At 71.4% G+C, this 57,671-nt stretch carries 44 protein-coding genes and 1 pseudogene (1 of these 45 running past the window's edge); 32 read left to right on the top strand and 13 right to left on the bottom strand.

Going from position 1 to position 57,671, the window contains the following annotated elements; all coding sequences use genetic code 11:
- The 19 genes in view from ACZ4D5_RS14810 to ACZ4D5_RS14720 are tightly spaced (at most 18 nt apart) and all read left to right on the top strand, a layout consistent with a single transcriptional unit that may run on beyond the window.
- Window positions 1–1,178 carry the 3' portion of a glycosyltransferase family 4 protein gene (locus ACZ4D5_RS14810; RefSeq protein ID WP_467772739.1) on the top strand. Its footprint begins 103 nt before the window's first position, so 1,178 of the gene's 1,281 nt are visible here — the last part of the coding sequence; its start codon lies beyond the left edge, outside the window; the stop codon is at window positions 1,176–1,178.
- Window positions 1,175–2,572 carry a Wzz/FepE/Etk N-terminal domain-containing protein gene (locus ACZ4D5_RS14805; RefSeq protein WP_467772738.1) on the top strand — a complete coding sequence of 466 codons (1,398 nt, stop codon included), beginning with the start codon at window positions 1,175–1,177 and terminating at the stop codon, window positions 2,570–2,572. Before ACZ4D5_RS14810 ends, ACZ4D5_RS14805 begins: the two co-directional genes overlap by 4 nt.
- A complete protein-coding gene (locus tag ACZ4D5_RS14800) occupies window positions 2,569–4,179 on the top strand; it encodes a Wzz/FepE/Etk N-terminal domain-containing protein (RefSeq protein WP_467772737.1) in 1,611 nt (536 codons plus the stop codon). Before ACZ4D5_RS14805 ends, ACZ4D5_RS14800 begins: the two co-directional genes overlap by 4 nt.
- A 3-nt stretch (window positions 4,180–4,182) precedes the next feature.
- Window positions 4,183–6,105, top strand: coding sequence for an asparagine synthase (glutamine-hydrolyzing) (gene asnB, locus ACZ4D5_RS14795; protein ID WP_467772736.1), 1,923 nt, complete (start codon window positions 4,183–4,185; stop codon window positions 6,103–6,105).
- 18 nt (window positions 6,106–6,123) lie between these two features.
- Window positions 6,124–8,298: a bi-domain-containing oxidoreductase gene (locus tag ACZ4D5_RS14790; protein ID WP_467772735.1), complete on the top strand. Its 2,175-nt coding sequence runs from the start codon at window positions 6,124–6,126 to the stop codon at window positions 8,296–8,298.
- On the top strand, window positions 8,295–10,262 hold the full coding sequence (locus tag ACZ4D5_RS14785; RefSeq protein ID WP_467772734.1) for an alginate lyase family protein: 1,968 nt from the start codon (window positions 8,295–8,297) through the stop codon (window positions 10,260–10,262). The genes ACZ4D5_RS14790 and ACZ4D5_RS14785 overlap by 4 nt, the downstream gene beginning before the upstream one ends.
- A gap of 9 nt (window positions 10,263–10,271) precedes the next feature.
- Entirely contained in the window at window positions 10,272–11,792 is a 1,521-nt protein-coding gene (locus ACZ4D5_RS14780) for a right-handed parallel beta-helix repeat-containing protein (protein ID WP_467772733.1), read from the top strand.
- Window position 11,793: 1 nt separating this feature from the next.
- A complete protein-coding gene (locus ACZ4D5_RS14775; RefSeq protein WP_467772732.1) occupies window positions 11,794–13,038 on the top strand; it encodes an O-antigen ligase domain-containing protein in 1,245 nt (414 codons plus the stop codon).
- Window positions 13,039–13,040: 2 nt separating this feature from the next.
- A complete protein-coding gene (locus ACZ4D5_RS14770) occupies window positions 13,041–14,327 on the top strand; it encodes a glycosyltransferase (protein WP_467772731.1) in 1,287 nt (428 codons plus the stop codon).
- Window positions 14,324–15,577, top strand: a complete 1,254-nt coding sequence (locus ACZ4D5_RS14765) for a class I SAM-dependent methyltransferase (RefSeq protein ID WP_467772730.1) — start codon at window positions 14,324–14,326, stop codon at window positions 15,575–15,577. The genes ACZ4D5_RS14770 and ACZ4D5_RS14765 overlap by 4 nt, the downstream gene beginning before the upstream one ends.
- The gene (locus ACZ4D5_RS14760) at window positions 15,574–16,368 is read left to right on the top strand and encodes a glycosyltransferase family protein (protein WP_467772729.1); all 795 of its coding nucleotides are present in this window, start codon (window positions 15,574–15,576) and stop codon (window positions 16,366–16,368) included. The genes ACZ4D5_RS14765 and ACZ4D5_RS14760 overlap by 4 nt, the downstream gene beginning before the upstream one ends.
- Window positions 16,365–17,027: a PIG-L deacetylase family protein gene (locus ACZ4D5_RS14755; protein ID WP_467772728.1), complete on the top strand. Its 663-nt coding sequence runs from the start codon at window positions 16,365–16,367 to the stop codon at window positions 17,025–17,027. Before ACZ4D5_RS14760 ends, ACZ4D5_RS14755 begins: the two co-directional genes overlap by 4 nt.
- A gap of 3 nt (window positions 17,028–17,030) precedes the next feature.
- Complete coding sequence (locus tag ACZ4D5_RS14750; protein WP_467772727.1) at window positions 17,031–18,056, top strand: NAD-dependent epimerase/dehydratase family protein; 1,026 nt, start codon at window positions 17,031–17,033, stop codon at window positions 18,054–18,056.
- Window positions 18,053–19,327 carry a DUF4910 domain-containing protein gene (locus tag ACZ4D5_RS14745; RefSeq protein ID WP_467772726.1) on the top strand — a complete coding sequence of 425 codons (1,275 nt, stop codon included), beginning with the start codon at window positions 18,053–18,055 and terminating at the stop codon, window positions 19,325–19,327. The genes ACZ4D5_RS14750 and ACZ4D5_RS14745 overlap by 4 nt, the downstream gene beginning before the upstream one ends.
- Entirely contained in the window at window positions 19,324–20,607 is a 1,284-nt protein-coding gene (locus ACZ4D5_RS14740; protein WP_467772725.1) for a hypothetical protein, read from the top strand. The genes ACZ4D5_RS14745 and ACZ4D5_RS14740 overlap by 4 nt, the downstream gene beginning before the upstream one ends.
- Window positions 20,604–21,560 (top strand): glycosyltransferase family 2 protein, encoded by a 957-nt coding sequence (locus tag ACZ4D5_RS14735; protein ID WP_467772724.1) that lies wholly within the window; start codon window positions 20,604–20,606, stop codon window positions 21,558–21,560. The genes ACZ4D5_RS14740 and ACZ4D5_RS14735 overlap by 4 nt, the downstream gene beginning before the upstream one ends.
- The gene (locus ACZ4D5_RS14730; RefSeq protein WP_467772723.1) at window positions 21,557–22,801 is read left to right on the top strand and encodes a polysaccharide pyruvyl transferase family protein; all 1,245 of its coding nucleotides are present in this window, start codon (window positions 21,557–21,559) and stop codon (window positions 22,799–22,801) included. The genes ACZ4D5_RS14735 and ACZ4D5_RS14730 overlap by 4 nt, the downstream gene beginning before the upstream one ends.
- Entirely contained in the window at window positions 22,798–23,349 is a 552-nt protein-coding gene (rfbC, locus tag ACZ4D5_RS14725) for a dTDP-4-dehydrorhamnose 3,5-epimerase (protein ID WP_467772722.1), read from the top strand. The genes ACZ4D5_RS14730 and rfbC overlap by 4 nt, the downstream gene beginning before the upstream one ends.
- A gap of 7 nt (window positions 23,350–23,356) precedes the next feature.
- The gene (locus ACZ4D5_RS14720; RefSeq protein WP_467772721.1) at window positions 23,357–24,682 is read left to right on the top strand and encodes a glutamate-1-semialdehyde 2,1-aminomutase; all 1,326 of its coding nucleotides are present in this window, start codon (window positions 23,357–23,359) and stop codon (window positions 24,680–24,682) included.
- A 33-nt stretch (window positions 24,683–24,715) separates the two neighbouring features.
- On the opposite strand, the gene ACZ4D5_RS14715 is transcribed toward ACZ4D5_RS14720, so the two are convergent.
- The 5 genes from ACZ4D5_RS14715 to ACZ4D5_RS14695 form a co-directional block, all read right to left on the bottom strand.
- A complete protein-coding gene (locus tag ACZ4D5_RS14715; RefSeq protein ID WP_467772720.1) occupies window positions 24,716–25,411 on the bottom strand; it encodes a phosphatase PAP2 family protein in 696 nt (231 codons plus the stop codon).
- A 110-nt stretch (window positions 25,412–25,521) separates the two neighbouring features.
- Window positions 25,522–30,921: an SDR family NAD(P)-dependent oxidoreductase gene (locus tag ACZ4D5_RS14710; RefSeq protein WP_467772719.1), complete on the bottom strand. Its 5,400-nt coding sequence runs from the start codon at window positions 30,919–30,921 to the stop codon at window positions 25,522–25,524.
- A 177-nt stretch (window positions 30,922–31,098) separates the two neighbouring features.
- Window positions 31,099–33,090: a carbamoyltransferase C-terminal domain-containing protein gene (locus ACZ4D5_RS14705; protein ID WP_467772718.1), complete on the bottom strand. Its 1,992-nt coding sequence runs from the start codon at window positions 33,088–33,090 to the stop codon at window positions 31,099–31,101.
- A 57-nt stretch (window positions 33,091–33,147) separates the two neighbouring features.
- Window positions 33,148–33,399: an acyl carrier protein gene (locus tag ACZ4D5_RS14700; protein WP_467772717.1), complete on the bottom strand. Its 252-nt coding sequence runs from the start codon at window positions 33,397–33,399 to the stop codon at window positions 33,148–33,150.
- A gap of 64 nt (window positions 33,400–33,463) precedes the next feature.
- Window positions 33,464–34,429 carry a TauD/TfdA dioxygenase family protein gene (locus tag ACZ4D5_RS14695; RefSeq protein ID WP_467772716.1) on the bottom strand — a complete coding sequence of 322 codons (966 nt, stop codon included), beginning with the start codon at window positions 34,427–34,429 and terminating at the stop codon, window positions 33,464–33,466.
- 298 nt (window positions 34,430–34,727) lie between these two features.
- Here ACZ4D5_RS14695 and ACZ4D5_RS14690 point away from each other — a divergent pair, with 298 nt between their 5' ends.
- The 4 genes from ACZ4D5_RS14690 (at window position 34,728) to ACZ4D5_RS14675 (ending at window position 38,580) form a co-directional block, all read left to right on the top strand.
- The gene (locus tag ACZ4D5_RS14690; RefSeq protein ID WP_467772715.1) at window positions 34,728–35,993 is read left to right on the top strand and encodes a condensation domain-containing protein; all 1,266 of its coding nucleotides are present in this window, start codon (window positions 34,728–34,730) and stop codon (window positions 35,991–35,993) included.
- Window positions 35,994–36,212: 219 nt separating this feature from the next.
- A complete protein-coding gene (locus tag ACZ4D5_RS14685; RefSeq protein WP_467772714.1) occupies window positions 36,213–37,643 on the top strand; it encodes a condensation domain-containing protein in 1,431 nt (476 codons plus the stop codon).
- A gap of 35 nt (window positions 37,644–37,678) precedes the next feature.
- Entirely contained in the window at window positions 37,679–37,822 is a 144-nt protein-coding gene (locus ACZ4D5_RS14680; protein WP_467772713.1) for a hypothetical protein, read from the top strand.
- Entirely contained in the window at window positions 37,819–38,580 is a 762-nt protein-coding gene (locus tag ACZ4D5_RS14675) for a thioesterase II family protein (protein ID WP_467772712.1), read from the top strand. Before ACZ4D5_RS14680 ends, ACZ4D5_RS14675 begins: the two co-directional genes overlap by 4 nt.
- Window positions 38,581–38,714: 134 nt before the next feature.
- Here ACZ4D5_RS14675 and ACZ4D5_RS14670 read toward each other — a convergent pair whose 3' ends face one another.
- Complete coding sequence (locus ACZ4D5_RS14670; RefSeq protein WP_467772711.1) at window positions 38,715–40,475, bottom strand: ABC transporter ATP-binding protein; 1,761 nt, start codon at window positions 40,473–40,475, stop codon at window positions 38,715–38,717.
- A complete protein-coding gene (locus tag ACZ4D5_RS14665) occupies window positions 40,472–42,088 on the bottom strand; it encodes an ABC transporter ATP-binding protein (RefSeq protein WP_467772710.1) in 1,617 nt (538 codons plus the stop codon). Before ACZ4D5_RS14665 ends, ACZ4D5_RS14670 begins: the two co-directional genes overlap by 4 nt.
- 433 nt (window positions 42,089–42,521) lie before the next feature.
- Here ACZ4D5_RS14665 and ACZ4D5_RS14660 point away from each other — a divergent pair, with 433 nt between their 5' ends.
- Window positions 42,522–43,268, top strand: a complete 747-nt coding sequence (locus ACZ4D5_RS14660; RefSeq protein ID WP_467772709.1) for a phosphotransferase family protein — start codon at window positions 42,522–42,524, stop codon at window positions 43,266–43,268.
- Window positions 43,269–43,446: 178 nt separating this feature from the next.
- Here the strand turns inward: ACZ4D5_RS14660 and ACZ4D5_RS14655 are convergent, their stop codons facing one another.
- Complete coding sequence (locus tag ACZ4D5_RS14655; protein WP_467772708.1) at window positions 43,447–44,295, bottom strand: AraC family transcriptional regulator; 849 nt, start codon at window positions 44,293–44,295, stop codon at window positions 43,447–43,449.
- Between the two features lie 120 nt (window positions 44,296–44,415).
- Here ACZ4D5_RS14655 and ACZ4D5_RS14650 point away from each other — a divergent pair, with 120 nt between their 5' ends.
- Window positions 44,416–45,855: an amidase gene (locus ACZ4D5_RS14650; protein ID WP_467772707.1), complete on the top strand. Its 1,440-nt coding sequence runs from the start codon at window positions 44,416–44,418 to the stop codon at window positions 45,853–45,855.
- A 91-nt stretch (window positions 45,856–45,946) separates the two neighbouring features.
- Complete coding sequence (locus ACZ4D5_RS14645) at window positions 45,947–46,336, top strand: cupin (protein ID WP_467772706.1); 390 nt, start codon at window positions 45,947–45,949, stop codon at window positions 46,334–46,336.
- Window positions 46,337–46,564: 228 nt separating this feature from the next.
- Here ACZ4D5_RS14645 and ACZ4D5_RS14640 read toward each other — a convergent pair whose 3' ends face one another.
- Entirely contained in the window at window positions 46,565–46,903 is a 339-nt protein-coding gene (locus ACZ4D5_RS14640; RefSeq protein WP_467772705.1) for a hypothetical protein, read from the bottom strand.
- A gap of 310 nt (window positions 46,904–47,213) precedes the next feature.
- Between ACZ4D5_RS14640 and ACZ4D5_RS14635 the strand changes: the two genes are divergently transcribed.
- Complete coding sequence (locus ACZ4D5_RS14635) at window positions 47,214–47,558, top strand: hypothetical protein (protein WP_467772704.1); 345 nt, start codon at window positions 47,214–47,216, stop codon at window positions 47,556–47,558.
- Between the two features lie 242 nt (window positions 47,559–47,800).
- Window positions 47,801–48,754 carry an esterase/lipase family protein gene (locus tag ACZ4D5_RS14630; RefSeq protein ID WP_467772703.1) on the top strand — a complete coding sequence of 318 codons (954 nt, stop codon included), beginning with the start codon at window positions 47,801–47,803 and terminating at the stop codon, window positions 48,752–48,754.
- A gap of 258 nt (window positions 48,755–49,012) precedes the next feature.
- Here the strand turns inward: ACZ4D5_RS14630 and ACZ4D5_RS14625 are convergent, their stop codons facing one another.
- The 3 genes and pseudogenes from ACZ4D5_RS14625 to ACZ4D5_RS14615 form a co-directional block, all read right to left on the bottom strand.
- On the bottom strand, window positions 49,013–49,993 hold the full coding sequence (locus tag ACZ4D5_RS14625; RefSeq protein WP_467772702.1) for a Gfo/Idh/MocA family protein: 981 nt from the start codon (window positions 49,991–49,993) through the stop codon (window positions 49,013–49,015).
- A complete protein-coding gene (locus ACZ4D5_RS14620) occupies window positions 49,990–50,535 on the bottom strand; it encodes a VOC family protein (RefSeq protein ID WP_467773042.1) in 546 nt (181 codons plus the stop codon). The genes ACZ4D5_RS14625 and ACZ4D5_RS14620 overlap by 4 nt, the downstream gene beginning before the upstream one ends.
- A 118-nt stretch (window positions 50,536–50,653) precedes the next feature.
- Window positions 50,654–50,722 (bottom strand): annotated as a pseudogene (locus ACZ4D5_RS14615) (hypothetical protein); the annotation flags it as partial.
- 198 nt (window positions 50,723–50,920) lie between these two features.
- On the opposite strand from ACZ4D5_RS14615, the gene ACZ4D5_RS14610 reads away from it, so the two are divergent.
- Both ACZ4D5_RS14610 and ACZ4D5_RS14605 read left to right on the top strand, forming a co-directional pair.
- On the top strand, window positions 50,921–51,967 hold the full coding sequence (locus ACZ4D5_RS14610; protein WP_467772701.1) for a helix-turn-helix transcriptional regulator: 1,047 nt from the start codon (window positions 50,921–50,923) through the stop codon (window positions 51,965–51,967).
- Window positions 51,964–52,140 (top strand): hypothetical protein, encoded by a 177-nt coding sequence (locus tag ACZ4D5_RS14605; protein WP_467772700.1) that lies wholly within the window; start codon window positions 51,964–51,966, stop codon window positions 52,138–52,140. The genes ACZ4D5_RS14610 and ACZ4D5_RS14605 overlap by 4 nt, the downstream gene beginning before the upstream one ends.
- Here the strand turns inward: ACZ4D5_RS14605 and ACZ4D5_RS14600 are convergent.
- Complete coding sequence (locus ACZ4D5_RS14600; protein ID WP_467772699.1) at window positions 52,137–55,508, bottom strand: ALF repeat-containing protein; 3,372 nt, start codon at window positions 55,506–55,508, stop codon at window positions 52,137–52,139. The genes ACZ4D5_RS14605 and ACZ4D5_RS14600 overlap by 4 nt on opposite strands.
- Before the next feature lie 488 nt (window positions 55,509–55,996).
- Between ACZ4D5_RS14600 and ACZ4D5_RS14595 the strand changes: the two genes are divergently transcribed.
- Together ACZ4D5_RS14595 and ACZ4D5_RS14590 are read left to right on the top strand one after the other, a co-directional pair.
- Window positions 55,997–56,527 carry a hypothetical protein gene (locus ACZ4D5_RS14595; RefSeq protein WP_467772698.1) on the top strand — a complete coding sequence of 177 codons (531 nt, stop codon included), beginning with the start codon at window positions 55,997–55,999 and terminating at the stop codon, window positions 56,525–56,527.
- A 100-nt stretch (window positions 56,528–56,627) separates the two neighbouring features.
- Window positions 56,628–57,671, top strand: a 1,044-nt coding sequence (locus ACZ4D5_RS14590) for a trypsin-like serine protease (protein ID WP_467772697.1), incomplete at its 3' end; no start/stop codon positions are given.

Raw genomic sequence — 57,671 nt, 5'->3', positions numbered from 1 at the left:
TGTGGCAGGAGTGCACGACGCTGCGCGACGCGGGCTGGGAGGTCCACGTCATCTGCCCCCGGGGAGAGAAGAGGGACACGGAGCCGGAGGCGGTGATCGACGGGGTGCGGATCCACCGCTACCCGTTGCGCGCGGCCACCGGAGGGCCCGCCGGGTATCTGCGGGAGTACGGCTCCGCGCTGTGGCACACGGCCCGCCTCGCCCGTAAGGTCGGCCCGGTCCACGTGGTCCACGCCTGCAACCCGCCCGACCTGCTGTTCCTGCCCGCACGGTGGCTGACGCGGCGCGGCGCGCGGTTCGTCTTCGACCAGCACGACCTGGTGCCCGAGCTGTACCTCTCCCGGTTCGACCGGGGCAAGGACCTGCTCTACCGCGCCGTGTGCGCCCTGGAACGGCGGACCTACCGGGCCGCGGACATCGTGCTCGCCACGAACGAGAGCTACCGGGACGTCGCGGTGCGCCGCGGCGGCAAGCGGCCCGAGGACGTCTTCGTGGTGCGCAGCGCGCCCGACATCGACCGGTTCCACCCGGTGCCGCCCGAGCCGGAGCTCAAGCGCGGCAAGCCCCATCTGCTGTGCTACCTCGGCGTGATGGGACCGCAGGACGGTGTCGACTACGCCCTGCGGGCCCTCGCGAAGCTGCGCGACGAGGTCGGACGCACCGACTGGCACGCCGTGTTCGTCGGCGCGGGCGACGCCTTCGACGACATGGTGGAGCTGTCCCGGCAGCTCGGTCTCACCGAGCAGGTGCAGTTCACCGGGCGCATTCCGGACGCCGACCTGGTGCGCTACCTGTCCACCGCGGACGTGTGCCTCTCGCCCGACCCGTGCAACCCGCTCAACGACGTGTCGACCATGAACAAGGCCCTGGAGTACATGGTCATGGGCCGGCCGATCGTCTCGTTCGACCTGAAGGAGGCGAGAGTCTCCGCAGGTGACGCCGCCGTCTACGCGGCCGCCGACGACGAGGCCGAATTCGCCGGTCTCATCGCGCGGTTGCTGGACGATCCTGAGGAGCGGGCCCGCATGGGGAAGGTGGGTCAGGAGCGGATCAGCGGGCAGCTCTCCTGGCGGAACTCGCAGGCGTCGCTGCTCGCCGCCTACGCCGCAGCCTGCCGTGACCGTGCTCGGGTGCCGGCGGGCGACCCGGCCCGGGCACAGAGGAGGCAGCGGCGTTGAGTGATGACGCAATACGCCTGGTGACGATCGGGCGGATCTTCCGTCGGCGCTGGCGGCTTCTCGCCATCGTCGCCGTGGTGGGGGCACTGGTGGGCTACGGAACCTCGCTGCTGTTCCCGCCGAGCTACACGACGTCGACCTCGGTGCTCCTCGCGGGGCAGTGGGAGGAGCGCGAGCTGCTCACCCAGGCCGAGATCGCGGCCAGTTCGGCGGTGGTCGACCGCGCGGCCGACACGCTCGACTGGAGCGGTGTCGGCGGCAGCGAGCTGCAGGACAGAGTGAGCGCCGAGGCCGCCGACGGAAACATCATCAAGATCTCGGGTACGGCCGAGACCCCGGAGCGCGCGCAGCGGCTCTCCGACCAGGTGGCCGAGCAGTTCGTCACGTTCGCCGCGCGGATCGCGGGCGAGGACCCCGGCGCCGACGCGGCGGAGGGACCCGAGGAACTGCGGGAGAAGGTGGCGCAGACCAACCGCCGCATCAGCGACCTGGCCAAGGCGGCCGATCCCGGCAGAACCGTGGAGAGCGTGCAGGCCCGCACCGAGCTCGAGAAGCTGCGCACCGCCCTGCAGAGCGCCATGAAGAAGCTGGACGAGGCCGACCCGGCGAGCGGCAAGGCCAACATGGTCGTGATGGGCCCTGCGGCCAAGCCCACCGGCGAGGCGCCGCCGACGCGGACGCAACTGGTCGTCGCCGGGGCGCTGTTGTTCCTCCTGTGCGCGGTCATCGGCCATCTCGCCACGGCACGGGCGAGCCGCCGGCTGCGTACCGAGCAGGAGATCGCCGCGGCGCTCGGCTCGACGCTCCTCGGCACCGTCGACGTGCCGGGAGAACGGCCCGGCTACCGGCCCAGAGGCCTCGGCCCGCGGGCCTGGATCCGCCGGCTGCTCGGCGTCGACACCCGGTGGGACGTGCCGACCCCGCGGATGCCGGGCGACGAGGCCAGCACCCGGATCCGCTACCGGCGGGTGTGCGCCCGCCTCCGGGCGAAGCTGCCCGCCCCCCGGCGCCTCCTCGTGGTCGTACCGGAGGGCGACGAGATCGCCCGCAGGGCCGCCGCGCAGCTCGTCGCCGAGGCCGAGAGCGACCCTTCCCCGAGCTCTGCGAGCAGGGGCTACCCCATGATGCGCGTGGTGGGGGTCTCGGTGACCCGGCCACTGGTGCCTGATCGCAGCACCGAGTCCGGCGCCCTGATCGTGCTCAGCGCGGGCAACTGGACGGCGGGGGAGCTCGCGGGCATCGCCGAGGCGTGTGCGGACGGCAGACACGAGGTGGTCGGCATCGTCCTGGCCGGAGCGGTCCGGGCCCGTCCGACGCCGGACGCCGGTCGTCCGGCGCCGCACGCCACGCCGGTTCTCGCGGTGGGCGACGACGCGAGGGGAGGTTCGCTGTGACGACGTACAAGACGACGGACGAGACATCGGAGCCGTCGGGCGCCACCCCGCTCTTCGACCTGCACGCACTGGTGGTGGCGGTGCGCAGACGCCGTCGCCTGTGGTGCGCCCTCGCCCTCCTCGGCTTCCTGGTCGGCGCCGCGGTGGCGGTCGTGATGCCGCCCCCGCCGAGCGCGGCGACCAAGATCCTCGTGGCGCATGAGGACGACCAGCCGAACGACACCGGAACGCTGATCCGCACCGACGTCGAACTGCTCGGGACCACACGGATCGCCGAGGAGGCCCTGCGGTCCCTCAAGTCCACGGAGAAGCCCGAGGACTTCATGCAGGACTACCGGGGCACCGGCCTGACCAACAACCTCCTGCGCATCGACGTGACGGCCGACAGCGAACAGGACGCGGTGGCCCGCGCCGAGGCGCTGGCGAACGCGTTCGTCGCCGACCACGTCAAGCGGATGCGGGAGGCCGCGAAGGCCGAGGCCAAGGCCCTGCTCGACCAGCGCGACCGCATGCGCAAGGAACTCGCCGGGGTCAACAGGACGATCGGCAACCGCTCGCCGCAGACCAGCGACCCGAAGGACTCGGCGAGCATCGAGTCGCTCTTCGCCCGCCGGGCCGAACTCAACTCGCGGATCGCCGACTTCGACCAGCGCGCCGAGGAAGCGCGCGTCGGCACGCCCAAGCTCGTCGCCGGCACCCAGATCGTGGACGCCCCGCGGGCGGTGCGGCACTCCCTGCCCAAGGCCGCGGGCACCAACGCCGTGATCGGCCTCGCCCTCGGCCTGGTCCTCGGGCTCGCGGTGGCCGCGGTCGGCGCGGTGGTGGCCGACCGGCCCGTGCTGCGCCGGGAGATCGCGGCGAACCTCGGTGCCTCGGTCATCGCGGAGCTGCGCCGCCTGCCCCGCCGGCCGATCTGGCCGTGGCAGCCGCGGCGGACCAGGGCGGCACGCGAACGGCTCACCACGACCCTGGTCCGCGTGGTGCGCGGCTCGTCGGAACCGGTGTCGCTGCTCGAACTGGGCTGCGCGCACAGCACGAGCGTGATCGCCCTGAACGTCGCGAGGGCACTGGCGACGGAGGAACCGGTCGTCGTCATCGACGGCCTGCCGCGACCGCAGGTCGCCGACCGCCGCAATCCAGGAGACCCGGACGTGGTCAGCGGCGAGCGCGCCGCGGCCCTGCCGCGTCAGATGCGCAGGCTCGGCGTCGGCTCGGTCGCGCCCGGCACGGCGTGGACCGACCTCCAGTACCTCGGCGGTCGGACCGTGCTCGTCGTGCGTGCCGGACACGGCAGCGCCTCATGGCTGCACACCGTGGCGCGGCAACTCGCGGACCAGCGCATCCCGGTGATCGGTGTGGTGCTGATCGACCCCGATCCGCGGGACCGGACCGACGGCACGCTGTGGGACGGGCTGCGGATCGCACTGCGGGGGCACAGCGAGCGTCTCGCCCGGCAGAACGAGGGGGGTACCTCCCACGCCGTCGAGGCAGTGGGGGAGGGCCGGCTGAGGACGGAGCGGCCGTCATGGGGCAGTGGGGCCTCCCCTGCTCGAACGGAGTTGAGAGCCCGGGGACGTGTCCCGGACACCGACCAGGAGGCGCGGTAAGACGTGTGTGGCATAGCAGGTACCTACCGGTGGCCGGACGGGAAGGTCGTGACCGACCGGCTCACCGACACCCTGGCCCATCGCGGCCCGGACGGGGCGGGCCGGTACGGCCATCCCGCCGGTGACGGCGAAGTGCACCTGGGGCACCGCCGGTTGGCCATCATCGACCTGTCCGAGACCGGCGCCCAGCCGATGGTCTCGGACGGCCTCTCCCTCACGTACAACGGAGAGCTGTACAACGCGCCCGAGCTGCGGGCCGAGTTGGCGGCCGCCGGGGTGCGCTTCCGGGGTACGTCCGACACCGAGGTCCTCCTGGAGGCCTGGCGGCGCTGGGGCACCGACTGCCTGCCCCGGCTGCGCGGCATGTTCGCGTTCGGCATCTTCGACGAGCGCACCGGTGAACTGGTGCTCGCGCGCGATCAGTTGGGCATCAAGCCGCTGTTCCTGCTCCGGCGCGGCGAGGGCCTGGTGTTCGCCTCCGAGCTCAAGGCGCTCGCCGCCGCGACCGGCGGCCCGCTGGAGGTGGACCACGCGGCACTGGTGGCCTCGCTCCTCTACTACTGGGTGCCCGACTCGCGCTGCGCGTTCCGCGAGGCGGAGAAGCTGCCGCCGGGGAGCTGGCTGCGGTGCCGGCCGGACGGGCGGGTGGAGCGCGGGCAGTACTGGAACCTCCGGGACGTCGCCCACGAGGCGCGCGGCGCCGGGCAGCCGGATCTGGCCGCCGTCGTCGAGGAGTCGACCCGGCGGCACCTGCTGTCCGACGTACCCGTGGCGACCTTCCTCTCCGGTGGCCTCGACTCCAGCTACCTGACCGCCCTCGCGGCCCGCCACCAGCCCGGGATCTCCGCGTACACGATCGGATTCCGCGCCGAGGACGCCAAGTTCGAGGCGATGCCGGACGACCTGCGCTACGCCCGGCAGGTGGCCGAGCGGTTCGGCGTCGACCTGCACGAGATCGAGATCGCCCCGAACGTGCTCGACCTGCTGCCGCAGATGACGTACAGCCTGGACGAGCCGATCGGCGACCCGGCGGCGATCAACACGTTTCTGATCTGCCAGGCCGCCCGGGAGGCCGGGGTCAAGGTGATGCTCTCGGGGATGGGCGCCGACGAACTGTTCGCCGGGTACCGCAAGCACCTGGCCAACCTGATCGCGCTGCGCTACCAGCGCGTTCCGCGGCTCCTGCGGCGCGGGGTGTCCGGGGTGGTGGACCGGCTGCCGGTCGCCACGGCCCGCCGGGGGTACCGGTCGGTGCGGTTCGCGAAGCGGTTCCTCTCCTTCGCGGAGCTGCCGGAGGAGACCGCGTTCCGGCGCAGCTACACCATGTACGACCAGGAGGAGCTGCTGGCTCTGGTCTCCCCGGACCTGGCAGGGACGGTCGACGACGTGCTGACCGAACACGCGGACGTCTACGAGGACAACGACCTCGACGACTTCGTGAACCGCATGTGCCTGGGGGACTCCCGGATGTTCCTGCCGGGTCTGAACCTCACGTACACGGACCGCTCCAGCATGGCCGCGTCGACCGAGGTGCGGGTGCCGTACGTGGACGTCGACGTGGTGAAGGCGGCGTTCGCCGTGCCCGGCGACCGCAAGATCGTCGGACGGCAGGGCAAGGCCGTCCTCAAGGAGGCGGCCACATCGATCCTCCCCAAGGAGATCGTGTACCGGCCCAAGGGCCTGTTCAGCGCCCCGCTGCGGGCCTGGATGAGCCGGGACCTGGCGCCGCTGGTGCGCGAGGTGGTCAACGACGGGGTGCTCGTGAGCTCGGGGCTCCTGCGGCGCGACGCGCTGGCGCGCATGGTCGCCGAGGACGCCGCCGGGCAGCGGGACTTCTCCAAGCATCTGTGGCATGTGCTGACGCTTGAGTACTGGTATCGCGACGCGACCTCTGGGTCCGGTCAGAGCACTCGGTCAACGGCTTAGGAATTCAGAGGAGTTCGGGTGAAGCAGGTTGTACAGAACTACAAGAGCGGCGAGCTGGCGGTGCTCGACGTTCCGGTGCCGGGGTGCAAGGCGGGCGGTGTCCTCGTCAGGACCGCCTACTCGCTGATATCCACCGGGACCGAGCTCATGAAGGTGTCCGAGGCCGGCATGTCGATGCTGGGCAAGGCCCGCTCACGCCCCGACCAGGTGGCCAAGGTCATGCAGAGCGTGGCCACCAACGGGGTGCCCGCCACCTACCGCAAGGTGATGGGCAAGCTGGACTCCTACACGCCGCTCGGCTACTCGCTGTGCGGGGTGGTCGAGCAGGTCGGCAGCGGGATCGACGACGTGAAGGTCGGCGACCTCGTGGCCTGCGCCGGCAACGAGCACGCGCTGCACGCCGAGTTGAACTGGGTGCCGAAGAACCTCTACACGCCGGTGCCGGACGGCCTCGCGCCGCGGCACGCGGCCTTCGGCACCGTCGGGTCGATCGCGATGCAGGGCGTGCGCCGCGGCGAGCCGCAACTCGGCGACGTCGCGCTGGTCATCGGCCTCGGCCTGATCGGGCAGCTGGTGGTGCAGCTGCTCGCCGCCTCCGGGGTCCGCGTCGTGGGGGTCGACCCCGATCCGGCGCGCTGCGAACTCGCCGCGCGGTTGGGCGCGGTGGCCTGCGGCGATCCCGCGTCCGCGGCCGTGGTGAGCTCCGTGGCCGAGCTCACCGGCGGGCACGGCGTGGACCAGGTGTACCTGGCCGCGGGCGGCGGCAGCAATCAACCCGTCGAGCTGGCCGCCCAGTTGAGCCGGGACCGCGGCCGGGTCGTCGACATCGGCAAGTGCCGTCTGGACCTGCCGTGGAACGCGTACTACGAGAAGGAACTCGACGTCCGGTTCTCGCGGTCGTACGGCCCCGGGCGTTACGACCCGGAGTACGAACTGGAGGGGCGCGACTACCCGGTCGGCTACGTGCGCTGGACCGAGCGGCGCAACCTGGCGTGCTTCCTCGACCTCGCCGCCCGCGGCCGCGTCGACGTGGAGCCCCTGGTCTCCCACGTCGCCGACTTCGACGACGCCGTCGAGACGTACCAGCGCCTGAAGGACGGCGAGTTGAAGGCCGTCGCCGTGCTGTTCCGGTACCCCGAGCACGCCGCCGCGGCGGCGGCCCCGGAAGTGGCCGTGCCCGCGGTGAACGTGCGGACGTCCGCCCCGGCCCGCTCCGTCACGTCACCGGTGCGCCTCGCGTTCATCGGCGCCGGCAACTACGCGACGTCGATGCTGCTGCCGCACCTGACGCAGCGCGACGGCGTCGAGTTGTCGACCGTCGTCACCACGACGGCGCTGTCCGCGACCAACGCGCAGCGGAAGTTCGGCTTCGCCGCCGCCACCACCGATCTCGACGCCGTGCTCGGCGACAAGTCCATCGACGCGGTGTTCGTGGTCACCCGGCACAGCTCGCACGCCGAACTCACCAGGAAGGCGCTCCTCGCCGGCAAGACGGTGTTCGTGGAGAAGCCCTTGGCCCTCACCGAGGACGAGCTGGCCGGTGTGCTCGCGGCGGTGGAGGAGTCCGGCAACGACCGGCTGCAGGTGGGCTTCAACCGCCGGTTCGCGCCGCTCCTCCAGGAGGCCAGGAACCGGTTCGGCGCCCGGACCGGCCCGGCGAGCCTGCGCTACCTGGTCAACGCGGGCCGGCTGCAGCACGGCAGCTGGTACCTCCAACAGGGCAGCGAGGGCACGCGGTTCGCCGGCGAGGGCGGACACTTCATCGACACGGCGAGCTGGCTGCTCGGCGCCGACCCGGTCTCGGTGTACGCGGTTGCCACGCCCGGCAACGAGGACCTGCAGGTCGTGCTCCGCTACCCGGACGGCTCCACCGCCACCATCAGCTACGTCACCACCGGATCGGCCGGCTTCCCCAAGGAGACGCTCGACCTGGTCGCGGACGGCAAGGTGCTGCGGCTCGACGACTTCGTCCGCGCCTCGGTGTACGGGCAGAAGCGGTGGGTCAGCTCCCGGCTGCCCAAGGCGAGGGACAAGGGCCAGAACGCCGAACTGGCCGCGTTCGTCAAGGCCGTGCGGACCGGCGGGCCGATGCCGGTGCCGCTCGCGTCGCTGGTCGCCACCACGTCGGCCACCCTGGCCGTGCAGACGGGCCTGGCCTGCGGTGCCCCGGTGACCTTGGCGAGGACGCGATGACCATGAGCGCGGGCTGGTACCTGCGACGCCTCTCCCGGATGGGACCGCGGGAGATAGGCGGCCGGGTGGGCGACGCGGTGCGCAGGCGGCGGTGGCGCTCGGCGCGGCCCGACTGCCCGAGGGTGACCGGCGCCCGCTTCACCGCGCTGCTGCCCGCGGGGACGATCGGCGCGGTGCCACCGGACGCCGCGAAGCGTCTGGTCGCCGAGGCGGACCGGCTGATGGCCGGGCACGCCGAGTACTTCGGGGTGGTCCGCGACGACCTGGCCGACCCGGACTGGTGGTACGACCCGAAGAGCGGGCGCCGGGCTCCGTGGGGCTACGCCTTCGACGTGCCGTACCGGAACGAGGACGCGGTCGGGGACATCAAGCAGATCTGGGAGCCGTCCCGGCACCAGTACCTCACCGTGCTCGCCGCCGCCTACGCGGTCACCGGGAACGAGCGGTACGCCGAGCGGGTGGCCGCGCACCTGCGGTCGTGGTGGACGGCCAACCCGCCGCTGCGCGGCGTGCACTGGATCAGCGGCATCGAGCTGGGCATCCGTCTCCTCTCCTGGGTGTGGATCCGCAGGCTGCTCGACGGCTGGCCGGGCGCGGCCGGTCTCTTCGAGGACAACCCGGTGGCGCTGAACCAGATCTGGCACCACCAGCGCTGGCTGGCCGCCTTCCCCAGCCGGGGGTCCTCGGCGAACAACCACGTCATCGCCGAGGCCGCCGGGCAACTCGCCGCGGCCTGCGCGTTCGGGTGGTTCCCCTCGTCGGCGCGCTGGCGGTCCTGCGCCCTGCGCTCGCTGGAGCGGCACCTTCGGAGCAATACCTTCGCGTCCGGCATCAACCGCGAACTGGCCAGCGAATACCACGGACTTGTGCTGGAGCTCGGCCTGGCCGCGGTGGCCGAGGCGGACACCGCGGGAGTGCCGGTGCCCGCGTCGATCCGCCTCGTGCTGCTGCGGATGACCGACGCGCTCGCGGCCGTCGTGGACGACCGGTTGCGGCCGCCGCGCCAGGGCGACGCGGACGACGGGCACGGCCTGGTCGTGGACGGCGCGGGCACCGACCGCTGGGCCTCGCTCCTCGCCACCGGGGACGCCGTGTTCGGCCGGCTCGACTGGTGGCCCGCGGTGCCCGGCACGGACGTCCGCACCCCGCTCCTTGCCGCGCTCATCAGCCCGTACGCGAAGACCGCAACCGCACGGGCCGTGGCCCGCCCGGCAAGCCGACCGGGCCACTTCGCCGACGCGGGGCTCACCGTCCTGCGCGGCCCCGAGGGGATCTGGTGCCGCTGCGACGGCGGTCCGCACGGCTTCCTGTCCATCGCCGCGCACGCCCACGCGGACGCGCTGTCCGTGGAGGTGCGGCACGACGGGGTCGACGTGCTCGCCGACCCGGGGACGTTCTGCTACCACGGGCAGCCCGAGTGGCGGCAGTACTTCCGGTCGACCCTCGGCCACAACACCCTGCAGCTGGACGGCGGTGACCAGTCCGAGTCCGGCGGACCGTTCCTGTGGACCCGGCACGCCCGCAGCCGCGTCCTGGTCGCGGACACCTGCGACGTCACCGACGGGGGGACGGCCCGCTGGTCCGCCGAGCACGACGGATACCAGCGCTCCGTGCACCGCCGCCGGGTGGAGCTGACCGCCGCGAACCAGGAGCTGCGCGTGGTCGACGAGGTGCGCGGCCCGCGTCGGTCCGTACGCCTGGCCTTCCACCTCGGCCCGGCCGTCGCCGCGGACCTGGTGGGGAACTGGGCGGTGCTCACCTGGACCCGGGACGGCGAGGACCGCTCCGCGGTGCTCGACCTGCCCGGGCAGCTGTCCTGGCAGGCACATCGCGGCGAGACCGATCCGCCTCTTGGCTGGTACTCCGCGGGCTTCGGGCGCAAGGAACCCGCCACCACGCTCGTCGGCACCGGTGTCGCCGACGGCGCGGAGGGGTTCACCACCGTACTCAGGTTCTGCGGCTAGGGAGGGCGCGTGGGGAACAAGTGGCGGCACTGGGCGTTGCCCGCGGCACCGCTGGCGCTGGCGATGCTGGCGGCGAGCGGCTGTGACGGCGCGCCACAGGCGCGGCCGGAGCCGACCGCCGCGCCGTCCACGGCCGTGGCCCGGGTGTGCGCCAAGCCGGCGGCCGGCCCCGAGAAGGCGCCCAAGGGCGCGGTGACGGTCGACCCGGCGGTGGTCGGCGACCTGGCCGCGAAGACCAGGAGCAACCCTGCGAACACCACGTTCTGGCTCCGCCCCGGCAAGCACAGGCTCGATCCGGACCGCTACTCCCAGGTGGTCCCGAAGAAGGGGAACCGCTACCTCGGCGCGCCGGGCGCGGTCCTCGACGGTGGGAAGAAGAACCAGTACGCGTTCGGCGGCGGAGCCCCCGACGTCACGATCCGCCACCTGACCGTGCAGCGTTTCGTCGCGCCGCACGACGAGGGCGTGGTCAACCACGACTCGGCCGACGGGTGGACGATCGAGCACACGACGATCCAGCACAACTCGGCCGCCGGGCTGATGGCCGGTGCCCGCCAGCGGGTCCGCGCCAACTGCCTGCGCGCCAACGGCCAGTACGGCATGAACGCGTACAAGGCCAAGGGCCGCATCAAGGACCTGGTGGTCGAGGGCAACGAGATCGTGGGCAACAACACCGGTGACTGGGAGCGGAAGAGGAAGGGCTGCGGCTGCACCGGAGGCATCAAGTTCTGGGCCGTCGACGGCGCCGACGTGCGCGGCAACTGGGTGCACGACAACCGCGGAACGGGGTTGTGGGCGGACACCAACAACAACGACTTCCGCATCGAGGACAACCTGATCGAGGCCAACGACGGTGCCGCGCTGATCTACGAGACCAGCTACAACGCGGTCATCCGGAAGAACACGATCCGGAAGAACAACTGGGTCGAGGGCCGCAGGGAGGCCGAGAGCGGCGACAACTTCCCGTTCGCGACGATCTACCTGTCCGAGTCCGGCGGCGAACCGCGGATCCGCGCCCGCACGGACAAGATCGACGTCGACCGCAACGTCCTGGAGAACAACTGGTCCGGGATCACCCTGTGGGAGAACGCCGACCGGTTCTGCAACAGCCCGGCCAACACCTCGACCGGTGACTGCACGCTGCTGGTGAAGAAGGCCGACCGCTGCGCGCGGCCGAAGATCGCCACTGCCCCGCTCTACGCCGACTGCCGGTGGAAGACCCAGCGGGTGGACATCCACGACAACCGCTTCGTCCTGGACAAGTCCGTCGTCGAGTGCACGGCCAGGTGCGACCGCATGGCGGTCCTCGCCAACTACGGCACCTACCCGAAGTGGTCGCCCTACCAGGGCGAGCGGGTGGCGGACGCGATCACCCGCAAGCAGGACAACCGCTGGCACGACAACGCCTACGTCGGCCCCTGGAAGTTCGTGGCCCACAACCCCAGCAAGGTGCTCGACTTCGGGGAGTGGCAGGGCACGCCCTACCGGCAGGACAAGGGCAGCACCTTCCGCGCGCGGGACGGTGGTTGAGATGAGCCCGCACGCCACGGACCACACCTCGAAGATCGTCGGCACGGCCTGGGGGCTGCTCGTCCTCAACACGCTCGGCTCCGCGGGGGCGAAGACCATCGTCCCGCTGCCCCGCTCCCTCATCCAGATGGTCACCATGGGCGCGCTGGTCGCCGCGTTCGCGCTGGCGCTCGCGGTCAACCTCCAGCTGCGCATCCGGCCGAGCGCCTTCGTGTTCCTGCTCACCCTGCTCGTCGTGCCGAGCGTGCTCGCCAGCGCGGACCTGGAGTCCGGGTTCGGCGCGCTGTTCCGCTGCGGTCGCCTCGCTCTCTTCGTCGCCACGCTGTGGCTGCTCACCCGCTGGTGGGACGGGGGCCTGACGTTCGTCCGGCACCACATCCGGATGTACTTCGTGGTCCTCGGCTCGGTGGCCGCGGGCCTGGCCATCTCGCCCGGCGCCGCCAGGCCCGAGCTCTACGGCGGGCGTCTCGTCGGCGCGTTGTGGCCGCTCACCCCGCCGCAGATCGGCCAGTACGCCGCGGTGATCATCGGGCTCACCGTGCTGCTCGTCCTCGGCCGCAGGACCGACCGGGCCGGTGCGGCGGTCGTCATCGTGCCGTCGCTCGTCCTGCTCGCGCTGACCCACACCCGTACGGCCACGCTCGGCCTGCTCCTGGGCCTTGCGGTGGCGATCGGCTCGCTCGTCCTGACCAGCGCGGCCGCCCGCCGGTTCTTCGCCTGGGCATTGCTGTGCGCCGCGGTGGCCGCGGTGGGCTTCGCCTCCGCGCTGCAGGCGTGGTTCCTGCGCGGACAGAGCGAGGAGGGCCTGTCCAGCCTCACCGGCCGGGCCAAGGTCTGGGACGCCCTCCTCGCGGCCCCCCGGACCACCTCGGAGCGGCTGTTCGGCATGGGCCTCGGAGACAAGTCGTTCGGCGGTCTTCCGATCGACAACAGCTGGCTGGCCGTCTACCACGAGCAGGGCCTGACCGGCACCGCCATCGTGGCGGCGATCATCGTCGTGCTCGGCGGCGTCGCGCTGCTGCGGCCGCCGTCGCTGCAGCGGGCCTGCGCGATCTTCCTGATCAGCTACTGCGCGATCGCCTCGTACACCGAGGCGGGCCTCGGCGACGCGTCGCCGTATCTGCTGCATCTGGCCGTGGCCGCCTCGCTCCTCGCGGCACCCGCCGCGGCCACCACCCCGGTCCCGACGCCCGAAGCCCCTCGACGACGTGTCCCTCGATGGGCCCGGAGATCGGAGATGACCTGAGCATGCACGGCGTTCACGTACTGGTGGTGCACAACCGCTACGCATCGGCGCAGCCGAGCGGGGAGAACAAGGTCGTCGACCAGGAGGTGGAGCTGCTGCGCGCGGCCGGCCACCGGGTCGAGGTGTTCGAGCGGCGCAGCGACTCCATCGCCGGCCGGTCCCTGCCGGGAAAGGCCGCGGTGCCGCTGCTCGTGCCGTGGAACCCGGCGGTCCGCACGGAACTCGCCGCCCGGCTCCGCGCCTCGCGCCCCGACGTGGTCCACGTCCACAACGTCTTCCCGCTCCTTTCGCCCGCGGTCCTCGCCGCCTGCGCCGACGCCGGGGTGCCCGCCGTCGCCACGCTGCACAACTACACCCAGGTCTGCCCGCCCGGCACGCTGCAGCGGGACGGCCGGCCGTGCACCGAGTGCGTCGGCAGGGCGCCGCTGCCCGCCGTCCGGCACGGCTGCTACCGCAACTCCCGTCTCGCGACGGTGCCGTTGGCGGTCAGCCTGCAGGTCAACCGGCGGCGGTGGTGGTCCGGCGTGGAGCGGTTCTTCTGCATCTCCGCCGCGCAGCGCGACGTCCTGGTGCGGTCCGGCATGCCGGCCGAACGCCTCGCGGTGAAACACAACTTCGTGCCGGAGCCGTGCGCCCGCCGAGCGGGCGAGGGCGAGCACGTGCTCTATCTCGGGCGGCTCGCGGAGGCCAAGGGCGTACGCCTGCTGATGGCCGCGTGGGACGAGATCGCGGCGGGCGGCGGTGTGGGCGTGCCGCTCGTGATCGCGGGGACGGGGCCGCTGGAGCAGGAGGTGACCGCCTGGGCCGCGGGCCGGGACGACGTGCGCTACGTCGGCCTGTACGACACGGTCGCGTGCCAGAAGGCCATCGCCGGGTCCGTTGCCGTGGTGGCTCCCTCGACATGGCTGGAGGCGTTCGGCCTGGTGGTCGTGGAGGCGATGGCGGCCGGGGTGCCGACCGTCGCCGCCGCGCACGGCGCCTTCGTCGAACTCGTCGAGGACGGGGTGACCGGCCTGCTTCACCGGCCGGGTGACGCGGCGTCGCTCGCGTCCCGCATACGCCGGATCGCGGCCGACACGGCGCGCAACCGGGAGATGGGCCAGGCGGCCCGGCGCCGGTACGAGCAGGGCTTCAGCCCGGCCGTCGGCCTCGAACGCCTGGTGGAGGGGTACCGCACCGCGATCGCGGTGCGGTCGGGCAGCGGGGAAAGACCGCTGCCGTCAGGAAATGGAAACACCGGCTCACGACGGGGCACCCGCGTGAGCAGGGGGGATGGGGAAAGCACATGACAGGATGCCGACTCTGCGGCTCGGAGACGCTGGCGAGCGTCGTCGACCTGGGGGCCACTCCGCCGTGCGAGAGTTTTCTCGCCGCGGACCAGCTGGACAGGCCGGAGCCCGCGTACCCGCTGCACCTGCGGGTCTGCACCGACTGCTGGCTGGCGCAGATACCGCCGCTGATCACGCCGGAGGAGACGTTCAGCGAGTACGCGTACTTCTCCTCCTTCTCGACCTCCTGGGTGGAGCACGCGCGCACGTTCGTCGCCGACGCGGCGGAGCGGGTGGGTCTCGGCCCCGAGGCCTTCGTGGTCGAAGTCGCCAGCAACGACGGGTACTTGCTGAAGCACGTGGTGGACCGGGGGATCCGCTGTCTCGGCATCGAGCCGTCGGTGAACGTCGGCGCCGCGGCGCGCGACGCGGGCGTACCCACGCTCACGGAGTTCCTGTCCCCCGAGACCGGCGCGGCCGTCCGCGCCGAACACGGCCCGGCGAACCTGGTCGTGGCGAACAACGTGTACGCGCACATCCCGGACGTGGTCGGCTTCACCCAGGGGCTGCGCGCCCTGGTCGCCGACGACGGCTGGGTCTCCGTCGAGGTGCAGCACCTGCTGACCCTGATCGAGGAGAACCAGTACGACACGATCTACCACGAGCACTTCCAGTACTACACGGTCGCGTCCGCGATCCGGGCCCTCGCGAGCGGCGGACTCGCCCTCGTGGACGTCGAGTTGCTGCCCACGCACGGCGGCTCCATCCGGCTGTGGGCCCGCCCCTCCGAGGTGGCGGGGGAGCCCTCCCGGCGGGTGGCCGACGTCCTGGCCCGCGAGAAGGCCGCCGGTCTCCAGGAGCTGTCCGGGTACACCGAGTTCTCCGCCCGCGTCGCCAAGGTGCGCAGGGACCTCCTCAAGTTCCTGATCACAGCGGCCGAGCGCGGCGAGAAGGTCGTCGGCTACGGCGCGCCGGGCAAGGGCAACACCCTGCTCAACCACTGCGGCATCCGGCCCGACCTGCTGGCGTACACGGTCGACCGCAACCCCTACAAGCACGGCAGGTTCACCCCGGGCACCCGCATCCCGATCCTGCCGCCGGAGCAGATCGCCGCCGACAGGCCGGACTACGTCCTCGTCCTGCCGTGGAACCTGCGCGCCGAACTGACCGAGCAGCTGTCCTTCGTCCACGAGTGGGGCGGCCGCCTGGTCTTTCCCATCCCGGAACTCAGCATCGTCGAGGCCGCGTCTTTGAAAGAGGTCACAGCATGAAGGTCGTTCTGTTCTGCGGCGGTTACGGGATGCGGATGCGTAGTGGTGCCGCGGACGACGTGCCCAAGCCGATGGCGATGGTCGGCCCGCGGCCGCTGATCTGGCACGTCATGCGCTACTACGCGCACTACGGCCACCGGGACTTCATCCTGTGCCTGGGATACGGCGCCCACCACATCAAGGACTTCTTCCTCAACTACGAGGAGACGACGTCCAACGACTTCGTGCTGCGCGGCGGGAGGACCGAGCTCCTGTCCACCGACATATCCGACTGGACGATCACGTTCGCGCAGACCGGCATCGAGTCGCCGATCGGGGAACGCCTGCGCCGGGTGCGCCACCACCTGGACGGCGACGAGATGTTCCTCGCCAACTACGCCGACGTGCTCACCGACGCCCCGCTGCCGGACATGATCGAGAACTTCTCCCGGCGCGACGCCGGCGCGTCGATGATGGTGGTGCCGCCGCAGTCCTCGTTCCACTGCGTCGACCTGGGCGAGGACGGCCTGGTCGGGGGCATCACCGCGGTCAGCGACATGCCGCTGTGGGAGAACGGCGGCTACTTCGTGCTCCGCCAGGAGGTCTTCGACCACATCCCGGAGAACGGGGACCTGGTCGCCGACGGATGCGCCCAACTGGCCAAGCGCGGACGGCTGGTGGCGCACCAGCACCGCGGCTTCTGGAAGCCCACCGACACCGTGAAGGAACGGGCCGCGCTCGACGCGGCCTACGCCCGCGGCGACCGCCCGTGGGCCGTGTGGGAGCAGGACCGCGTCGGAGCGCGCGCGTGATCCGGCTGGGGGCAGGACCCCTGAACCGGATCGTCGCGGTGGGCGCGCACTGCGACGACATCGCCATCGGCGCCGGCGGCACGCTCCTGACCATGTGCCGCGCACGCCCCGGCATCCGCGTCGACGCGCTGGTGCTCTCCGGTGGCGGCGGCGACCGTGAGCAGGAGGAGCGGGCCGCGCTCGCCGCCTTCTGCCCGGGCGCCGATCTGCGCCTGACCGTGCACAAGCTGCCGGACGGCCGGATGCCCGCACACTGGGAAGAGGCCAAGGCCGCGGTGGAGGAACTGCGCGCGCGGACCGACCCTGACCTGGTCCTCGCGCCCCGTACCGAAGACGCGCACCAGGACCACCGCGGCCTGGCGCGCCTGATGCCCACCGCCTTCCGCGACCACCTCGTACTCGGCTACGAGATCGTCAAGTGGGACGGCGATCTCGGCCGCCCCTCGGCGTACCAGCCGCTGTCGGCGGAAGTCGCCGAGGAGAAGGTGCGGCTGCTGCAGGAGCACTACCCCTCGCAGCGGCACCGTCCCTGGTACGACCGGGAGGCCTTCCTCGGCCTCGCGCGGATCCGCGGCATCGAATGCCACGCGCGCTACGCGGAGGCGTTCGCCGCCACCAAGCTCACGCTCGATCTCGGCACTTCCACTCTGGGGGATTGAACCTTGCGCGTACTGCTGACCGGACACCAGGGCTACCTGGGCACCGTGATGGCCCCGGTCCTCGGCTCGGCCGGGCACGACGTCGTCGGCCTCGACGCCGGCCTGTTCGCCGACTGCGTCCTCGGCCCGCCGCCCGCGGACCCGTCCGGGCACCGCGTGGACCTGCGCGACGTCACGGCCGAGCACGTGGCCGGGGTGGACGCGGTGATCCACCTGGCCGCGCTCTCCAACGACCCGCTCGGAGCGCTGGCACCGGAACTCACCTACGACATCAACCACCAGGCGTCCGTACGCCTGGCCCGCCTCGCCCGCGAGGCCGGGGTGCGGCGCTTCCTGTACGCGTCGACCTGCTCCGTGTACGGCGCCGCGGGCGGCGACGACCTGGTGGCCGAGGACGCCCCGCTGCGCCCCGTGACGCCGTACGCGGAGTCCAAGGTGCGGGTGGAGGACGACCTGCACGCGCTGGCCGACGGCGACTTCAGCCCGGTGTACATGCGCAACGCCACCGCCTTCGGCTACTCGCCCCGGCTGCGCGCCGACATCGTCCTGAACAACCTGGTGGGCCACGCGCTGCTGTCCGGCGAGGTGTTGGTGCTCTCCGACGGCACGCCCTGGCGCCCGCTGGTGCACGCCGCCGACATCGCGCGGGCGTTCACGGCCGCGCTGACCGCGCCGCGGGAGGCGGTCCACGACCGGGCCTTCAACATCGGCAGCGAGGTCAACAACGTCACGGTCGCCGAGATCGCCGAGCAGGTCGCCGACGCGGTGTCGGGATCGAAGGTGGTCATCACCGGGGAGACCGGCGCCGACCCGCGGTCCTACCGGGTGGACTTCTCCCGCTTCCGTGACGCGATACCGGGCTTCGACTGCGAGTGGACGGTGAAGCAGGGCGCGCACGAACTCGCCGACGCCTACCGCAAGCACGGGCTGACCCGGGAGGACTTCGAACAGCGTTTCACCCGCCTCGCCGTGCTGCGCGCGGAGACCGAGGCCGGCACCGTCGACGACACCCTGCGGCGGCGCCGATGACCACGCCCGGCGAACAGATGCACGCACTGGTGGAGCGGATGTACCCGCTCTGCCGGAGCATCACCGGCGACGGCGTGCGCGCCACCCTGGAGATCGTCGGGGAGTACGTCCCGCTCCAGTTGCACGAGGTGCCGACCGGGACGCAGGTCCTGGACTGGACGGTGCCGCAGGAGTGGAACATCAGGGACGCGTACGTCGCCGACAGCGCGGGCAACCGGGTCGTCGACTTCGCCGCGTCCAGCCTCCACGTGCTCGGCTACAGCGTGCCGGTGGCGCGGACCATGCCGCTGGCCGAGCTGCGTGAACATCTGCACACCCTGCCCGACCACCCGAACTGGGTGCCGTACCGCACCAGTTACTACAAGCCGGAATGGGGGTTCTGCCTGGCCCAGGAGACCCTGGACGCCCTGCCGGACGGCGACTACGAGGTGCGCGTCGACTCCACACTGGAAGACGGCCACCTCACCTACGCCGAGCACGTGGTCCCCGGGCAGGTCTCCGACGAGGTGATCGTCTCCTGCCATGTCTGCCACCCGTCGCTGGCCAACGACAACCTGGCCGGCATCGCGGTGGCGACGTTCCTGGCCCAGGCGCTCGCGGAGCGGACGCCCTACTACACCTACCGGTTCATCTACGCGCCCGGCACCATCGGGGCGATCACCTGGCTGGCCCGCAACGCGGAGCGGATCGAGAAGGTCAGGCACGGTCTCGTGCTGGCCTGCGCCGGGGACTCGGGCCAGCTGACCTACAAACAGAGCAGGCGGGGCGACGCGGAGATCGACCGGGTGATGCGGCACGTCCTCGCCGCCTCCGAACGCCCGCACCGCGTCGACGAGTTCACCCCGTACGGCTACGACGAGCGGCAGTACTGCTCGCCCGGGTTCGACCTCGGCGTGGGCTCGCTCAGCCGGACCCCGTACGCCGGCTACCCCGAGTACCACACCTCGGCGGACAACCCGGACTTCGTCTCCCCGCAGGCGATGGAGGACACCCTCGCCGTGTGCCGTGAGGCGTTCGCCGTGCTCGACCGCAACCGGCGGTACGTCAACCTCAGCCCGTACGGTGAACCGCAGCTGGGCAGGCGGGGGTTGTACGACGCGCTCGGCGGGCGCAGCGACACCAAGCAGGCCCAGATGGCCATGCTCTGGGTGCTCAGCCTCTCCGACGGCGAGCACGGTCTGCTCGACGTCGCCGAGCGGTCGGGGCTGCCGTTCGATGCCGTCGCCGAGGCGGCCGACGCCCTGCACGGCGCCGGGCTGATCAAGGCATGACGTCGATGGCCACCGAGGGGGAGAAGCGGACCGCCAAACGGGCCATGGCGGGCCGGCTCTCCTGGGGCCTTGCCGACCAGGCGGTCTGCAGCCTGAACAACTTCGCGGTGGGAATCTACGTGGCCCGCTCGCTGGGGCTGACCGCGTTCGGCGTGTTCAGCCTGGCCTGGGTGACCTACGGCGTGGTGCTCAACGTCTCCCGCGGCCTTGCCACCGATCCGCTCGTGGTGCGCTTCAGCGGCGTGCCGACGGAGTCCTGGCGTGCGGCGGCGGCCCGGTCGACGGGTACCGCGCTCGGCGTCGGCGGCGCCGTCGGCGCGCTGTGTCTGGTGGTCGGGCTCGCTCTCGGCGGCCGGGTGGGGCCCGCGTTCGCCGCGCTCGGCGTCGTGCTGCCGGGGCTGCTGCTCCAGGACGCCTGGCGGTTCTCGTTCTTCGCCGCGGGCACCGGGCGCAAGGCGTTCACCAACGACGTCCTGGCGACCGCCGCGCTCGTCCCGGCCATGGTGGTGGCCGCGCGTGCGGACACCGTGGCCGCCTTCGTGCTCGCCTGGGGCGCCGCCGCCGCGGTGGCCGCGGGGTACGGCTGCCTCCAGTCCGGCATCCGGCCCCGGCTGACCGAAGCGCGCGCGTGGCTTCGCGAGCAGCGCGACCTCGGCTACCGGTACCTGGTCGAGAACGTCGGTGTCAGCGGCGCGGCCCAACTCCGGGCGTACGGCCTCGGCTTGATCGTCGGGGTCGGCGCGGTGGGCGTGGTGCGGGGTGCCGAGCTCCTGCTCGGCCCCTTCCTCGCCGTACTGATGGGGCTCTCGCTGGTCACCGTCCCGGAGGCGGCGCGCGTGCTGCGGCAGGCCCCGGAACGCCTCGCCAGGTTCTGCCTGCTGCTCGGCTCCGGCCTTGCCGCCGCCGCGGTGCTCTGGGGCGCGGCGCTGCTCCTGGTGCCCGACGGGCTCGGCGAGCTGGTGCTCGGCGACGTCTGGGGCTCCGCCTCCGAGCTCATCGTGCCGGCCGCGCTCGGCGTCGCGGGCGCCGGGCTCGGCAGCGGCGCGGCGGCCGGGCTGCGCGCGCTCGCCGCCGCACGGCGCAGCCTGCGCGTCCAACTGTTCGCCTCCGTCTGCTACGTCGGCGGCGGGCTCGGCGGCGCCGCCGTGGCGGGCGCCGTCGGCTCGGCCTGGGGGGTCGCCGCCGCGACCGCCTGTGGCTCGGCCCTCTGGTGGCTGCAACTGCGGGCCGCCCTGCGCGAGCGCCACCGCGATTCCCTTTCCGAAGTGAGGACCACATGACCGGTTTTGGGCGCATGCCCCGGTTGAGCATCGGCCTGCCCGTGTACAACGGCGAGGAGTACCTCGCCGAGTCACTCGACGCCCTGCTCGGCCAGACGTACGAGGACTTCGAGCTGGTCATCACCGACAACGCCTCGACCGACGGGACCCAGGACATCTGCCGCAGGTACGCCGCGAAGGACTCGCGCATCCGCTACCTCCGGCTGCCCCGGAACATCGGCGCCGCGCCGAACCACAACTACGTGTTCACCCAGTGCCGCGGCGAGCTGTTCAAGTGGGCCTCGCACGACGACCTGTACGCCAGGGACCTGCTGCGGCGCTGCGTCGAGGTGCTCGACGAGCGCCCGGACGTCGTCCTCGCACACTCCGACCAGGCGGTCATCGACGAGGGCGGCAAGGTCAAGGTCCCGTACGAGTACACGCTCGCCACCCACTCGCCGCGCGCGCCGGAGCGCTTCCGCAGCCTGCTCTTCGAGCCCGGCGGCGACGACTTCTACGGCGTGATGCGCGCCGACGTGCTGCGTCGGGTGAAGCCGCACGACAGCTACCACCACGCGGACCGCACGTTCGTCGCCGAGATCACCCTGCACGGGCCCTTCCACCAGGTGCCCGAGCTGCTGTACTTCCGCCGCGACCACCCCACCCGCGCCGAGCGCGCGAACCCCTCCAAGCGCTCCCGGTGCGTCAACCTGGACCCGCGCAGGGCGGGGCTGCTGCACCCGACGCCGCGGCTGCTCGCCGAGTACGTGTGGGGTTTCGTCTCGGCGATCCAGCGGGCGCCGCTGTCCTCGGCCGACCGGCGCGCGTGCCACCGGCACCTGCTCACGTGGATGACGAGCCGGGCCAGGCCGGGCGCGGGGGAGCGGGTCGAGGACCGCGCGCCGGTCGACCCGGATCTGCTCAGCGTCTCCCTCGACGACCTCGTCGCCGGACGTGAGGGGCGACAGCCATGAGGTCCACGCGCAACGCCCCTGTCCGTGTGGGGGTGTTCGGCCTGCTCGGCTCCGGGAACCTCGGCAACGACGGGTCGCTCGAAGCCGTACTCGGCTACCTCCGCGCCGAGCACCCCGAGGCGGCCGTGGACGCGCTGTGCGGCGGCCCCGAGACCGTCGCGGCCCGGTACGGCATCCCCGCGACGCGGCTGCACTGGTACCGAGGGGAGTACCGGACCGCCTCGCGTGCGGGCGCGGTCGCGGCCAAGGGGCTCGGCAAAGTCGTCGACGCCGTCCGCACCGCCGCCTGGGTGCGCCGCCACGACGTGGTGATCGTGCCGGGCATGGGCGTCCTGGAGGCCACGCTGCCGCTGCGGCCGTGGGGCTTCCCGTACGCGCTGTTCCTGCTCTGCGCGAGCGGCCGCCTGTCCGGCACCCGCGTCGCGCTGGTCGGCGTCGGCGCCGCCCCGATCGGCAACCGGGCGACCCGGGCCCTGGTGCGCTGGTCGGCGCGGCTCGCCACGTACCGCTCGTACCGGGACACCCTGTCCCGCGACGCCATGCGGGCGATGGGCGTGCGCACCGCGCGCGACGAGGTCTACCCGGACCTCGCCTTCGCCCTGCCGGCGCCGCGGGCGGACGCGGACGCGCCCTTCGACCCGCCGGGCCCGGTCTGCGTCGGCGTCATGGCCTTCCACGGCGGTGACGACGACCGGGACCAGGCCGAGGAGATCCACCGGCGCTATCTCGACGGCACCACTCGGTTCGTGCGTACGCTGGTCGAGGAGGGGCGGCCGGTCCGGCTGCTCACCGGCGACGAGTGCGACGCGCCGGTGGTCGCGGCGATCCTCGAAGCGGTGGACTCGCCGCTGGTCACCGCGGCGAGGACGGCCTCGCTCGCCGACCTCATGAAGGAGATGGCGGCCGCCGACACCGTGGTGGCGACCCGCTACCACAACCTCGTCTGCGCGCTGAAGGTCGGCACACCCACGCTCGCGCTCAGCTATGCGGCGAAGAGCGACGCGCTGATGGCCCGGATGGGCCTCGGCACGTACACCCATCCGGCCCGGGACGTCGACGCCGGCCAACTGCTCGCACAGTTCCGGGCGTTGGAGAAGCGATCGGTGGAGGTGCGGCGGACGCTCGCCGAGCGGAACCAGACCGTCTCCCGCCGCCTCCAGCACCAGTTCACCGCCTTGACCGGGGTCCTGTTCCCGGCGGCCCACCACCAGCACACCCAGGCACGGCAGGAGACTCCATGAAAGCGACCCACGTCCCGGAGATCGCCGGTGCGTACCTCTTCGAGCCGACCCCGTACGCCGACGAACGCGGCTTCTTCTGCCGCACCTTCGACGCCGACGTGGTCCGCTCGGTGGGCATCGACCCGGCCGCCTTCATCCAGGACAGCGTGTCCCGCTCCGTCCAGGGCGTCCTGCGGGGCCTGCACCTGCGCTCCGGGGCGGGCGAGGCCAAGCTGGTCCGGTGCTCGTACGGGCGGATCTTCGACGTCGTCGTGGACCTGCGGCCGAACTCGCCGACCTACCGCAACGTGGCCTCCTTCGAGCTGTCCGGCCAGACGCAGCGGACCCTGTACGTCCCGGCGGGCTGCGCGCACGGCTTCCAGGCGCTGACCGAGACCGCCGACACCTCGTACCGGATCGACCGCCCGCACGATCCGGCCGAGGACGTGACGATCGCCTTCGACGATCCGGAACTCGCCATTCCATGGCCGCTGCCGGTCACGTCGATGTCCGAGCGGGACCGGCAGGCGCCGAGCCTCGCCGAGGTCCTGAAGCAAGAAGAAGGGTGACGTACGCGTGGACATCGAAGAGTTCGTCCTGCCCCGGTCGCGGACGGCGAACGAGCGGCTGCACACCATGATCCCCGGGGGCGCGCACACCTACGCCAAGGGCGACGACCAGTACCCCGAGGACCTGGCCCCGGTCATCAGCCACGGCCGCGGTGCCCACGTGTGGGACATCGACGGCAACCGCTACATCGAGTACGGATCAGGCCTGCGGTCGGTCAGCCTCGGCCACGCCCACCCACGCGTGACCGAGGCGGTGCGGCGGGAGATCGACCGCGGGAGCAACTTCGTCCGTCCTTCCATCGTGGAGGTCGAGGCCGCGGAGCGCTTCCTGGCCACCGTGCCGACCGCCGAGATGGTGAAGTTCGCGAAGAACGGTTCGGACGCGACCACCGCCGCGGTGCGCCTGGCCCGCGCCGTCACCGGGCGCCCGCGGGTGGCGCTCTGCGGCGACCATCCGTTCTTCTCCGTCGACGACTGGTTCATCGGCACGACGCCGATGTCCGCGGGCATTCCGGCACAGACCAACGAGCTCACCGTGGCGTTCCCCTATGGGGACCTGGCCGCCACGGAGGAGGTCCTGACCCGCCACCAGGGCGAGGTCGCCTGCCTGATCCTCGAACCCGCCACCCACACCGAGCCCCCGCCCGGATACCTCGCGGGCCTGCGCGAACTGGCCGACCGGCACGGCTGCGTACTGATCTTCGACGAGATGATCACCGGCTTCCGCTGGTCCGAGGCGGGCGCCCAGGGTCTGTACGGCGTCGTCCCCGACCTCTCCACGTTCGGCAAGGCGCTGGGCAACGGATTCGCCGTCTCCGCCCTCGCCGGGCGCCGCGAGCTGATGGAGCGGGGCGGGCTGCGGCACTCCGGCGAACGGGTGTTCCTGCTGTCCACCACGCACGGTGCCGAGACGCACTCCCTGGCGGCCGCGATGGCGGTGCAGGCCGCCTACGCCGAGGAGGGCATCACCGCCCGACTGCACGCTCTCGGCGAGCGGTTGGCCGCCGGTGTGCGCGAGGCGGCGGCGGGCATGGGCGTCGGCGACCACGTCGTCGTCCGGGGCCGGGCGAGCAACCTGGTCTTCGCCACCCTCGACGAGAACCGGCAGCCGTCCCAGGAGTACCGCACCCTGTTCCTGCGCCAACTCCTGGCGGGCGGGGTCCTCGCCCCGTCGTTCGTGGTGAGCAGCGCGCTCGACGACGCCGACATCGACCGCACCGTCGACGTGGTGGCCGACGCCTGCGCGGTGTACCGCAAGGCGCTGGAGGCCGGGGACCCCGCGCCGTGGCTGGCGGGGCGGCCGGTCAAGCCGGTGTTCCGCCGCTTGGCGTGACGTGGGGTGGAGGCGTGATGGCGTGACGTGACGTCAGTGAGGGTCCCGGCAGCCGGAGTCGGCCGTCCGCGAGGTGATCCGGTCGGCCGCCCGGTCGACCAGCCACGCGGTCGCCGGGACCACCGCCAGCGCGGTGCACCAGCCACCGAGCACGTCGGTCGCGTAGTGCGCGCCGAGGGACACCTGCGCCCAGCCCATGGCGGCTCCGGCGACCAGCGCCGCGGCGAGGACGAGTGACGTGCCGGCCGCCCTGCCGAGGCCGAGGCGGCCGGCCACGAGCAGCGCCACCACGAGGGCCAGCGCGGTGACGAAGGCGGTGTGCCCGCTCGGATAGGACAGGTTGTCGCCGTGGATGGTGCGTCCCACCGGGTACTTGACCAGCGTCGTCGTCACCACCGTCAGGCCGCCACCGGCGACGACGAGCACCGCGGCGCGCGGAAACCGCCGCAGCAGGCAGCCCGCCACGACGGCCACGACCGACACCGCGGCTCCGGCGGGTTCCCCCAGGAAGTCCACGGCCAGGGCGGCGTACCGCCACGGCGGCCGCACGCTGTCCGCCGTCGGGTCGACGACCCACCTGTCGACCGCGCCGGGCTCGCTGTGGCCGGCGTACAGGACCCCGACCACGACGACCACCAGCGCGGCGAGGACCGCGATCGACCCGAGCCACGCGCGCAGGGGAGGGGGCAGCGCCGGCCGTTCCGGTTCCGCTCCGGCCAGGCGATCCAACGCGAGCCCCCCCGTATCGTGTCCGACCTACCCGCCCATGACCACGACTGCCCGTGAAAATAGCAGAGTTGAAGCGGGAGGCCGGACGTCCTCCCGCTCGACGCGTCCGGTCAGCCCTGGTCCTCCCTGGTGTCCAGATGCTCGGCGAGTTCCGCGATCGTGACGTAGCGGAACAGGTCGACCATCGAGACCCGGATCTCCATGATCTTCTGGATGCTCTGGGCGATCCGGAGCGCGGCCAGCGAGTCCACGCCGAGCGCGAACGAGGTGTCGTGCACGTTGAGTTCGGTCAGCCCCAGCTCGCGGGCCCAGATCCGGGCGAGGGCGCGCTCGGTGTCGCTGAACTCGCCGCTCTCGTTGCCGAAGAGCTTCGGCTCGCCGTCGGACGGCGCGGCCTGCGCCGCCGTGGCCGACCCGGTGTCGCTGCCGCGGGCCGCGGCGACGGCCTGCTGGATCGGGGCGGCCAGCACCAGCGGTGCGCGGCGCAGCAGCTCGGTGAGGCCGGGAGACCCGCCCAGCTTCGGGTAGTTGATCTCGCCGACGACCACGGGCGTGCACGCCGAGGCGAGGATCTCCTCGAAGCTGTTGAGGCCGTCCTCGATCGACACCGACCGGAAGAAGCCCTGGTCCTGCTGGACCCCGTGGTCGAACGCCATGCCGGTGTCCAGCCAGTCGCTCCAGTCGACCGTCACCGTCCGCCTGCCGCGGGCGGTGCGCTGCTCGGCGAAGTGGTCCAGGTAGCTGTTGGCGGCCGTGTAGTCGCCCTGCCCGGCCGCACCGAAGATCGCCACCGTGGAACCGAAGTTGACCATGCACTCCGGCGGGTCGTCCTGGGTGACGAGGTCGAGGACGGTGGCGCCGAGGACCTTGGGGTCGAGGGTGCGGCGGAAGGTCTCGGGGTCCTTGCGGAAGAGGAAGCCGTCACCGGCGACCCCGGCCGCGTGCACGACGCAGCCGATCGCCCCCAGCTCGTCGCGGACCTCGGCGACGACGCCCTCCATGGCCGCCAGGTCGGTGACATCAGCGGAGTAGCTGCGCACGTCGGCGCCGTTCCCGGTCAGTTCGCGCAGCGCCTCGATCTGCCTTCGCACCTTGGCGTCGGTGACCGTGTCCCACTGCTCGCGCGGCGGCAGCTCGGTGCGGTTGACCAGGGCCAGCCGCGCGCCCGGCACCGAACGGCTCAGATGGCGGGCGACCGCGAGGCCGAGCCCGCCCAGGCCGCCGGTGATCAGGTACACCCCGTCGGGGCGCACCGGCTCGGACCGCGGCTGCTCCCGGAGGTCCACCGGTGCGAGCTCGGCGACGTACCGCTGTCCGTCGCGCAGCGCCACGGTGGTGGGCGTCCGTGCGCCGAGGAGCTCGGCGCAGACGGCCTCGGGGCCGGTGTCCTCGGCGATGTCCAGGCAGAACACGTCGGTGTTCTCGTACTCCTGGCCGATCACCTTCGCGAGCCCGAAGAGCGTCGCGTGGACGGCGGCCGTCTCCTGTTCGGTGCCGGTGACCCGCGCCACCGACGGCGCGACCACACTGATCCGGGCCGGGGCGACGCCGCGCTCGGAGAGGCTGCGCGCCAGGTGGAACAGGCTGTGGACGCCGTGGGCCAGCCGGGCCTCCAGGACGGCCAGGTCCTGCTGGACGCGGCCGTCGGCCGGGGCCGCGACGTGCACGACCTCGTCGGGGAGCTCCGTGCCGAGCGCGTCGAGCAGCCGGTCGAACCCCTCGGCGGTGGGCGGTACTTCGTACTCGTCAGGAGCGGACTGCCGCCACTGGGCCGCGAGCGACGCCTCGGTGACACTGACGCCCCGCGCGCGCAGTTCGGCGCTCAACGTGCCGCCGATGCCGCCCTGTTCGCCGATCACGAGGATCCGGGCGGGCGAGGTCTGCTGCCCCTCGGGCGCCGGGGCCGGTATCCACGTGAGGGTGTGGTGGCGGGCGTGCGGGCGCAGCCGGGCGACCGTGCGCTTGGCGTCGGTGACGCGCTTGACGGTGAACCCGCGGATCTCGGCCGCGGTGGCCCCCGACTCGTCGCAGATCACCACGTCGACCTTGCGGAACTCGGAGTTGTTCGCGTAGCCGGGGTGGGGCTGGACGAAGCTCAGGCCCCGGGCGGGCAGCGGGCCGTGCAGGAGCAGCGAGTCGTAGCCGACCGGGAGGAAGAAGTCCCGGTCGCCGAGGGCGGTCCTGCGGTCGTCGGCGGTGTCCAGGACGGCGAAACCGCTGAAGCCGGTGGCCTGGTCGAGCAGCGTCGGGTGCAGGGGGTAGTCGTGGCACTCGGCCCGGTACTGCTCGGGCAGGTCGAGGACGCCGAGGGCGGCGCGGACGCCGACGTGCACGGTCGGCAGGCTGCTCCGCCAGCGGTCGCCGAACTCCATCACCTTGTGCTCGGTCTGCCGCAGCGTGATGTCCACGCTCTCCAGCGAGCAGAGTTCACGCAGCTGTTCCAGGTTCTGCTGCGGCGGGGGCGCGGTGAGCGGCCGGACGCCGACGGTGCCCTGGACGTGCACCGTCCAGCGGTCGCCCGCCGGATCGAGGCCCGCGACCGTGAACTCGGCATGTGTGTCGTCGAGTTCGCGGATGGTCGTGTGCGCGGTGCGGGGGATGTTCTCCTGCACGAGCAGCGGGACCAGGAAGGTGATGTCGCGGAGTTCGGTGACGGGCCGTCCGAAGTGCTGCGAGGCCGCGGCGCGGGCCATCTCCAGGTAGGTGGTCCCGGGGACGATCGCCTCGCCGAGCAGCTTGTGCTCGGAGAGCACCCAGTGACGCTCCAGCGAGAACTCGGTGAGGAAGACGGACTGGCCCATCGTGCGGAGCAGGACCTGGTCGAGCAGCGGGTGCGGGCCGGGGGTGTGCCGGGCCGCGGCCTGCGGGACCTGGGGCTCCATCCAGTGGTGCTTGTGCTGGAAGGGGTAGGTGGGCAGGGGGATGCGGCGGCGCTCCTGCCCGGCGTAGTAGCCGGCCCAGTCGGGCGTGGTGCCGGTGAGCCAGAGGGTGGCGAGGGTGCGCTGGATCGTCTCGGCGGCCGTCCGGCGGTCGCGTTTGTGGGGGAGCGAGGCGAGGGCGGTGGCCTCGACGCCCGCGCCGGTGAGGATGCGCCGGGCGAGGCTGCTGAACGTCTGGCCGGGGCCGACTTCGAGCAGGGTGGTGCCCGGTTCGGTGGTGGCGGTCCGGATGCCGGTGGTGTACTCGACGGTCGAGCGGATGTGGTTGCCCCAGTAGTCGGGGTCCGTGGCCTGGCCGTCGGTGATCCAGGTCCCGGTCAGGTTGGAGACGAAGGGCGTCCGCGGCGCGTGGCGGTCGACGGCGGCGACGGCGGTGGTGAACTCCGCGATCATCGGCTCCATCAGACCGGAGTGGAAGGCGTGGGACGTCGCGACGGCCTGGGTGGGCCAGCCGTGCTCGTCGGCGAGCTCGGCGAAGGAGCGGATCGCCTCGTGGGAGCCGGAGACGACGCAGTCACGGGGGCCGTTGTGGGCGGCGAGCGAGAGACCGTCGGTGAGGGCGGCCTCGACGGTGGCGCGGTCGGCCATGATGTTGAGCATGGCGCCGGGGGCCTGGGCCTGCATGAGGCGGCCGCGCAGGGCGACGAGGCGGAGTGCGTCGGGGAGGGTGAAGACACCGGCGACGCAGGCGGCGACCCATTCGCCGAGGCTGTGGCCGATCATGGCGGTGGGGGCGATGCCCCAGGACTGCCAGAGCCGGGTCAGGGCGTACTCGATCACGAAGAGGGCGGGCTGGGCCCACTCGGTCTGGTCGAGCCGGCTGTCGCGGGTGAAGACGATGTCGCGGATGTCCTCGCCGAGCTGCGGCAGGAGGAGTTCGGCGCACTCGTCGACGCAGTCGCGGAAGACGGCTTCCTGCTGGTAGAGGTCGTGGGCCATGCCGGTGTGCTGGGAGCCCTGACCGCTGAAGACGTACACCAGCGGTGCGGCACCGCCCGCGACGTGAGCGGTGACGACATGGGCCGGGTCGCGGCTTTCGAGGGCGGCGGCGACGGCGTCGGGGTCCTGGCCGGTGACGATGCGGCGGTGGGCGAAGGCGCGGCGGCCGGTGGCGAGGGTGTGCGCGGCGTCGGCGAGGTGAGGTTGCTCGTGGCGCAGGTGGGCGGCGAGGCGGTCGGTGGCCTGGTCGAGGGCTTCGGCCGTGCGGGCCGAGAGGATCAGTGTTTCGGTGGGGCGGGGGCTGGCGGGGGACGGGGCGAGGAGGGGGGCTTCCTCCAGGATGAGGTGCGCGTTGGTGCCGCCGAAGCCGAAGGCGCTGACTCCGGCGCGCCGGACGCGGCCCTCGCTGCGGGGCCAGGGTGTTGCTTCGGCCTGGACGCGGAAGGGGCTGTTGGCGAAGTCGATGTCGGGGTTGCCGCGGGTGTAGTTCAGCGAGGCGGGCAGTGTCTCGTGCTTGAGCGCCAGGGTGGTCTTGAGCAGGCCGGCGATGCCGGAGGCGGCGTCGAGGTGGCCGACGTTGCTCTTGAGCGAGCCGAGGGCCCAGGAGCCGTTGTCGCCGAGCGCCCGCGACAACGCCTGCACCTCGATCGAGTCGCCGATCACGGTGCCGCTGCCGTGCGCCTCGATGTAGTCGATGCTCTCGGGGTCGACCTCCGCGACCGCCAGCGCCTCCGTGATCACCTCGGCCTGCCCGGCGACGGTCGGAGCCGTGAAACTCGCCTTGACCCCGCCGTCGTTGTTGACGGCCGATCCCTTGATCACCGCGTGGACGGTGTCGCCGTCGGCCAGCGCGTCCTCAAGCCGCTTCAGCGCCACCACGCCGACGCCGTTGCCGAAGACGGTGCCCCGGGCGTCCGCGTCGAACGGCCGGATGTGCCCGTCCGGGGAGAGGAAGGCTCCCTCCTGGTAGAGGTAGCCGGTGTTCTCGGGCACCTTGTAGGAGACCGCGCCCGAAAGCGCCATGTCGCACTCGTAGTTGAGCAGGCTCTGGCAGGCGGCGTGCAGCGCGACCAGGGAGCTCGAACAGGCGGTCTGCACGGGGAAGCTCGGCCCCCGCAGGTCGAGCTTGTACGACACCCGGCTGGTGAGGAAGGCGAGTTCGAAACCCAGGCCGACGTTCTCGCCCTTGATCGCCTCGCCGTGCTCCAGGTTGCTGAGGATGTTCCCGAGGTAGGCGGTGGTGCTTGCGCCGCCGAAGACACCGACGCTGCCGCCGTACTGGGCGGCGTCGTAGCCGGAGTGCTCCAGCGCCGACCAGGCCGTCTCCAGGAAGAGCCGGTGCTGCGGGTCCATGATCTTGGCCTCGCGGGCGGTGTACCCGAAGAACTCGGCGTCGAACAGGCCGATGCCCTCGAACTTGGGCGCGGCCTTGACGTAGTGGGGTTGTCCGAAGTCCTCGGGCGACACACCGGCCGCCGCCAGCTCCTCGTCGGTCAGGGCGACGATCGACTCGACGCCGTCGCGGAGGTTCGACCAGAACTCGGTCAGGTCCCCGGCGCCGGGGAAACGCCCCGCCATCCCGACGATCGCGACACCGTCCCGTACCGCGGGATCCGTGAACTCAGTGGTCATCATTGGCCCCTTGCCCTTCGACGCCGTCGCGCGTGCTGACGCCGCCGCGTCTTCTCTTCCGCATGCCCCAAGTGCCTTGGGGCCGTTACGTGTTGCCGCAGCCTGTGGAAGCCAGCCGGGAGCCGCGTACTCCGCGGCTCCCGGCCCGGCTTCGCCCTCAGCGCCCCTGCCGAGAGCTCAGAAGGCCGCCCCCTCCTGGGATTCGGGATCGAAGGAAGCGGTCGGCCCGAACATGCGGGCATGCTTCGCCGCGGCGAGGTCCAGCGTGCCGCTCTCGTCCCGGGCGCTCGCGACGTCCGCCAGCTGGTTGACCATGGCGGGCTTCGCCAGCTCCTGATCGCGCAGTTCGGGGGAGCGGGACATCAGGACCATGGCCGTGGTGCTGTAGCCCGACGCGACCCAGGAGTCCCAGATCTGGTCGCGGTCCTGCTCCTGGTCCGCGAAGAGCTCCTCGCGGCGGGGGTGCCGGCGCGTGGGAGCCGCCTCCTTGGCGCGGGCGTCCGTGCGCAACTGGACCCGGCGGCCGTCGACATAGGCGACGGCGATGCCCTTGCGTATGGCGAAGTTGAGGGCCTGCGCCGCCGTGTCGGCTATCGGCTCGCCCTTGTCGTTCAGCGACGTGTTGCACACGATCGGAACGCCTGTGCTCCGGCGGAAGGCCTCTATCGCGCGGTAGAGCAGAGGGTTGGTCTCGGAGTTCAACGTCTGGCGTCGAGCCGAGTCGTCGAGATGGAGGATCGCCGGAACCAGCGGGCGCTTGGACTCACGGACGTTCGCCGTCTCGAGCATGTAGGGCGAAGGCCAGGGGTCCTCGAACCAGTCGCCGGTGTGCTCTTCCAGAATGATCGGAGCGACGGGGCGCCACCACTGCCGGCTCTTGTACTCGTTCAGCAGGTCCTTCGACCGGGTCGAACGGGGATCGGCGAGGATGCTTCGATGGCCCAGTGCCCTCGGGCCGATCTCGGCCGCCCCGTCCGCCCACACCAGCGGGCCGCTGCTGATGTCCTCGACGAACTGACCGTCCGTGAAGTCCTGGACGTCCTCGATGAAATCGTCGAAGTGCCGCAGGGCGACCTCGACATCGGATATCTCGGAGCCGTGGTAAGGGCTGCTGAGACGGAAGTCGGCCGCGGGGAGTCGGCCCGTGCCGACGAAGCCGAGAAGGCCGAGACCGAGGGCCTGGCCGGAGTCGTTGGCGCAGGGCGGAGTGAGCAGGCCCTTGAAGCCGTAACGGCGCAGGAGGAAGGAGTTGGTCGGGCAGTTGAGGGCAAAGCCTCCGCTGAGGGAGAGATAGGCCTCGCGCGGGTCCACCGCTCCCGATTCGAGCAGCCGGTCGACATTGCGCACCATGACGAGCTCGCAGGCCGTCTGTACGAGCTTCATGACGGCGGACTGCAGGTGCTCCTGCGCGGTGAAGCGGCTGTCCAGTTCCATCGACGGCAGTTGGGATTCCGCCGCACGGATGATGGCCTGGACGAACGGAAGCGTGTCGATCAACGGCACGCGTCGGCCGCCGAAAAGCTCCAGCTTCTCCACGGCCGCTTCGATGTCGTAGGCGATTTCTGTGGGGCACGCCGACGCCAGAGCCATCAGCGTTCCGGGCTCCTTGCCGAACTCGGATGACGCGGCGTCATAGATGGGTGCCGGTGACTCGACGGGAGCGAAGTCGACATCGCCCTTCTTGGAGACACAGCCCGTGTACCAGTATTTCTTGCCCGTCTGGTCGAGGCCGAAGTCGGGCCGCCCGTCCACCGCGAACCCGACGATGGTCTGATTCCGGAAGATCTCGGTGTCCAGAAGCAGGCCGCTGTACAGGTGGGCGAGGCTGTGGACCGGATATTCCTCGGCGCCCGCCGGCAACTTGATGTCTTCGTGATGCGGCAGGCCGGGGGTGCCCCACGACGTACTCACGTCCTCCAGGGAAAGCCCTTCGGCCGCGAGCAGCTCAGCGAGCACCCGGTTGAACCGGTCCACGGTGAACAGGGGCCAGAAGTGGTGCTTCTGCCCGCTGATGCGCTCGAGTTCCCATATCCTGACCAGCTCGACTCGTGAGTCGGAACTGCGCCACAGCGCAATGTTCTGGTCATGGCGCGGCGCGATGACAGACAGGTCGTTGGTCGGAGAAATGTAGCTGGATAGGAAGTACGTCGCATCGGAGCGAGCGGTCACGATTTCCCCCTTCGGCGGTTGGGCGGTGGCTGCTGGTCGGGCCGTCGACGGCCCATGTCACGTCGCGGCGACGCCGCCCTGAGGCATGCGCTCTTCGACGAGCTGAATCAGTTCGCCGACGTTCTCGACGGTGAACATGTCGACGACGTCGAGCGGGACGTCGAATGCGCTCTGGATGGAGACCATCAGGCGGAGCAGCGAGACGGAGGTGGCCCCGAGGTCGTCGAAGGTGTTGTCGGGTGAGACTTCGAGGGGGGCGAATACTTCAGAAATCACCGACATCAATTCGGCTGACTGGCTGTTCGACATTCCGTGTTCCCGGATCCCTTCTGATGTTCGCGGGCAACTGCTGGATCGATGGGTCTTGGCGTGCCTAGGAAATCGACGGGGCTTGACGTGCCTGGGAAGCCGCGTCGGCGGTGGCGTTGAGCGCTTCGAACAGATCGCCCTTGAGGGCACGCGAGACGAAGCCGTCGGGCCCGCTGGGCAGACCGCCGACGACCGTGGTGCGATGCACGATGCGCTCCTCCTTGAACAGGAGACCGTCCACCGGACCGGCGTGCGCCACGGAGCGGTTGTCCCACATGACGAGGGTGTCCTGGTCCCAGCGGACCCGGGCGTGGATCTCGTCGCGCCCGGCGAGTTCGTCGAGGAGGAAGTCCAGCAGGGCGGCGCTTTCCCGGGGCTTGAGACCGCGAATCGACTGCAGGAACACGGTGCTGATGTACAGGCTCCGCGCCTGGGTCTCGGGGTGGACGCTCACCAGGGGATGGAGGGCGACGAAGGGTCCCGTCGACTTGCCGTCGAACCGGGGCGGCGCCGAGGGGTCGTGCCGGGAGTGCATGGCCTGCAGCGTGTCGAGGTATTTCCGGAGGGAAGGCGAAAGACCGGAGTAGAGCGCTTCCAGATTGGCGAAGAGGGTGTCGCCGCCCGCGGGAGGAATCTCCACGCCGCGCAGGATGGTGATGGAGTTGGGATTGGCCATGAACGTGCTGTCGATATGCCACTCGGTGCGTATGCGCCGCGGCCTGGCACCGAGACCGGCCTCCGACTGGGCAAGGCCTGCTCGTTCCTCCGAAAGCGCGGTCCGCAGCACGGCAGGGGATTCGGGCAGGCCGTTCGTAATGGGATGGGCGGCGGTGGCGCCGCCGAAGGCGTCGGTGAGTGCGACCTGGCGCGCGTCGTCCATCGGCTGATCGCGGAAAACGAGGACCTTGTGGTGGAGCAGGGCCTCGCGCAGACGGGCGACAATGTCGGGCTTCAGATCGACGGTGAGATCGACGCCTGAAACCTCCGCGCCGGTGATTGGAGTGAGAGGCCGAAAGGTAATTTCTGACACCGGTTACCCCCAGTACTGTGGCTATGCGATGAATCGTCGGGCAGCTTACCCCAAGCGAACTCTCCCGAACAGGAAAATTAGCGCAAAGGGCAGTGTGTGGGTTGATGTCCGTTTCGTGATCGAGATTGGGTATTGACGCCTCGCCGGACTGTCCGGTTATTATCGGCTTGGTCCCATGTTGATGCACTGGCATCGTGACTCCGGCGTGAATTCGGATCAGGTCAGTGCATTCGCCGAGAATCCTTTGTGGGGGAAGTACAGAATGCCGGTCGATAACCATCAGGCCAAAACGGGAGCGGTGACCTACGGCCAACTGTCGGTCCTGCGCTCGCTGGAGACGCACGGTCCCGACCACCGGTCGGTCGCCAACCTGGTCAGCGTCTGGGAGGTGCCGTTCGGCGTCGGTGCGGCCCAGGTGATGGACGCCTGGCTCCAGTTGGTCGCGGCGCACGAGTCGCTGCGGACCACCTACGACCTGAGCGGGCCCGCGCCGACCCAGACGGTCCACCCGTTCCGCCCGTCCAAGGTGGCGGCCGTGGAGCTGGCCGACGACACCTTCGACGCGGCCCTCCTGCTCGGCGCCGAGTCGGCGGCCGAGCCGATCGACATCGAGACCGAGCTGCCCTGGCGCGCCTTCGTCACGACGTACGACGGCGATGCGCTCCACCTGGTCACCGTGATCCACCACGTGGCGGCCGACAACGGCGCGTTGCGGGTGCTGGAGGAACAGCTCGGTCGGCTCCTGGACGGCGGCGCGCTCGGACCGGTGGTCCAGCCGCTGGAGATGGCGCGGGCACAGCAGGAGGAGTCGGCTTCGCGCAGCCTCCGGCACTGGACCGAGGTCTGGGGCGGACTCGTCCCGTCGGACCGGGATCCGGGTGACGGCAGTGAGCGGCGCCGGGCCTCGCTCTACAGCGTGGAGGGCCTGGCCGCGGCGCAGGAGCTCTCCGAACGGCTGAAGGTCTCGGTTCAGTCCGTGGTGCTCGGCGTCGGCGCCCTCGCGCTGGCCCGGCTCAAGGGAACCGACCGGCTGACCTTCGCGCTGATGGCCGCCAACCGGCTCGACGCCCGGTGGCTGTCGATGGTCAGCTCGCTCAACCAGTTCGCCCCGGTGACCGTCACCATCGACGAGGGGGCCGACCCGCTGGAGTACCTGCGGGCCGGCTACTTCCAGTGCATGACGGCCTACATGCACGGCTGCTACGACGTCGACGCGCTGAGGACGAGCCTTGAGGAGGCGGGGCGGCCGGAGGCGGACCCGACCGCCTTCGCCAAGCACTTCAACTTCCTCGGCGACGTGGACGCCGAGCCCGATGCCGGATCGGCCCTGCGCACCGGGATCCAGTGGCGTTCGTCCACCCAGCGGTCCGGGCCGAACTTCCATCTCGCGGTGGCCACGGGGAAGGGGATCCTCATCGGCGTGGGCGCGAGCCAGGACTATCTCGAAGGCAATCTCCCGGCCGTCCTCGCCGCCTCGATCGAAGCCGGTCTCATCAATATCTCCAAGGGCTCCGATAAAACCCTGGGAGAGGTTTCACTGGATAATAGATGGCGGGCTTTCTGAACGCCGGATGCGGGAGGGGAATTGTTTTTCCACCCCTCCCGCGAATCGGCTTTCCACAGTTGGTCGGAGCCGGTTCTAGAATCCCGCGCAGATGCCGCGACGCTGCTTCTTCATAATGAACACCTCCCTGTCTGCGGTGACTATAGCCATGGGCGGTCGGGGGACGGAAGGAAATTCCGGCCAAGGCGCCGGAAAGTCGACCAGTAGGGACGGAACCTCATGCACTCGGCACGACCGCGGAAAGCCCACGACGAGTCCGGAGCCCCCGAGCTCCAGGACGACCAGGGCTGGTTCGAACTGTGGAACGTCCAGCAGGGGTTGTGGCTCCAGCACCTGTTGGACGAGAGCCGGGCGGATTCCAACCTGCCGATGTGGCACCACCTGCACGAGGCCGTGGACATGACCGCCCTGCGCCGCGCCGTGGCCCTCCTGGTGGACCGGCACCAGGCGTTGCGGCTGTCCTTCCGGGACACTCCGGACGGCCCGCGTCAGCGGGTGCTGCCCGTGCTCGACCTCGACGTGCCGCTCGTCGACCTGACCGGCGCGGCCGACCCCGAGGCCGAGGTGGACCGGCGTGTCAGGACCGAGAACGCGACCGCCTTCGACGATCTCGGCACACCGCCGGTGCGGGTGAAGGTCTTCCGGCTGGCGTCCGACCACCACTGCGTCTACGTGAACGTGCACCACATCGTCTCCGACGGCACCAGCATGGGCATGCTGCTGCGCGAACTGCTGCTCTCCTACCGGGCCTTTGCGGCCGGGGAGGAACCGTCGCTGCCCCCGCTCCCGACCGATTTCGCCACCTTCGTGCGGGACCGGCAGCAGTGGCTGGCGGGTGCGGAGAGCAAGTCCATGGAGACGTACTGGCTCGACCAGTTGGCCGGGCCGCTGCCGCGACTGCGCATCGGGGACCACGAGGCACCCGCCGACGACGTGGTGAACGAGACGCTGGAATTCGGCGTCGAGGCCGACATCGCGGGAGGTCTCGCGGCGCTGGCCAAGGAGTTGCGCGTCACGATGCACGTCCTGCTGCTCGGCGCGTTCGTGGTCGCGCTGCGCGACATCAGTTCCGACGACGACATCGTCGTGTGCGTCCCCTTCTCCGGCCGCGACACCGCTCAACTGGAGGGAATGTTCGGCAACTTCGTCAACCCCCTCTCCGTCCGGATGACCATGTCGGACTCCGACGCCTTCGCCGACGTCGTGCGCCGGGCCAGGACCGCGAGCATCGGCGCGTACGCGAACAGCAGGTATCCGTTCACCCGGCTGCTCGAAAAGCTCGACGTCGAGGCCAGGCCCGGTCAGAACCCGGTCTTCCAGAGCTCCTTCTGCTTCGCGGACTTCCTCCCGCCCGCCGGGCAGACCTCGCAGCTGGACCTCTGCCTCTTCGGCAGGCCGGCCGGGGACGAGCTCAGCCTGCGGCTGAACTACAACTCCCGCCGTCTCGCCAAGTCCGAGGCCGAGGAGGTCCAGGCGGTCTTCCTGGCCGTGCTGCGGCAGATCGTCGACGACGCGGCGATCTCGCTAAAAGCCCTGTCGGAACCCCTGCGGCAGGCGCGGCAGGCCCGACGGGCGACGCGGACCAGGCCCGGAACCGGCCGTCGGCTGGGGAGCCTGCGAGCCTCCCGGACCGCGACACCGAACGCCTGAGCCGGTACCCGGCCACCTCATCGAAGGAGGAGCTCATGGATGCGCAGCGTGACGGCGACGGATACGTCGTGGTGATCAACTCCGAGGAGTGGTACTCCTTCCGGCTCCTGAGACGCGCACGGCCCGGCATGCGACCGCGGCCCCCGTGGCAGGGAACGGCAGGGGGGACCGGCCGGTGAACGCGCTCGTCAGGCCCCTCGCCGACCGACCGCGGGCGGGCACGCGACTGTTCTGCTTCCCGTACGCGGGAGGTGGCGTCTCGGCGTTCCGCGGCTGGGGCGCCGCCCTGCCCGATGACATCGAGCCGTGGGCGATCCAGCTCCCGGGCCGCGAGGAGCGGTTGGGTACGCCGCCGCTCGACCGGATGGGCGATGTGCTCAACGCGCTGGTTCCCGCGCTCATCCCGTACCTGGACCGCCCGTTCGCCTTCTTCGGACACAGCATGGGCGCCCTGGTGGCGTGGAACCTCACCTGCTCGCTGCAGCAGCTGGAGGCCGGATCACCGACCCGGCTGTTCGTATCGGGATGCGTGCCGCCCCAGGCCAGGGACGCGGCCGCGCCGCAGTACCACGCGAGTCCGGACGACGAGCTCGTCGAGAAGCTGCGGTCCTGGCGCGCCACTCCGGAAGAGGTGCTCGCGGACCCGGAACTGATGGCCCTGATGCTCCCGGTGATCCGCGCCGATCTCGCCGTCGTCGAGACCCACCGGTTCGCCGGCGCGCCGCTCCTGGACTGCCCGGTCTCCGCGTTCGGCGGGACCGAGGACGAACCCGCGGGCAACGCGACGCTGCCGCGCTGGGGCGAGCTGACGGCCGGTGGTTTCGATCTGCGCATGTTCCCCGGCGGCCACTTCTTCCTGCACTCCGCCCGCCCGGCCGTGCTCGCCGAGATCACCGACCGGCTCGGTGCCGCCTCGTCCCGACTGGGCGGTCACTGAACCGAAACGCCTGCCGCGGCGAGGCGGTGAGCAGGAACGCGTACGCCCCCTGGGACCGGAATCCCAGGGGGCGTACGACGTGCCGAGGACTCGGCGGAGGCGTGCGGCGGAAGCGCACGACGTGCCGACGAGGCTCAGCTCTCGCCGTTCCACGACCGCCACAGCTCCGAGTACGGCCCGCCCGCGCCGACCAACTCGTCGTGGGTGCCCAGCTCGACGATGCGGCCGGACTCCATGACGGCGACGCGATCGGCGTCGTGCGCGGTCTGCAGCCGGTGGGCGATGGCGATGACGGTGCGGTCCGACCTGACGGCGGCCACCGCACGCTCCGCCTGCCGGGCCGTCGTCGGGTCGAGCAGTGACGTCGCCTCGTCCAGGATCAGGGTGTGCGGATCCGCCAGGTGCACCCTGGCCAAGGTGAGCTGCTGTGCCTGGGCGGCCTCCAGCTCGACGCCGCCCGAGCCCAGCGGGGTGTCCAGGCCGTCCGGCAGATCGGCCACCCAGTCCGCTTCCACCGACTTGAGCGCCGCGAGGACGGCCTTGTCGTCGGCGTCGGGCGCGGCCATGGTCATGTTGTCGCGAAGGGTGCCCATGAACACGTGGTGCTGTTGCGTGATGAGGACGATGCGGTTGCCCAGTTCGCCCGCCGCGGCCAGGTCCGCCACGGGAGCGCCGCCGACCAGGACGCGGCCGGTGTCCGGGGCGTCCACGCCGGACAACAGCTTGCCGAGGGTGGACTTTCCGGCGCCCGACCGGCCGACCACGGCCAGCCGCTCGCCGGGACGGACCAGCAGCTCCACGTCCTTGAGGATCTCGTGCCCCGGTACGTAGGAATACCCCACTCCCTTGACCTCGATCAGGTCGTCCTCGGGGGCCGGCACCGGGGCGTCACTCGTGTGCGACACCAGCCCGACACCCTTGATACGGGCGAACGAGGCGCCGCTGCGCTGCAGTTGTTCGACCCAGATGAGCATCTGGTTGAGCGGGTCGACCAGTTGCCACATGTACAGGCTGCCCGCGACCACGACGCCCAGGGGCATCGACCCGTCGAGGTAACCGAGCCCGCCCACGAGCAGGATGAGCGCCATGGGCAGGGTGTGCGCGAACTCGGTGACCGGGAACAGCACCGTCCGCAGGGAGAGGGTGCGCATGCTGGCGCGGTAGGTGGTGTCGATGGCCTTGTCGAGGGCACCGTTCTGCTGCGCGCGCAGCCCGTAGGCCTCGACCGTACGGGCACCGTGCGCGGTGGAGTTGAGGATCTCGGAGACATCGCCCGCGGCGGCGCCTTCGGCGAGGTAGGCGTCGCGGGAGCGCGCGAGGTACCAGCGGCTCACGCCCCACACGAGCGGCAGCCCCACCACCGAGCAGAGCCCGAGCAGCGGATCGAGGAGGAAGACCGCGGCGAAGATGAACACGACCTGGATGCCGGCGATGAACATGTCCGGAGCCGCGTTGCGCAGCGTGGCCGCGACGGTCGAGACGTCGAGGGTGGCGCGGGTGACCAGGTCACCGGTGCTCACCTCGTCCGCGGTGCGCCCCGGCAGCGTGAGGGTGCGGTCGACGACCTCCTCGCGGAGCCGGGCGAGCGCGCGCTCGCCGAAGCGGTGGGAGAGACCTCGCGCATAGCGCGTCAGCACCAGCCGGGCTGCCGAGAAGCCCAGCACCGCGGCGGCCAGCCCGTCGACCGCGGAGACGGAGAGGTCACCGGATTCGACCCTGGTCACGATGCGGCCCAGGAGCCAGGGACCGGCCACACCGGCGAGTGAGGCGAGGCACGTCAGCAGCAGCATGCCGAGGACAGCGCCGGAGTCGTCCTTCAACAGTTGCCAACCGGCCCGGCGAACCGTTCTGGCATCGGCGATCGGCAGGCGGGGCGTCTCGTCGGACCTGCTCATCGGGACTGTCCTTCCACGGGCTGCGCCACGGCGGCTTCGTCGGGGGTTTCGGTGCTGCCGCGGAACACCAGTGCCGCGTATCCGGGCTGGTCGGCGAGGAGCTCTCCGTGCGTGCCCGTCGCCTGCACCTTCCCGTTCACGAGGTAGGCGACTTCGTCGGCCTGGCCGAGCACGAGCGGCGACGTGCTGACGACGAGAGTGGTCCGCCCCTCCCGGTGCGCCGCCACGCGGGCGGCGACGGTCGCCTCCGTGTGCGCGTCCAGCGCCGAGGTCGGCTCCACCAGCAGGAGCACCGCCGGATCCGCGAGCAGAGCCCGCGTCAGCTGCAGCCGCTGCCGCTGTCCCCCCGAGACGTTGCGGGCCTGATTCTCCAGATGGGCGTCGAGCTCGTCGGGGAGCGCTTCGACGATGTCCTCCGCGACGGCGGCGTGCAGCGCCCGCCGGATGTCCTCTTCGGAGGAGTCGGTGCTGCCGGATACGACGGAACGCAGGGGGCCCGGGAACATGTAGGCGTCGTTGTCCGCGAGCAGAACGTGCCGCCGGAGAGCCGTGCGGTCCCAGTCGGACAGTTTGACGTCGCCCCAGGAGGCCTCGGACTCCGTGTAGCCGGCCAACCGGTCCACCACGGCGCGCGGCTCGTCGGGACGGGCGCCGACCAGGGCCGTCACCTTCCCCGGGGCCACCACCAGACCCGATACGGGGTCGTGAAGGACGCCGGGGGCGGCCGGGGGGTCGAGCCGGGTCCTGTGCTCCTCGGGAGCGGGTTCGAGCGCAAGGATGTCGACCACCCTGCGTGCGGAGACGAGCCCGCGCGGCAGATCGTCCGCCCCTTCGATGAGCGACGAGACGGGTACCAGCAGAGCGGCGACGTATCCGTACACCGCCACCAGCTCACCCACGGTGATGGACCCGCCGGCCGCCATCCGCGCGCTGATCCACGTCACCACGGCGAGGAAGACCATGGGCAGGCACGCGGTGAGCGCCTGGACCCAGCTGGTGATGGCGGCGACGCGGTAGCCGAGCGGGACCAGGGCCTGGGAACGCTCCCGGTACCGCCCGGCGAACAGGGGCTTGCCGCCGATTCCGTTGAGGACGCTCAGGCCGGCCACCATGTCACCGGCGAGCGAGGTCAGAGCGCCCTGGTCCTCGCGGTAGCGGGCCTCGGCGCCGTGCAGCTTCCCCAGCAACGGGCCGACGGTCAGGGCCAGGGCCGGGACGCCGAGAAGGACCACCGCGGCGATGACGGCCGAGATCTGGACCAGCAGCACGGCCGTGGCGGCGTACGCGATGACGGCGCCCACGCCGGGCCCGGTGATGGTCAGGGTCTGGGCGATCCTGCTGATGTCACCGGCCTGGAGGTGCGTGAGCTCACCCGCGGACACCTGCCGGGGCAGCGTCGACCCCAGCCGGGTGACGTGGCGCGTGACGACCTGGACCGTCCGGTAGGCCGCGTCCACCCGGATGCGGGTCATGGTGCGGTGCCGCAGGATGCCGAGGATCGCGATCCCGGCCCCGGTGACGACCACGACTCCGATCCAGAGGAGCAGCGTCCCGGTGTCCCGCTTCTTGAGCCCTTCGTCGATCGTCTTCGACAGCAGGTACGGCGGGAGCATGAGCGCACACATCCATGTGGTGCCCCACAGGGTGCCGACCGCCACCCGCCTGTACTGACTGGTCGTCAACCACCAGAGGAACCGCAGCGGGCTCCGATGATCCGGCTGGCCGGGGGACTCGTAAGGGACCCGGCGTGCGCTTTCGGGCAGGTCTGGTCCGTGGATCATCTCGGCCGTCCTTGCATGGGATCGAGGGGCGCCGACGACTGGTCCGGCTGCGGTACTCCACGCGCCGAACATAAGAAAATGCCATACGGCCGAAGAAGGCCGTATGGCGTGAAGTCGCAATGCGCCAACGTGGGACCCATGTTCTTAGCGCGCCGTGACCTTGTCAATGGTCGCCTGGTTCCGGGCGCTGCTTCCGCCTCGGCCCACCGCCTCCAGGCGAAATCCCTGTGACGTCGACGCTCGCCGTCCGGGATAGTGGTCGCCCATGGACGAGGTCAAGGTCGTGGTCGCCCATGCCGAGCGGGCGACCCTGCGGGTCGGCGACGTGTTCCTGAAGGTGGACGCCGATCAGGCGCGCGTCGACGCCGAGGTCGAGGCGATGGCCCTGGCGCCGGTCCCGACTCCGGAGATCCTGTGGCGCAAGCCGCCCGTGCTCGCGATCGCCGCGGTCCCGGGGACGGTGCTCGGCCGCCTCGGCGAGCCGTCGACCGCGTCACCGGCGGCGTGGGCCGCGGCGGGCGCCGCCATCCGGAAGTTGCACGACGCGCCGTTGCCGCCCCGGCAGGGCCGGGCGGGCCGGGGCATCGACGAGCTGACGGCGGAGCTCGACGGCGAGTGCGAGTGGCTCGTGACGAGCGGCACCCTGCCCGCCGACCTCGTCACCCGCAACCGCCAGGTCGCCGAGGCCGCGCTCCGGCCGTGGACTGAGGTGTTCACGCACGGCGACCTGCAGATCGCGCACGTCTTCACCGACGGCGCAGGGGTGACCGGCATCATCGACTGGTCCGAGGCGGGCCGGGGCGACGCCCTGTACGACCTCGCCACCGTGACGCTCGGACACGAGGAGCACCTCGGCGACGTCATCGACGGCTACGGCACCGACGTCGACCTCGACGTGATCCGCGCGTGGTGGTCGTTGCGCAGCCTGCTGGGGGTTCGCTGGCTGATCGAGCACGGCTTCGACCCGTCCACGCCGGGCTGTGAGGTCGACGTGCTGAGATCCCGGATGTGAGAACCGCCGGGGCTGCGGCCGCCGCCGCACGACGCGCGAGGGCGGTGGTCGAACGGGCACTACTTCTGTGGTGCCGAGCGGGCGTTTGCTCCTGTGGTGCCGAACAGGCGTTATTTCTTGCGGCGTTCACCTCCGTGGTTGTACGGGGCGACGGTGACGCCGAGGGAAGCGTGCCGTGTCAGCTCCTGGATACGTGTGTGAGCGCGGCCCATGCGACGTCGTCGACCGCGAGCCATGGCGCGGTCGAAACGGCCGTGGGTGTCACCCCGGCGAAGGCCACGACGTCCCGATGCAGGTGGGACTGGTCGGCGTAGCCGCTCTCCGCCGCCACCGAGCCGGCGCTGTGCCCAGCGGCGAGGCGGTGGGCCGCGTGATCGAAGCGGATCAGTTGCGCGGCGCGCTTGGGCGGGAGGCCGACCTGGGATCGAAACCGTGCCGACAGCCGCTTGCGGCTCCAGCCGACCTCCGCTGCCAGCGGCTCGACGCGGACCTGTCCCCGGTTGATCACCATCTGCCGCCAGGCGTAGGCGATTTCGGGGTCGACCGCCCCGCTCGCCCGGAGCCTTCGGGCGAGCCCGGCCTCCGCGATCGTGAACCGTTCCTCCCACGACGTGGCGGCACGCAGCTGCTCATGGGTTCGTGCGGCGTCGCGGCCCCAGAGCTCGTCGAGGGCGACCATCTCTCCCCCCGGCTCAAGGGAGACACCCAGTACCGCGCGCGCGATCACTGGTGACAGCCGTATCTGCAGGCAGTCGATGTTCCGGCCGCGCACGTGGACGCCGCCGGGCGCGAGCCCGAAGACGACGGCGCCCTGCCGCTGCCGGCCACGGACGTTGTCGACGATCAGTCCGTCGCCCAGGTCGACGGCCAGGGTGACAGCCGGATACGGGATCACCTGGAGGTCGAGGGGGTCCGAGGCGCGATCGCGGAATCCGGCCATGGCGACGCCCGGCAGCCGGCCGGGCCGAGACGGTGTGCTGATGTCCCACCGCGCGGCGGCCTCACGCATTCCCACGGCACATCGCATGGGGTGAGGTTACGGGCCAACTCCCGTGGTTTCACAAGTCGTCGCGACATTCGTTCAAGACGCGTCCTCGGGCGTACGGCAAGACTGACGTCCCGCTGCCCGACACGGAAGGGACCGCTTGTGACGTGCCACTCGATCGACCCGTTCACGTCGGCCGTCGAGCTCGCCGCGGCCATACGCCGCAAGGAGGTGAGCCCGCTCGAGGTGGCCGACGGCTACCTGGAGCGGATGGACGAGCTCGACCCCCGGCTCAACGCGTTCTGCCACCGGGCCGACCACGACGTCCGCAAGGCCGCGGCCGTGGCGGCCGATGCGGTGGTACACGCCGCTTCGCCCGAAGACCTGCCGCCGTTCCACGGCGTTCCGCTCCCGGTCAAGGACCTCCTCGACGTGGCCGGTTGGCCCACGACCTACGGCAGCGCAGGCGCCGATTCGACACCGGCCGCGGCGTCGGACCCGGTGGTGCGCCGGTTCGCGGACGCGGGTTTCGTACTGCTCGGGAAGACCACCACCTCCGAGTTCGGCTCCGTGCCGTTCACCGAGAGCGAGGCACTCGGCATCACCCGTAACCCGTGGGACCCGGACCGCTCGCCGGGCGGGTCGTCGAGCGGCGCGGGCGCGGCCGTCGCGTCCGGAATGGCGCCGATCGCGCACGCCTCCGACGGCGGCGGCTCGATCCGCGTACCGGCGTCGTGCAACGGTCTCGTCGGGCTCAAGCCCACCCGCGGTCTGGTCACCGACGCGACCACCGACTGCGAGGGCATGGGCGCCAACGGCGTGCTCACCCGCACGGTGGCCGACTCGGCGGCCGCCCTGGACGTCCTCGCCCGCCATGATCCCGCCGCGTGGTGGTCACCCCCGGCCCCGCGACGCCCCTTCACGGACGCGCTCCGGGCGGCCCCGCCGACGGGACTGCGGATCGGGGTGCTCGTCGATCCTCCGATCGCCGGGATGGCCGTGGACCCGGCGTGCCTGGCCGCGGTCGACACGACGCTGCGGGCCCTCGAAGCCGCGGGCCACCACAGGGTGGACGTACCCCTGCCACTGCCGCCGGCGGACGAGTTGATCGCGACGTTCATGACGCTCTGGAACGTCGCCGCCGCGGGCGTCCCGCTCGCCGACCCGGACCGCGTCGAGCCGCACAACCGGGTGCTGCGCGAGGCGGCGCGCTCCGTCGACTCCTGGGCCTACGCGGAGGCGGTCCAGCGCGCCCAGCACCTGTCGCGGCGCATCGTCGAAGCGTTCGTCGGCAGCTTCGACCTGCTCGTCACGCCCACGATGGCCTGCCTGCCCCCGCCCGTCGGCTTCGGGCGCACGGACAGCGGAGCCGACCCGCTGACGCCCATGCTGAAGAGCCATCCGCTGGCCGTGTTCACCTCGCTGTTCAACGTGACCGGCCAGCCGGCGATGTCGCTGCCCGTCCACCACGACGACACCACCGGCCTGCCCGTCGGCGCCCAACTCGTCGCCGCGCCGTGGCGGGAGGACCTGCTGCTTCAGGTGTCGCGCACGCTCGAACTCGCGCTGCCCTGGGCGGATCGCCGCCCGGCTGCCGGCTGACCCGTCGAACAAGCACGACGCAATCACCGCGCGTCGAGAACAGGCTCACGAGCACGTCCAGAACAGCCCCACCAAGAAGGGAAGTCCCGGCATGTCCGTTACCCCTATCGATCTCCACGCTTCCTTCATCCACCTTCGGCAAGGCGGCCAAGTACGCGCCGAACAGCCGGTCTTCGACCCCGAGCGGGACGGTTGGCAGGTGATGACCTTCCATGTCGAGACCGACGCCGACGTCCACGGCGACCACTGGGAGATCCACACCGCCGCGGACGAAGTCGTTTCCTGCCTCACCGGCGGGATACGCCTGTGCCTGCGCCCGCAGCGGCCGGGAGACGACGAGGAACAGATCAAGCTGCCCGCCGGAACCGCGGCCGTCGTGCCACGCGGGCGATGGCACCGCATCACCCTGGACGCCCCCAGCGACATCATGTCCATCACCGTGCCGCGTGGCAGCCGCCTGGAGAAGCGGAGCGAAGCCTGACGGACTCGACGGGCCTGAGTGCCGGGCACCGGCTCTCCGGGTGCGGAGAGCCGGTGCCCGCTGACGCGTGTCGGCGCCGCACCTGGTGGCCGAGCGGCCACTGCCACTCCAGCGTCTCCACGAAGCTGTGGACCGGGTTCCGCGTCTCACCCTGCGCTGCTCGTCCCCTGCCCCTGCCCGCCGCCATCGCGACGGTTCGGCCGGTCCGGGAGCCTGAATTACGTCAGTTCAGCCGACAGCGCTGGACGAGCCCTCGTTCCAGCCGCTTTCATCTTCTGGGGCTCCTCCGCCGTTCTCGGCGGGTTTCGACGTGCCACTGCCCAGCGACCGGTCCGATCCCTCCCGGTCCAGCGTCGGCGCCGAACCACCAGTGGGCGAGCCGTGGCCGTCGCCCGTCGGCGACACGCCGCCGCTGCCGGGCCTGCCGCCCTCGGCTTTCGGCGCGACACCGCCGCCGGGAGCTCCGCCGTGTTCCGAGGCTGTTGCCGGTAGCGCGGTGAGGACGATGGCGCCGCCCGCGAGCACGGTGGCCGTGGCCAGGCGCGCGCTCGTCGTCTTGATGCTCATGTGTTCCCCCGTCCTGGGCCGGACGCGGCCCGAACTCTGTCCTGTCGAGTCGGACGCTACGGATGGAAGGCCAGGGTCAGTAGGCGTTGCACCCTCTGACGTCCGAGGTTCCGACGGGGGAGCTCAGCGCCTGGCGGCCATCGCGGATGCGACGGTCGCCGCGGATCCGACGGTCACCGGGGCTCGGCCGGGCAGGGCCGTGCTGTTTCGGCTGGGTCCGAAAGGCGTGGCCCGCGGACCCCCCGACGGTCGAGCATCGCCTCATGTCCGGTGCGAGAGAACGGGGAATCCGATGTTCAAGGGGAATCCGATGTTCAAGACGATGGCTGCCCGTGCGGCCGCGGTCGTGCTCCTTGCCGGCGGCGGAGTCGGTGTCACGGCAGTCGCCGCGGCGGCAGAGCCAGACGGCGCCCCCGGCGGCGGGGCCGCTCCCGCTCATCACGAGGGGGAAAGCAACGGCAGCCCAGGCGGCGCAGGATTCGTTCCTGCCTACGACGACGCCATCATCAACACCGCTGGGACCCTGACGGACGGGGACGGCGTACAAGACTTCATGCGCCCGATGGAGCTGGGCAGCGGATCTCCCGGCGGCGACGTCTTGCTCCAGACGCTCCGCCTGTGGGGCGAGGAGGACGGTCACATCGATCGCCTGTGAGCCGGTACCGCGATCTCGTGGAGATGTGATGGCACGGTGTGGCTGGTGTGATGATCCGGCTGTTCGCGGGGCGTGAGTACGCGCCTGTGTTTCTCTCCCTTGAGGCCTCCCGCCTCGATGCGCACACCGAGGGCCCGGTGGTCGCCCCGGCGACACGCGTTCGAGGGTCCGGGATCCTCCTCGGTCGGCACTCATGGGAAATACCGCGCGTGATCCGAGTTCCGCACTGGTCAGGAGCCGTCTTGCACATACCCAGATACGTCACCGCCGTCTGTGCCGCCGCCGTGGCGACGGTGTTGACCACCCCCACGTCCGCGGCAGCGGAGACCGGCCCGGCGCAGGACAACTTCCTTCCCGCCATGGGCTATTCCATCCTCCGCCTCGACATCGATCCGCCGGGCGCCAACGACTGGAACTGCCGTCCCAGCGCCGCCCATCCGCGCCCGGTCGTCCTGGTGCACGGCACCTACGAGAACCGCTACAACAACTGGGCCCGGATGTCACCCGAGTTGAAGGCCCAGGGCCATTGCGTCTACGCCCTCGACTTCGGCGACACCGACGACGCCGGAGTGGCTCTCGCCCCCACCGTCAAGGGCTACGGAGACATCAGGAAGTCCTCCAAGGAACTGGCCGCCTTCGTGGACAAGGTGCTCGCCGCCAGCGGCTCGGACCAGGTGGATCTGGTCGGCCACTCCCAGGGCGGGACCCTGTCCCGCTGGTATCTCAAGGCCGACGGAGGCGCGAACCCGGCCGACCCCTCGAAGAACAAGGTCAAGAAGGTCGTCCAACTCGGCGCGACCAACCACGGCACCACCATGAGCGGCATCGAGACTCTCGCCGACAAGCTCCACGTCCTGGAGTCCGGGGCGAAGCCCCTCGGGAAGGCGGGCATTCAGCAGTACGAGAAGTCCGAGTTCATCAAGGAGCTCAATGCCGACGGGGACACCGTCCCCGGGATCGAGTACACCGTGATCGGCACGGAGTACGACGAGATCACCACCCCCTGGCAGAGCACGTTCATGACGGCGGGCCCCGGAGCGACGGTGCGGAACATCACCTTGCAGGAGGGCTGCTCCGTCGACTTCTCCGCCCACCTGAGCATGTCGTACAGCCCGCGTGCGATCGGATTGGTCAAGCGGGCCCTGGACTCCTCTGCGCCGGCGGCTCCTTGTGTGCCGAGGGCTCCCGCCTTCTGATTCCGGCCCCAGGGCCCGCCTCGGCCGATCTCGATGGTCAGCCGTGGTTCACCCCCGGGAAACTCAACCGCACCTGGCTGGGCGACGTCGCGGTCGTGCTCGACCACCAGCACCGTGTTGGCGCGGTCGCGCGGTTCGCGCAGGAGGGTGTTCACGCGGCCGACGTCGCGCGGGTGGAGAACACCAGCGAAGACTTGCCCGAGCCGGTGAAGACCGTATCTTGCTCGTGGGGATTGGGCGCCCCCGATGACGACGCCGTCATTGTTCATGAGCGTGCCGGAACCGTTCCGTTGTGTCGGCCCAGCGGGTGTTGACGCGCTGGTCGATGTCGAGGGTGAGCTGGAGGGCGTCGATCACGCTGGGCGGGGCGATCTCGTTGGCGGCCTCGCCGCGCAGACAGGCCAGCACGTGGTCGATCATCGCGGCGTACTGGTCGGCCTCGGGGATCTCCAACTCCCGTACGCCTTCGGCGGTGTACGCGGTGACGGTGCCGGTCGGCCTGCCGTCGAAGCCCATGGTGGCGCGGGACTCCAGGACGCCGCCGCTGAAGGTGGCGGTGTAGCCCGTGCGCGCACCCCATGGCATGGGCATCAGCGAGGAGATGGAGTCGCGGGCCAGCGCGCCGTCGAAGCCCAGGACGGCCTCGATGGCGGCGTGGTCGTCGTCGCGGGCGGTCGCGGTGATGTCCAGGCGCGTCGGCGCGCCGAGGGTGCGAGTGATGATGTCCATGTCGCTGTGCATGGCTTCCAGTGGGAGGGCCTTGAGCCCGAGGGAGGATCCGGGCCACAGCGGCGCGGTCCGGTTCCACAGCGACAGCTGCTCAAGACGCCCGTACGCGCCCTCGCGCACCGCGTCGAACAGGACCTGGTTGGCCGGGATGAACCGTTCGAACATGTCCACGAACACCTGCTTGTCGCCGCGTGCGGCGGCCGCGGCCACCCGCTGGGCGTCGGCCAGGTTGTCGGCGAGCGGCAGCTCGACCAGCACGTGTTTGCCCGCCTCCAGGGCCCGCAGTGCGTAGGGGGCGTGCAGGGCGATCGGCAGGCAGATGTCGACGAGGTCGAAGTCGCCCTCGAATGCCTGGTCGTAGTCGGTGGACGAGGCGAAGCCGAACCGGCCGGCCGCCCGGGCGGTCTTGTCCGGGTCACGGCCGAACATCACCACCTCGACGTCCGTGCGCGCGACGTAGACGGTGGCGTGTGCCTGGCCGAAGCCGGTGCCGAGCAGCGCGATCTTCACGCGGTGTCTCCTTGTGACGTGCAGGTGCGAGGGTCAGAGGGTGGGGGTGTCGGTGGGGACGTCAGTGGGGGCGGAGAACAGGCCGAAGCGGTTGCCGCGCGGGTCGATGAGACGGGAGTGGACGAGGCCGTCAGGGTTGGTGTCCGGGCCGGACTCGACGGTTTTCCGCCGGCGGTGTCGTCGAAGACGAAGCGCCGGCCGAAGGCGCGGGTGGAGAAGTCCTCGGTGGCCTTGGGGTCGGTGGTGCCGACCTCGAACCAGGCGTACGAGCCGGGCACCGGCTTGGCCGCCATCTGCCGCATCTGCTGCCGGCTCCGCTCGGCGAACTCCTGCAGCCGCTCGGGCGTCTGGTTGTTCCGGAACAGCGAGAAGACGTTGCCCTGCGGATCGGTGAGCCGGGCGAAAGTGGTCACGTCACCCACCGTCGTGGCAGGGACGACGACCTTGGCGCCCAGCGTCCCCAGCCTGGCCTGGTCGGCGGCGACGTCCGCGGACACGATCGAGACGTCGATCTCCTCCGCCGGGTGGCGGGGTGTCCTCATTGACCGCGCCCATCGGGAACGGCATCCCCGGCGCCATGATCCGCGTGTACGTCACGCCGCCGACCGACGAGTCCGGGTCGACCGCGAACTCCCAGCCGAGCAGATTGCCGTAGAAGTCCTTGACGGCCTGCCCGTCGGCGGTGCTGATCTCGAACCAGACGACGTTTCCCGGGTCCGTGAAAGTCATGACGGTGCTCCTTCACCCCGCGTCACGCACCGTGGTGCGTCCGCTTCCGATGGTCACGTCCAAGGCGTGGCCTCGTACGCTTTCGCGTTCGAGGTCCTTGTGCGCCGGATCCGACGCCTCGGACGTTTTCGATCCGCTTGCGACGCTAGCCCCCTTTTAGGACACCCCACGTCCTAAGAGACTGGCAGCCTGAAAGACATGACCAAGGACCTGTCGCCCCGGGATCTGCCCGCCCGCATGCTGCGCCTGCTCTCCCTGTTGCAGACCCGCCGCGAATGGTCCGGCGCCGAGCTGGCCGAACACCTCGGGGTGACCGGCCGCACCGTGCGCCGCGACATCGACCGCCTGCGCGAGCTCGGCTACCCCGTCGAAGGCACCACCGGCCACGCCGGCGGCTACCGCCTGGCTGCCGGCGCCGACCTGCCGCCGCTCCTCCTCGACGACGAGGAAGCCGTCGCCGTCGCGGTCGCCCTGCGCACCGCGACCTCCGGCGTCACCGGCATCGAGGACACGGCCCTGCGCGCCCTGGCCAAGCTCGAACAGGTCCTGCCCGCCCGCCTGCGCCACCAGGGCTCCGCCCTCCAGCAGGCCACTGTGCCCCTGCCCTGGGGCACCCGCCCCCAGGCCGACCCCACCGCCCTCACCACCCTGGCCGCCGCCTGCCGCGACCACGAGATCGTCACCTTCGACTACCGCACCCGGAAGGGCACTTCGGCCTCCCGCCGCGTCGAACCGCACGCCCTGGTCATCGCGGGCAGCCGCTGGTACCTCGTCGCCTACGACATCCGCAAGGACGCCTGGCGCACCTTCCGCGTGGACCGGCTCACTGCCCCGGCCCCCACCGGCCACCGCGTCCCCGCCCGCGACCTGCCCGCCACCGATCCGGCCGCCTACGTCGCCGCGACGATCGCGAAGGCCCCGGCCCGCCACACCCTCCAGGCGTCCGTTCCTCAGGACGCGGCCACCGTCCGCGCCCGCACCGGAGCCCTGCCCCAGCGCGTCCACGCGGTCGACGCCCGCCACTGCACCGTCGACCTCGCCGCCGACGACCCGCTCCACATCGCCGTACACCTCCTCACCCTCGGCCCCGGAGTGACCGCGCACCCCACCGCGCACACACCGCCACAACTCGCCACCCACCTCAAGGACTTGGGGGAGCAGCTCCTGCGTGCGGCCCGAGCGCTGACCGAGCCCGGCGACGCGGCCGGCGAGCCCGGCGACGCGGACGAGGACCCGACCCCATGACCGAAGCGGGCCACCAGGACGCCCTCTTCCCCACGGCCGGGGTCACCCCGGCCCCGGGCCGCATGGGCCGGCCCCTCGACCCCTGCCGGGGCTGCGCCTGCGCCTGCGCCGAGGCCGGAGCCGTGCCCGCGCCGCCGGTCCTCGTGCGGATCGGCGTATGCGGGGACCCCTAGAACCCCAGGAGGCCGCCGATCGGTGAGATCAGGTCGTGGCCGGCCTGCGAGAGCTTCGTGGCGACCCGGGAGCCGCCGAGAGCGCCGATCCACTTGGACTGGCCGAAGGTGATGGCGCTCAGGGCGGCGCTGGCGAGGGAGGACTTGAACTCGCTGCTCCCCAAGCCGTAGCCGATCCCGGTGAACAGGACGTTGAGTCCGGCGAAGGCGAGCGAGAGCTTGCTGAGGCCGAGAGCGGCACCCTCCAGGAACGGCACGGCGGGGGCGGTGATGACGAAGCAGCCCGCTCCCAGGCCCGCGAGGCCGACGGCCGCGGCGGCGAACCCGGTACCGATGCTGGCCCAGTTGGTGGCGTTCGCCATCCACCGCGCGCCCGCCTTCCACCAGGGAAGGCCGCCTTTGACGTTGTCGTGTTCGGGTGAGTCGGCCGGGTTCGTCCCACCCTGCTTGGCGCGGCGCGCTTCCTCGGCGGCCTTCCTCGCCGCCGCCGCGATCTCGGCCTTCCGCTTGGCGACGACGATCTGCTGTGCCTGGCTCGCCGCCGTTGCCGCCGTCCGCGCGTCCTTGCCCGCCCGGATGGCAGAGGCGCGGGCGGAAGACGCCGACGTCTGGGCCGAGTTGGCGGAGGCCACCGCGCGGCGGGCGGCGTCCACCGCGCGGTTGGCGGAGTAATTCGCCGAGCGCGCGGCCGTGCGGGCGGTGGCGGCTGCCTTCCTGGCCTGGTCGGCAGAGGCCTGCGCGGCCTTCGCCGACTTCTCCGCGGTGTCCGCGTTCGCGTCCGCCTGTCTGGCGTGACTGGCGGCCTGTTCGGCCGACTTCTTCGCCTTGTCCGCCCACTGCAGGGCCTCCGTCGCGGCGTTCCGGGCCTTTGCCGCCGCCTCCTGCGCACGCGCGGCGTCCTCCTGCGCTTTGTGCGCGATCTTCGCGGCAGCGGCGATGGCGCCTTGCATGGCGGCGATATGGGTGGCGGAGTCGTGGTCGAGCTGCGCGGTCCTGTACTGCACGGAGGCGAGGAAGTTGCGGCGCATCCACGCCGGTCCCTCCATCGCCGCCTGGGCGTGAGCCTTGGTGTACGGGCCCGCCGTGGCGATGACAGCGGCCGTGGCCACCGCGTCGTCCTCCCGCTGCGCCGCGCCGTACGTGGCCGTCAGGAACTCGTACAGAGCCTTGCCGGTACCGGCGTCGAGCGCGTCGTTCGCCGCCTTCTTCACCGCGCTGCCGGGGTCGTCGGCCAGGAGGCGGGTGACCACGACACGGTTGTCCGTGGCCGCGGCATCGACGGCGCCGGAGCCGAGGAACTTCGAGGCAGCGTCGGGATCGTCGCTCTCCAGCGCCTTGGTCACGGCATCGGCCACGTCCGGGGGGCAGGTCTGGGCGAGGTAGAGGGCGGTCTCCCGGTCGTCCTGGCGCTGTGCGATCCGCCGGTCGGTGTCGATCCAGGCGTGGATGTCGGCGTCCGCGCCGCACAGGGCGAACCGTGCGGCCTCGCGCGACCAGGTGCCACGGGAGTCCATGAGGACCAGGGCCGCCTTGCGTCCGAGGGTGGCCGACAGCTCCATGTCGCCGGAGTTCAGGGAGGCTTCGGCCCGGGCGATGAGGTCCTGAGTGGTCTTCTCCAGCTTCTCGGCCTGCGTGCGCCGGTCGACCAGTTCCGCCCTGTCCGTCTCCTCGAGCTGCGCGAGCAGTCGGGTCTCGCCGATCGCCTCCTTCATGTCCTCGTCCAGGCGCTGCCATTCGGCCTCCCGCGCCTGCTTCTCCACCTCGACCGCCTGCTTGACGGCGTCGGTGGCGGTGTTCGCGGCCTTGGTGGCCTCGTTGGCGAACTCCGTGGACTTCTTCGCGTACTCGACGGCCTGGCCCGCGTACTTGGCGGCCCACTCCGCGGCCGCCGCGGACTTCTCGGCGTGGTCGGCGGCGCTGTTCGCCGCGTCCCGTGCCGTGCGGGCGGCCTTGGCCGACGCGTTCGCCAACGCCTGTGCCGTTCCGGCGGCGTTGGTGGCGATCGTGGCGTTGGCGTTCGCTATCTGCGCCTGCCGCTTGGCCTCGGCCGCCTCGGCCTGTGCCTTGCCCGCGGCGGACGCGGCCGTGGCGGAGGCGTTCGCGGCCGCGGCGGCGTTGCGGGCCGCCGAAGCGGCGGCGGACCCGGCGTTCGTGGCCTGAGAGGCGGCCGCGGCCGCGTGACCGGCGGCATTCGACGCGCTGCGGGCTCGGGCCGCGGCGTTGCGGGCGGCGACGGCGGCGTCCTTGGCCGCGGACGCCTTGGAGGCGTCCTTGGAAGCGGCGATGGCGGCGCCGTATGCCCTGGCCGCGGCGGATCCGGCGGCGGCAGCGGCCTGGCTCGCGGCGCTCGCGGCGTAGGCGGCGCGGCGGGAGGCCTGGACGGCGGCGTGGGAGGCCCGGATGGCGACGCGGGCCGAATCGGCCGCGCCCTTCGCGGCCTCGGCCGCCTTACGGGCGGCCCTGCCGGACTTGAGCACGTCGTCCTGGGCCGCCTGTGCCTCGGCGGCGGCCTTCTCCGCCGCTTCCTTGGCCTTCGCGGCGGCCTCCATGGCGCGGGCAGCCGCCTCCTCGGCCTGCTTGGTCTTCGCGTCGGCCTTCTTGCCCTCGCGTTCGACGACGGCGACGAGTTCCTCGATCTTCGTGGATTCCTGGTCGCGGGCCCGCGCGATGTGCTGGCCGGTGTCGAGGAACCACTCGATGTCCTCGGCACCGCCGGAGAGGGCCCGGGACGCGTACTTCTGCACCTCCGGTCCCGCGCTCACCATGAGCTTGGAGGCCTGGACCCGCATGTCCTCCGTGCGGGCGGCGTACTGGCCTTCGGTGAGGAACTGCTCCAACGCGGCCTGGGTGCCCGCGTCCAGGGCGGCGCTGCCGTCGCGGTTCACGGCCTTGTCACCGGTTGCCATCACGGCTGCGGTGGCCACGCGCAGATCTTCCACGATCGCCGTCCTGAAGCCGCCCGTGAGGTAGTCGTCGATCGCGGCGTCGCCGCCCTCGATCGCCGCGGCGGCCTCGCGCCGGGTGCCTTTCCCGCCCGCGGCCAGGGAGGTGATGATGGCGACGCGGTTGTCCTCCGTCGTGACCTTGGGGAGATCGACGGTCAGGAAGGTGTTGATGTCGGCGTCGGTGCCGGTCAGCGCGAACTCCGCGGCGGCACGGGTGGCCTTGCCACCCAGCATCCACGCCTTGACGGCCTTCGCCCGGTCGGTGTCGGGCAGTTGAAACGGATCGCCGTCGTCGCTGTCGTCCGGCGGGGTGCCGGCCGATGCGGCCGTGGGGGTGAGAACGAGGCTGGAGGTGGCCGCGACGGCCGTGGCAGCCGCAACAGCGGCCAGTACACGCCGTCTGCTCCAGAGAGTGGTCTCCACAGTGGGCCCTTCGGGATCAGCGCCTGGCGGGGCGCGCGTGCGACGGCACGTCGCCAGGCAGAGTTTTGTGTCTGCCCGAACTATGCAAAGAGAAAAAGCATCGCCTGCCTGCGTGTGCACGAAAGTGACGAGAAACAATGTGCCGTGGCCGAATGTCGATGCATTGTGCAGGTGGATCTGTATGACTCCGTAATCGAGCCTTAATGGAATCTCGCACAACCCTCCATGGGGGTGATGCGCATCACGTCAAACGCTTCCTGTTTGTCCATGGATGCGGCATGTGCGGTGATGGACGCGGCGCAGGCCGAGGAGGTTTCATGCGAGGCCGGGGGCGGCGGGTAAAACCCCCGCCAATTCCCCTGCGGTCCCCTTGCCCGGCGAGAATTACGGCCCTGGCGAGTGGGATCGGGAAGGCCGCGCGCCGAACTCATCGGCTGCGCGCTTCCGGTTGTTTCGTGTTTCCTTCAGAGGCGACGAGTAGGACAGTGATGAAGGCAGGCAGATCGATATCGCGCATTCTGGGCGCAGCCGCGGCCGTGACCGCCCTGTCATGGTTCGTGGTGGCGGGGAGCCGGCCGGACGCGCATGTGCCGGACGCCGGCGCCGCCCGGGCTGTCGCAGGCGAGGCCATCGCGGGGGAGGCCCCTGGCTACGCCATCGAGGACTTCAACTATCCGCAGGCCGACAAGATCCTGGAGGAGAAGAAGATCACCCTCAAGCGCGGCGACGGCCATGTCGTTCTCGCGGACTGCGCCGGCGCAAGCGACTTGCTGGAGGTGTGGACGCGCAAGAACGACAAGGTCTGCTTTCGGACCACCGGTCGCAGCGGCTATCTGACCATGGAGATCCCCTCGGTCTTCGCCGTCAAGGGCAACGCGTACGCGGCCCACGTCGATATGACCGTCGGGGCCCAGGAGAAGACGTTCGACATCAACAAGAACGCCTGGACCGCGGTCGGCGAGAGCGCGGACGAGCAGGGGCGCGAGCACATGCTCGTGGAGATCAGGACCAATCAGTAGCCCCCGCGCGGCGCCCCCACACCAGCCGCGCCGCCCACAGATGACACCCAAGCCCCGGTATCGCCGAACGCGCGGACCTCTCACCAAGGGAACCAAGGCCATGCCCTGCACCCAGCGCCTGCGCGGCACCGCCGCCACGGCCCTCGTCGCCCTCCCGCTCATGCTGGCCACCGTGCCCGCCCACGCTGTGTCGGGCGCTCCCGCGACGGCCACCGCCTCCTACACCGCGCGCCTCGACATCGGGGACGGCGAACGTGCGTGCTCCGGCGCCCTCGTGGACCCGCGATGGGTACTCACCGCCGCGTCCTGCTTCGTCGACAACCCCGCCTCCGGCGCGACGCCCGCAGCCGGCCCGCCGGTGAAGAAGACCGTGGCGACCATCGGCCGCAGCGACCTGACCACCAGCGCGGGCCTGGCCACCGGAGTCGTGGAACTGGTCCCGTACCAGGGCCGCGATCTGGTCCTGGCGCGCCTGGACCAGCCGACCACCGGTGTCGCCGGGATCTCCCCGGTTCCCTTCGCCACCACCGCGCCCGCCGCCGGAGAGTCCCTACGTGCCACCGGGTACGGCCGTACCCGGACCGAGTGGTCCCCCCTCACGGTGCACGCGGGCTCCTTCTCCGTGGATTCCGCCGACGACGGGCAGGTGGCCATCACCGGGCGGGACGGTGCCGCCGTGTGTGCGGGCGACACGGGCGGGCCGCTGGTGCGGGAGAAGGACGGCAAGGTCGAACTGGTGGGCATCAACAGCCGCTCCTGGCAAGCAGGATGCTTTGGCCAGGACCCGACCGAGACCCGTACCGGCGCCCTGTCGGCGCGCGTCGACGACGTCACCGTCCAGGACTGGGCCAAGGAGGCGCGGGAGCGGCTGCGTGAGGTCGTGGACATGGCCGACGTGAACGGCGACGGCGCGGACGACGCGGTCATCCTGGGAGCGGACGGCAACATCACGGTGCGGACCGCGGTGAAGAACCTCTCGCAGCAGCCGGGTAAACCCGCGTACCGCTTCACGTCCGGGGTCCACTGGAGTGCGGGGTGGTCCAACTACCTTGGCCAGCCGGGGAAGGGCCGTCTGTACTTCGCGGACATCAATGCTGACGGCAGGGCTGACCTGATCGTTCATGGCACTGATGGGAAGGTCTCT

The sequence above is a fragment of the Streptomyces sp. NPDC025651 genome, from assembly GCF_055558735.1.
This window is presented reverse-complemented; position numbering and strand designations above follow the sequence as displayed.

Coding starts and splice junctions, on each gene's coding strand:
- ACZ4D5_RS14595 (WP_467772698.1), top strand. CDS start 55,997: ATGAAGGCAGGCAGATCGATATCGCGCATTCTGGGCGCAGCCGCGGCC.
- ACZ4D5_RS14685 (WP_467772714.1), top strand. CDS start 36,213: ATGCACTCGGCACGACCGCGGAAAGCCCACGACGAGTCCGGAGCCCCC.
- ACZ4D5_RS14605 (WP_467772700.1), top strand. CDS start 51,964: ATGACCGAAGCGGGCCACCAGGACGCCCTCTTCCCCACGGCCGGGGTC.
- ACZ4D5_RS14760 (WP_467772729.1), top strand. CDS start 15,574: ATGAAGGTCGTTCTGTTCTGCGGCGGTTACGGGATGCGGATGCGTAGT.
- ACZ4D5_RS14785 (WP_467772734.1), top strand. CDS start 8,295: ATGACCATGAGCGCGGGCTGGTACCTGCGACGCCTCTCCCGGATGGGA.
- ACZ4D5_RS14700 (WP_467772717.1), bottom strand. CDS start 33,399: ATGTCGAACAGCCAGTCAGCCGAATTGATGTCGGTGATTTCTGAAGTA.
- ACZ4D5_RS14645 (WP_467772706.1), top strand. CDS start 45,947: ATGTCCGTTACCCCTATCGATCTCCACGCTTCCTTCATCCACCTTCGG.
- ACZ4D5_RS14665 (WP_467772710.1), bottom strand. CDS start 42,088: ATGCTCCCGCCGTACCTGCTGTCGAAGACGATCGACGAAGGGCTCAAG.
- ACZ4D5_RS14660 (WP_467772709.1), top strand. CDS start 42,522: ATGGACGAGGTCAAGGTCGTGGTCGCCCATGCCGAGCGGGCGACCCTG.
- ACZ4D5_RS14740 (WP_467772725.1), top strand. CDS start 19,324: ATGACGTCGATGGCCACCGAGGGGGAGAAGCGGACCGCCAAACGGGCC.
- rfbC (WP_467772722.1), top strand. CDS start 22,798: ATGAAAGCGACCCACGTCCCGGAGATCGCCGGTGCGTACCTCTTCGAG.
- ACZ4D5_RS14620 (WP_467773042.1), bottom strand. CDS start 50,535: ATGAGGACACCCCGCCACCCGGCGGAGGAGATCGACGTCTCGATCGTG.
- ACZ4D5_RS14640 (WP_467772705.1), bottom strand. CDS start 46,903: ATGAGCATCAAGACGACGAGCGCGCGCCTGGCCACGGCCACCGTGCTC.
- ACZ4D5_RS14775 (WP_467772732.1), top strand. CDS start 11,794: ATGAGCCCGCACGCCACGGACCACACCTCGAAGATCGTCGGCACGGCC.
- ACZ4D5_RS14770 (WP_467772731.1), top strand. CDS start 13,041: ATGCACGGCGTTCACGTACTGGTGGTGCACAACCGCTACGCATCGGCG.
- ACZ4D5_RS14655 (WP_467772708.1), bottom strand. CDS start 44,295: ATGCGATGTGCCGTGGGAATGCGTGAGGCCGCCGCGCGGTGGGACATC.
- ACZ4D5_RS14635 (WP_467772704.1), top strand. CDS start 47,214: ATGTTCAAGACGATGGCTGCCCGTGCGGCCGCGGTCGTGCTCCTTGCC.
- ACZ4D5_RS14680 (WP_467772713.1), top strand. CDS start 37,679: ATGGATGCGCAGCGTGACGGCGACGGATACGTCGTGGTGATCAACTCC.
- ACZ4D5_RS14710 (WP_467772719.1), bottom strand. CDS start 30,921: ATGACCACTGAGTTCACGGATCCCGCGGTACGGGACGGTGTCGCGATC.
- ACZ4D5_RS14670 (WP_467772711.1), bottom strand. CDS start 40,475: ATGAGCAGGTCCGACGAGACGCCCCGCCTGCCGATCGCCGATGCCAGA.
- ACZ4D5_RS14765 (WP_467772730.1), top strand. CDS start 14,324: ATGACAGGATGCCGACTCTGCGGCTCGGAGACGCTGGCGAGCGTCGTC.
- ACZ4D5_RS14730 (WP_467772723.1), top strand. CDS start 21,557: ATGAGGTCCACGCGCAACGCCCCTGTCCGTGTGGGGGTGTTCGGCCTG.
- ACZ4D5_RS14735 (WP_467772724.1), top strand. CDS start 20,604: ATGACCGGTTTTGGGCGCATGCCCCGGTTGAGCATCGGCCTGCCCGTG.
- ACZ4D5_RS14745 (WP_467772726.1), top strand. CDS start 18,053: ATGACCACGCCCGGCGAACAGATGCACGCACTGGTGGAGCGGATGTAC.
- ACZ4D5_RS14610 (WP_467772701.1), top strand. CDS start 50,921: ATGACCAAGGACCTGTCGCCCCGGGATCTGCCCGCCCGCATGCTGCGC.